Source organism: Actinokineospora spheciospongiae, from assembly GCF_003182415.1.
GTDB classification, from domain to species: domain Bacteria; phylum Actinomycetota; class Actinomycetes; order Mycobacteriales; family Pseudonocardiaceae; genus Actinokineospora; species Actinokineospora spheciospongiae.
This window is the reverse complement of record NZ_QHCP01000009.1, coordinates 167,865-224,192: the sequence shown is the minus strand read 5'-3', so window position 1 is coordinate 224,192 and position 56,328 is coordinate 167,865. Positions and strand designations below refer to the sequence as shown.

Here is a 56,328-nt window from a genome sequence, read left to right as displayed (position 1 = left end):
GGGTGCCGCGACAGCGCCTCCTTGGCCGCCTTCACGTCCTCCTGCAGGGCGCGGCGGGCGCGGCGATCGGCCGTGGACTCCGGGCGCAGCAGGTGCTGCCAGCCGCGCGGGTCGCGGTGCGAGACCTGGCGGCCGACGTGCTCGAGCAGGGTCTGGTCGACGTCCATGCCGCCGAGGTCGTGCAGGCCGTCCTCGGCGAGCACGGCGAACCCGGCCTGGGTGGCGGCCACGACGGCGACGTCGAAGGTGCCCGCGCCCAGGTCGTAGACGGCCAGCGCCTGCCCGGGGCGCAGGGTGTGCCCGAGCGAGGCGAAGTGCGCGGCGGCGGCGACCGGCTCGGGCACCAGCACCAGCGCCGAGCCCAGGCCCGCGAGCCGGGCGGCGGTGAGCAGCACGTTGCGCCGGACCGGGCCCCACTGCGCCGGGTGGGTCAGCCGGACCTCGTCGGGGGCGCCGCCGCCGAGCTGGCGGGAGGTCTCGTCGGCGACCCGCTTGAGCACCGCGGCCAGCGCCTCCGACACCGGGACGACGGTGTCGCCGAGCAGCAGCGTGCCGTCGTCGATGCGGCGCTTGGGGTTCGGCTCGAACCGGGACGGGTCGAGGCGGGCGCGGCGCTCGGCGTCGCGGCCGACGACCAGCCCGCCGTCCTCGGCGGCGAAGACCGCCGACGGCATCGTGGCGGAACCGTCCACTTCGATCACCCGGGGTGGGCGGCCGTGCGCGGAGAGCACCGCGACGGTGTTGGACGTGCCGAGGTCGACGGACAGAACCCGCATGTTTCCCTCCGGATCGGGGACGGGTTCAGTCTGGCACAGGCGGTCCGGGGGCTCCCGCCGGTTCAGCCGCCCGGTTTGACGCTGTTGTTGAAGTAGTCGATCAGGCTCGTGTCGGAGGCGGCGCTCAGGTTCAGCACGGCGCCCAGCAGCGGGCTGTCGTCCACGGTGAACAGCAGCAGGCCCTGCCCGCCGACCTCGACGGAGTAGTACGTCCCGGACAGCCCGGAACCGCTCCAGGTCGCGGTCTCGGCCTGCGACCTCGACACCCCCATCTCGGAGAAGGCGCTGTCGACGTTGGACGACACCGCGGCCTGGTTGGGGAACTGGTAGTAGATGGCGTAGTAGCCCTCGGCGAGGGTGCAGGTCGCGGCGGTGGCGCCGGGGGTGTTGACGACCTCGCCGTTGAGGCTCATGCCCGCGGTGCACTCGCCGGAGGCGACGGACCCGGCCAGGGTGCGCATGCACGGGGTGAAGCCCTGCGCGTCGGTCTTGGTGTCGCTCGCGCAGTCCTCGACCCCACCGCCGCCGGATGTGGCGAGCACGATGCTGACCACGGCGATGAGCACCACCAGGCCGACCGAGCCCAGGATGATCCACAGCTTCGCCGGGTTCGACCCCTGCCGCTGCTGCGGGAACTGCGGCATCGGTGGCCGCTGCCGCATCTGCTGCTGCGGGTGCCCGGACTGCGGCAGCGGACCGGACGGCGGCGCCTGCTGCACCGGCAGCGGACCGGACCGGGGCTGCTGGGCGCCCTGGTGCGGCGCCTGCTGCTGGTTCTGCGCGGGGATCGGCCGCGACGGCGGGTTCTGCGCCGGGCGCTGCTGCTGCGGGTTCGTCGGGAACTTGGGGTGCCGCACGGTCGCGGTGGCGCCGCTGCCCGCGGTGAACCCGCTGGTGCGCGGCGGGATGACCGCGCGGGTGCGGGCCACGGCGTCGAGCGCGCCGCTCATGTCGCCGGTGCGCATGGTGATGCCCTCCTGCGGCACGTGGTGCGCGCCCAGGGCGACGGCGGTCTCCGGCTGGTCGAGGCTGGTCGGGACGACCCGCAGTTGCTCGGCGATCAGCGTCGCCACCAGCGGGATGCGGCTGGAACCGCCGACGAGGTAGATGCCGACGAGCTGATCGGGGGTCATGCCGGTGGAGCGGATGGTCGCGGCGAGCAGTTCGACGCTGCGCAGCATCCCCGGGCGGATCAGCGCCTCCAGCTCGACCCGGGTGACCAGGACGTCCTCGAACGGCTCCGGCAGCGGGACCTCGGTCTGCGGGTGCCGCGACAGCGCCTCCTTGGACGCCTTGACGTCCTCGCGGAGCGCGCGCTGGGCGCGCCGGTCGCCGGTGGAGGTGGGGCGCAGCAGGCGTTGCCAGCCCGCCGGGTCCCGGTGCGACACCTGGCGGCCGACGTGTTCGAGCAGGGCCTGGTCGACGTCGAGGCCGCCGAGGTCGGGCAGACCGGCCTCGGCGAGGACGGCGAACCCGGTCTGGGTGGCGCCGACGATGGCCACGTCGAAGGTGCCCGCGCCGAGGTCGTAGACGGCCAGCGCCTGCCCGGAGCCGAGCTTCTGCCCGGGGAAGGAGGCGAAGTGCGCGGCGGCGGCGACCGGTTCGGGCACCAGCACCAGGTTGGACCCCGCGCCCGCCTGCCGGGCCGCGGACAGCAGCACGTTGCGCCGGACCGGGCCCCACTGCGCCGGGTGGGTCAACCGGACCTCGTCGGGCTTGCCGCCGCCGAGCTGGCGGGTGGTCTCGTCGACGACGCGGCGCAGCACGCCCGCGAGCGCGTCGGTGACCGGCACGACGGTGTCGCCGAGCAGCAGCGTGCCCTCGTCGACGCGGCGCTTGGGGTTGGGCTCGAACCGGGCCGGGTCGAGGCGGGCGCGGCGCTCGGCGTCGCGGCCGACGACCAGGGTCCCGTCCTCACCGGCGAACACCGCCGACGGCATCATCGAGGAGCCGTCGACGTCGACCACGCGCGGCGGACGGCCGTGCGCGGACAGCACGGCGACGGTGTTCGACGTGCCGAGATCCACCGACAGGACGTTCACTGCTCTCCCCTCATCACCAACCCGGACACCGCTGACCCCCCGGGTTGTGTCGCTGATGCTCCCACGAGCGATACGGGTGACGGCCCCGGTCCGTCGATCTCACCGGGGCCGTCGGGATCGCCGCAGCTCAGCGGACGAGGGGAGCCCGCCGACCGCGGGACCGGTCGGCGGGCTCGTCCCGGTCAGGGCAGGGTGATGAGGCCTTCCCCGAGCAGGAAGTCGCGGGCGACCTCCACCGGGTCGGCGCCGTCGACGTCCACTCGGGCGCTGAGCCGCTGCATCGTCTCGTTGTCGAGGCGCTCGACCAGCGGTTGGAGGATCGGGCGCAGTTGCGGGTGTTCGGCGAGGAAGTCGGTGCGGATGACCGGCGCGACGTTGTACTGCGGGAAGAACTTGCGGTCGTCCTCGATGATGGCGAGGTCCAGGGCCAGGTTCCGGCCGTCGGTCGTGGTGACCTCGCCGATGGCGCAGGCCCCGTTGGCCAGCGCCTGGTACACCGCGCCCGCGCCGAAGATCTTCACGTTGCCCGGCGGCACCGAGAACCCGTAGGCCTTCTGCACCCCGGGGAACCCGTCGTCGCGGCTGGTGAACTCCGTCTCCAGGCAGAACACGCCCTGGCCCGGGTCCTGCCGGATGACCTCCGCGAGCTGGCTGGTGGTCTTGATCCCCAACTCCTCGGCGACCGGTTTGCGCATGGCGAACGCGTAGGTGTTGTTCAGCTCCGCGTAGTCGAGCCACTCCAGGCCGTTGGCGCGGTCGGCTTCCCGGACCGCCTCGAACTGCTCGCGCTCGTCGGGGATCGGCGTGCTCCGCGCCAGGTAGCTGACCCAGGCGGTGCCGGTGTACTCCCACTGCACGTCGATGTCGCCGGAGAGCAGCGCCTGCCGCGAGCTGTTGGAGCCCTGGATGTTGGTCAGGTCGACCACGTCGGCGCCCGCGGCGGCGAGCACGAACTCGGTGAGGTGGCCGATGATGATCTGCTCGGTGAAGTCCTTGGACCCCACCACGATCCGCACGTCGGTCAGGTCGGCCCGCACCGCCTCCGGTCCGGGCAGGACGTCCAGCGGGAGGGCGAAGTTGCTCTCCAGGCCGCAGCCGGCGAGCAGCCCGCAGGCCGCGGCGACGGCGGCCAGCCTGAGCCCGGTGTTCGGCTTGGGCATCAGCGCAGTCCCTTCGGTCCGAGCCCGCGCTCGGCGACCGCGCCGAGCCAGTCCACCAGCAGCGCCAGGCCGACGGCCAGCACCGCGCCGGTGACCAGGACGGTCGGCCGGTTGAGCTTGTAGCCGGTGTCGATGAGCAGGCCGAGGCCGCCGCCGTTGACGAACGCGCCGAGGGTGGCGGTGCCCACCGCGAGCACCAGCGAGGTGCGCAGCCCGGCCAGGATCAGCGGCACGGCCAGCGGCAGCTCGATGCGGCGCAGCACGGCACCGCCGGACATGCCGATGCCGCGACCCGCCTCCACCAGCGCCGGGTCGACCGACTGGATGCCGACGACGGTGTTGCGCAGCACCGGGAGCAGCGAGTAGAGCGCGATCGGCAGCGCCGCGGCCCACAGCCCCTCCCACTCGGTCCACAGGAAGAACAGCACCAGCACGCCCACCGCGGGCGCTGCCTGCCCGACGGTGGCGATGCCGAGCACGACCGGTGCCGCCCAGCGGGCCCAGCGGCGGGTGACCGCGACGCCCACCGGCACCGCGACCGCGAGCACCAGCGCGGTGACGACGACCGACAGGACCAGGTGGTCCCAGGTGTCGCGGAGCAGCTTCGCGGCGTTGATGTTGGCGCGCTCGATGGAGTCGAGGTCGCGGGTGAACGCCCAGGCCAGCACCCCGCCGACGAGCAGCACGACGGCGACGGGCTGCCCGAGCAGCCGCATCCGGTCCGCCCGCCGGGCGCGGGCCTCCAGGGCGGTCACGGGGTCACCCCCTCGCCGTCCGCCCGCGGGCCGGTGTGGTCGTCACCGTGATTGTCACTGTGGTCGTCACCGTGATTGTCACCGTGATTGTCGCTGTGCTCCTCGCGCAGCGCGGCGATGGCGTCGGTGACCGTGCCCAGCCCGATGGTGCCCAGGTACTCGCCCCGGGAACCGGTGACCGCGGCGTTGCCGCCCTCGGTGAGGATGGCCTCCAGCGCGTCCTGGAGGGTGGACTGCACCGAGACCGAGTCGCCGACCGGCTTGCCCGCCCCGGCCAGCGAGGTGGCCGCGTTCAGGTCGCGCACGTGCACCCAGCGGACCGGCCGGTTGCGCCGGTCGAGCACCAGGGCGAACTTCGTCCGGCTCTCCGCGAGCTTGCCCCGCAGCTCCGGCACCGGGTCGTCGACGCCCGCGGTGACCACGCCGGTGCGGTCGATCTCGACGTCGCGCACGCGCAGCAGGGTGAGCTGCTTGAGCGAGGCGCCCGCGCCGACGAAGCCCGCGACGGTGTCGTCGGCCGGGTTGGCCAGGATGGCCTCGGGGGTGTCGAACTGCAGCACCTTCGACCGCGGCCCGAGCACGGCGATGCGGTCGCCGAGCTTGACCGCCTCGTCGAAGTCGTGGGTGACGAACACGATGGTCTTGCCCAGTTCCGATTGCAGGTTGAGCAGCTCGTCCTGCAGGTTGCCCCGGGTGATCGGGTCGACCGCGCCGAACGGCTCGTCCATCAGCAGCACCGGCGGGTCGGCGGCGAGCGCGCGGGCCACCCCGACGCGCTGCTGCTGGCCGCCGGAGAGCTGCCGGGGGAAGCGGTCGGCGAACTCGGCGTCCAGGCCGACCAGGTCCAGCATCTCGGCGGTGCGGTCGGCGGTCCTGGCCCGGTCCCAGCCGAGCAGGCCGGGCACCATGCCGATGTTCTGGGCCACGGTCAGGTGCGGGAACAGGCCCGCCTGCTGGATGGCGTAGCCGATGCCGCGGCGCAGCCTGTCCGGGTCCATCGACAGCACGTCGGCGCCGCCCACGGTGATCGTCCCGGAGGTCGGCTCGATCAGCCGGTTGATCATCTTCATGGTGGTGGTCTTGCCGCAGCCGGACGGCCCCACGAAGACGGTGATCCGCCCGGCGGGCAGCACGATGCTGACGTCCTCGACCGCCGCCTCCCGCTGCCCCGGGTAGTGCTTGGTGACGTGGTCGAGCGTGATCTCCACACCCGACCGCTCGCCGACGCTGTGCTGCTCAGTCACGGATTCCCCTTGAAACGGTCAGTCGGCCGACGAGCACGAAGACCCCGTCGACCAGCAGTGCGAGCACCACGATCCCGAGCGTGCCCGCCAGGGCCTGGTTGGTTGCGTTGGCGCTGCCCGCGCGGGCCAGCCCGGAGAAGATCTCGGTGCCCAGACCGGGCCCCTTGGCGTACGCGGCGATCGCCGCGATGCCCATCAGGAGCTGGGTGCTGACCCGGATGCCCGTCAGGATCGCGGGCCAGGCCAGCCGCAGCTCGACGCGGGTGAGCACGCGCAGCCGGTTCATCCCGATGCCGCGCGCCGCGTCGGTGATCGCGGAGTCCACACCGGACAGCCCGACGATGGTGTTGCGGACGATGGGCAGCAGGGCGTAGAGCACCAGCGCCACCACCGTCGGCGGGACACCGAGGCCGAGGACCGGGATCAGCAGGCCGAGCAGGGCGAACGACGGCACCGTCAGGATGGCGCTGGTGAGCGCCGTGGCGAGCGCCGAGCCCGCCGGGCTGCGGTACACGGCCACGCCCAGCGCGACGCCCGCGACCGCGGCGATGATCGTGCACTGGATGACCGCGCTCGCGTGCAGAGCGGCCTCGGGCAGGAGTCGATCCCATCGCTGGACGATGAAGTCCCACAGGTCCACCGGCCACCTCCCTTCGTTTGACCGAGCAACCTTCCCTACTCGCGGCCGGTGGGCAACTCACCGTCCACAGGGTCAGCCTGGCAGCCGCCCGCGGGCCTGTGGATGGTTTCGGGCGAATGTCGGTGTCTTCGGCGACCATGGGCCCATGCCAGCCGACGCGCTCGACCTGTTCACCCCGGCCACCCGCCAGTGGTTCACCGGGGCGTTCGCCGCGCCAACGGACGCCCAGGCAGGGGCTTGGCGGGCGGCCGCCGCGGGCGAACACGCGCTGGTGGTCGCCCCGACCGGCTCCGGCAAGACCCTGGCCGCCTTCCTGTGGGCCCTCGACCGGCTCGCCGAGAGCGGTCCGCCGGAGGAGCCCAAGCACCGCTGCCGTGTGGTGTACGTCTCACCGCTGAAGGCGCTGGCGGTGGACGTGCAGCGCAACCTGCGGGCGCCGCTGGCCGGGATACGGCAGGCCGCGCACCGGCTGGGCGCCCCGGAGCCGGACATCACCGTCGGCACCCGCACGGGTGACACCCCGGCCGACGAGCGCCGGGCGTTCGCCCGCACCCCGCCGGACGTCCTGGTGACCACCCCGGAGTCGCTGTTCCTGATCCTCACCTCGGCCGCGCGGGAGTCGCTGCGCGGGGTGCGCACGGTGATCGTCGACGAGGTGCACGCGGTGGCGGGCGCCAAGCGCGGCTCGCACCTGGCGCTGTCGCTTGAACGGCTGGACGCGCTGCTGGAGCGGCCCGCCCAGCGCATCGGGCTGTCGGCGACGGTGCGGCCGGTGGAGGAGGTCAGCTCGTTCCTCGGCGGTGGCAGGCCGGTGACGCTGGTGCAGCCGAAGCTCGCCAAGACGATCGAGGTCGGCGTCGAGGTGCCGGTGGAGGACATGTCCGCGCTGACCGAGCAGCCGCGCGCGGTCCCGGACGACCCGGACTCCCCCGAGGCGCCGCAGCAGGCCTCCATCTGGCCGATGGTGGAGCGGCGGGTGCTGGAGCTGGTCCGCGCGCACCGCTCCACGATCGTGTTCGCCAACTCCCGGCGGCTGGCCGAGCGGATGACCGCCCGGCTCAACGAGCTGGCGAGCGAGGAGGCCCCGGTCCCGGCGAGGTTCCCGGCCGAGGCGATCGGGCAGTCCGGGCAGAGCACCGGGGCGGAACCGGTGGTCGCCAGGGCGCACCACGGGTCGATGTCGCGCGAGCAGCGCACCCTGGTGGAGGAGGACCTCAAGTCCGGGCGGCTGCCGTGCGTGGTGGCCACCTCGTCGCTGGAGCTGGGCATCGACATGGGCGCGGTCGACCTGGTGGTGCAGATCGAGGCGCCGCCGACGGTGGCCGCCGGGTTGCAGCGGGTCGGGCGGGCCGGGCACCAGGTGGGCGCGGTGTCGCGCGGGGTGATGTTCCCGAAGTTCCGCGGCGACCTGGTGTCCTGCGCGGTGGTGGCGGAGCGGATGTCGGCGGGGGCGATCGAGGCGGTGCGCTACCCGCGCAACCCGCTCGACGTGCTGGCCCAGCAGGTCGTGGCGATGGTGGCGCTGGAGCCGTGGGCGGTCACCGACCTGGCGGCACTGGTGCGCCGGGCCGCGCCGTACGCGTCGCTGCCGGACTCCGCGCTGTACTCGGTGCTGGACATGCTGTCCGGGCGCTACCCGAGCGAGGAGTTCGGCGAGCTGCGGCCCCGGGTGACCTGGGACCGGCTGACCGGTGAGCTGCGCGGTCGGCCGGGGGCGCAGCGGCTGGCGGTCACCTCCGGCGGCACCATCCCCGACCGCGGGCTGTTCACCGTGATGACCCCGCCGAACGAGCGCGGCGCGGGCTCGCGGGTCGGCGAGCTGGACGAGGAGATGGTCTACGAGTCCCGGGTGGGCGACACGTTCCTGCTCGGCACCTCGTCCTGGCGGGTGCAGGAGATCACCCACGACCGGGTGATCGTCACCCCCGCACCGGGTGAACCGGCGCGGATGCCGTTCTGGAAGGGCGATTCCCCGGGCAGGCCGCTGGAACTGGGCCGGGCGCTGGGCAAGTTCGTCCGCGAGGTGTCCTCGATGGACGGCGAGCGGGCCAGGGTGCGCACCGCGGCGGCCGGGCTGGACGCGTGGGCGAGCGACAACCTGCTGGCGTACCTGGGCGAGCAGCGGGACGCCACCCGGCACGTCCCCGACGACCGGACGCTGCTGGTGGAGCGGTTCCGCGACGAGCTGGGCGACTGGCGGCTGGTGGTGCACTCGCCGTTCGGCGCGCAGGTCAACGCGCCGTGGGCGCTGGCGATCGCGGCCAGGCTGCGCGAGCGCCGGGGGGTGGAGGCGCAGATCGCGCACGCCGACGACGGCATCGTGCTGCGGCTGCCGGACGCGGTCGACGACACCGGGCAGGAGGTGGTGGCGGGCGCGGAGGACGTGCTGCTGGAACCGGACGAGGTCGAGCAGGTCGTGGTGGCCGAGGTGGGCGGCTCGGCGCTGTTCGCGGCCCGGTTCCGCGAGTGCGCGGCCCGGTCGCTGCTGCTGCCCAAGCGCGACCCGCGCAGGCGGTCCCCGCTGTGGCAGCAGCGGCAGCGCTCGGCGCAACTGCTGTCGGTCGCGGCGAAGTACGAGCAGTTCCCGGTCGCCCTGGAGGCGATGCGCGAGTGCCTGCAGGACGTGTACGACATCGCGGGCCTGCGCGAGCTGATGGCCGACGTGCGCGGGCGCAAGGTGCGGGTGGTGGAGGTGGAGACCCCGTCCCCGTCGCCGTTCGCCCGCAGCCTGCTCTTCGGCTACGTCGGGATGTTCCTCTACGGCGACGACGTCCCGCTGGCCGAGCGGCGGGCGGCGGCGCTGTCGCTCGACAGCGCGCTGCTGGCGGAGCTGCTCGGCTCGGAGGCGATCCGCGAACTGCTCGACCCGGGCGTCCTCGACGAGGTCGAGCGCTCCCTGCAACGGCTCGACCCGGCGCGGCACGCCCGCCACGCCGAGGACGCCGCCGACCTGCTCCGCTTCCTCGGCGACCTGTCCGAGGCCGAAGCCGCCGAACGCGGGGTGCGCCCGGAGTGGCTGACCGAGCTGACCGACGCGCGCCGCGCCCTGCGGGTCCGGATCGCGGGCGTCGAGCGCTACCTCGCGGTGGAGGACGCGGGCCGGGTCCGCGACGCATTGGGCACCGCGTTGCCGGTGGGCGTGCCGGAGGTGTTCACCGAACCGGTCGCCGACCCGCTGGGCGACCTGCTGTCCCGGTACGCGCGGACCCACGGGCCGTTCCCGGCCGTCGAGGCGGCGACCCGCTTCGGCCTGGGCGTGTCCGTGGTGACCGGTGTCCTGGAACGCCTGGCGGGCAGTGGGCGGCTGGTCCGCGGCGAACTGCGCCCGGGCGGCACCCACACGGAGTACTGCGACGCGGACGTGCTGCGCCGGATTCGGCGCGGGTCGCTGGCCAAGCTGCGGGCCGAGGTCGAACCGGTGGAGCAGGCCGCCCTCGGGTGGTTCCTGCCCGGCTGGCACGGCATCGGCCGCGGCAGGCGCTCCACCCCGTCCGCCGACGACGTGCTGTCCGTCGTGGAACAGTTGGCCGGGGCACCGCTGCCCGCGAGCGCGCTGGAGTCGTTGGTGCTGCCCTCGCGGCTGCCCGGCTACTCCCCCGCGCTGCTCGACGAGCTGACGGCGGCCGGGGAGGTCACCTGGTGCGGCAGCGGAGCGCTCGCGGGCGGGGACGGGTGGGTCGCCTTGGCGCCGACCGACGTGGCGGACCTGCTGCTGCCGGACGTGGAGGAGGCCGTGCCGGACACCCCGCTGCACGCGGCGGTCCTGTCGTCCCTGGACGGTGGAGCCCTGTTCTTCCGCCAGGTCGCGGACCGCACCGGCGCGGTGCTGCTGGATGGCGGCGCGGGAGCACCGTCCGACCCGGACGTGGTCTCGGCCCTGTGGGACCTGGTGTGGGGCGGCCTCATCACGAACGACACGATCGCCCCCCTCAGGGCACTGGTGTCGGGAAGGGGCGCGGCGCACAAGCCCCGCGCCACCGCCCCCCGGGGCCGGTACGCCCGCCTGCGGACGGCGCGACCGGCGATGCCGAGCCGATCCGGCCCACCCACCGCGGGCGGCAGGTGGTCCCTGGTGGTCCCCCGAGAACCGGACGCGACACGCCGGGCCCACGCCAGGGCGGAGGCGTTCCTGGAACGACACGGCGTGCTGACGCGCGGCGCACTGGACACCGAGCGGGTCGTCGGCGGGTTCAGCGGGGTGTACAAGGTGCTGCGGGCCATGGAGGAATCCGGCCAGATCGTGCGCGGGTACGTGGTGGAGGGCCTGGGGGCGGCCCAGTTCGCGGCCCGGGGAGCCGTCGACCGGCTGCGCTCCCTGTCCCGAGTGGACTCCACCGAGGTGGGCGAGGCCGTGGTGCTGGCAGCCGCGGACCCGGCCCAACCATATGGAGCGGCACTGGGCTGGCCCACGGTCCTCGGCGAGGGGAAGCACCGCCCCGGGCGGAAGGCCGGGGCACTGGTGGTCCTGGTGGACGGAGTGCCCGCCCTGTACGTGGAGCGCGGTGGCCGTTCACTGCTGTCGTTCACGGAAGACGCGGCGGTGTTGCGAACAGGCGCCGAGGGGTTGTCACGGGCCGTGCGGGAGGGGTGGCTGGGCGCGCTGTCGGTGCAGAAGGCCGATGGGGAAGTGGCGTTGACGTCCGCACTGGGAGACGTACTGCGGGAGGTGGGATTCCGGGCGACACCGAAGGGGTTGCGGCTGCGGGCTTGAGCCCCTGCGCCGGGGCTGGCGGCCCGCGCCGACGACGTGCCTTGGTTGCGCGCGGCAGAGGCGCATCGCTTCGGTTGGGCTGCTTGGGTTGCGCCGCTTGGGTTGCGCAGCAGGCTCACCCGGCGATCTCGGCTTGCACCAGGTGTGCCACGTTCTCCATGCCCAGGGCGTTGGGGTGGACGGGGGCGGCGTTGACGACGTCGACGATGCCTTCGATCCAGCGGGTGCCGGGGGCGGTGCAGGCCTCGTGGCCCTCGGAAGCGGTGCGGGTGTCGACGAAGGTGGCGTTGTTGGCGGCGGCGGTGGCGGTGGCGGCGAGGATGCGGGCGAAGGAGCGTTCCTTGGCCGCGAGGTAGGGGAAGTCGTTCTCGGCGACGATGGCCTTGTTGGGGTTGGCGGGGTCGCAGGCGGCCTTGGTGGCCGGGAGGATGGCCTGGTAGCCGACGAGGACGACCTCGGCGTTCGGGGAGCGGTGGTGGACGCCCTGGAGGACTGCGGCGATCTTGGGGGCCTTCTCGGCGAAGGTCCGCTCCAGTTGGTCCACACCGCCTGCGGTGTAGTGGTCGGTGCAGGGGTGGCCGGTGGGGTCGGACGCCGCCAGGGTGACGCAGGTCCCGATGATGCCCCCGAAGCCCACGTCGTTGCCACCGATTCCCACTGTCACCAGGGTTGTGTCGGCGGTGAGGGCGTCGAATTGGGGGGCGGCGGAGCCTTGCGGGCCCTCCATGTTCGCGGTGACCGCCCCGCTGCAACTGACGTCGACGAACTCGGCGGGGTGGGTGGCCTGGGCCAGCAGGGAGGGGTAGTTGTGGTCCGAGCGGGCGCAGGCACCGCCGCTCTGGGTGGGGATGCCGGGGCCCGCCGTGAAGGAATCGCCCAGGGCCACGTACCTGGTCGCCGTGTCCTGCGGTTGGGCCGCGCCCGCGAAGGGGGCCGCGACCAGCGCTGTGGCGGCCACGCCCGCCGCGACGGTCAGGGCCGCGCCTGCGCCCAGCAGTGTTCGGGACTTCGCCGTGCCGAACCGCGAGAAAATCACGACTGACCTCCACAACCCGGGAATTGGTGCCGGACCTGTAGGTTTCTTCCCCGCCCGCGCGGAAGTCAACCGGCGCCCGGGGGAAATCGGGGGAATCGGCCCTGGGGCGACAAAGTTCTTCGCCGCTTTGCTCGCGGGGAGACAATGGTGGGTGGGAAGGCCCACGGGGCGGCCTCGACAGGTCTGGTCTGCGAGGTGCCAGGGTTCCTGGGAGCCCGAGTGGCGCCCGGTCAGGCGACGAGCCCCCGGGTCAGCGGGAGGTGAGGACGCAGAACTCGTTGCCCTCCGGGTCAGCCAGCACCACCCACGGCACGTCGCCCTGGCCGATGTCGAGGGGGGTGGCGCCCAGGTCGCGCAGGCGGGCGACCTCGGCGAGCTGGTTCTCCCCCGGGTGCGCGGCGACGTCGATGTGCAGGCGGTTCTTGGTCGACTTCGGCTCGTCGAGGGCGAGGAACTCCAACCACGGGCCCCGGCCGTCGGCGGCGCGGAGGGAGGCCACGGTGCGGTCGTCGCGGACGATGCGGTGGCCGGTGGCGGCGGCCCAGAAGTCGGCCAGGGCGTTGGGATTGGCGCTCTGGACGATGATGGCCGCGACCGAACCGGTGTCGGCGTACTCCGGGCGCGGGTCGAGGACGCAGAACTCGTTGCCCTCCGGGTCCGCCAACACCACCCACGGCACGTCGCCCTGACCGATGTCGGTCGGGGTGGCGCCCAGGGCGACCGCCCGGTCCACCAGGGCCAGTTGGTCGGCGGTGGAGACGCTGGGCAGGTCCAGGTGCCAGCGGTTCACCCCCACCTTGACCCGGGCACCCGGGTCGACCGGGACGAAGACCAGGTCGGCCTGCCAGCCGTCCTCGGCCGGGGCGCGCACGTCGACCTCGTCGGGGGTGGTGGCGGTGATCGACCAGCGCAGCAGTTCGGCCCAGAAGCGGGCGAGCGCGGCCGGGTCGGCGGCGTCGACCACGAGGTTGACCATGCGGGTGGGCATGGGGCGGACGCTAGTGCAGCGCGGGGCCGACCGATAGCCGGTTCCGGTGCGACCACCACCCCGGAACCAGCGCGGGAACGGGCGTGGCTCGGACCCGGCTCAGTCAGGGCCGCAGGCGGTGTTGTCGGCGGCCGCTCAGGTGCGCACCCGGGCGGGCAGCAGGCGGAACTCGTTGCCCTCCGGGTCGACGAAGGCCAGCGCACCGTCCGGGTCCGGGCCGCCGGGCAGCTCGGTGGCGCCCAGTGCGATCAGCCGGGCCGCCTCGGCGTCGCCGTCCGGGCGGTCGGCGAGAACCGCCACGTCGAACCGGATGCGGTTCGGGCCGCGCTTGGTGTCGGGCACCCGCAGGAACTCCAGCCACGGGCCGCTGGTGCCCGCCGAGCGCAGCGCCGCCGCCCCCGCACCGGTGTGCACGCTGGGCCAGCCGGTGGCCGCAGCCCAGAAGCCCGCCATCGCCGCCGGGTCCGCTGAATCCACGACCAGCGCGGCCAGCGGACCGGTGCGCTGGTACAGGTCGCCGGGCTCCAGGATGCAGAACTCGTTGCCCTCGGGGTCGTGGAAGACCGTCCACGGCACCTCCGGGCCCTGCCCGACCCGGCCCTCGCGGGCACCCACGTCGACCGCCAGGGAGGTGAGGACCTGGTACTCGTGCGGGCTCTCGGTCGCCAGGTCCACGTGGATGCGGTTCTTGGCGGACTTGGCCGAGGGGACCCGCCGGAACACCAGATCGATGCCGCTGCCGCCGACGTCGGGGGCGAGGAGGCGGTAGCCGCCGTCGCGCTCCGGGGTCGCGGTCCCGCCGAGCATGATGTACCAGAACTGGGCGACCGCGGCCGGGTCGGTCGCGTCGATCACGAGACTCGCCAACCGGGTGGACATGGCCGACACGGTAGCCGCGTTTCCCGGGGGGCCGCCGGGCAACACCGGTCACCTGCGGTGATGCGCGCGTGCTCCGAGCGGTGCCCGGGGCACCGGGCACCGCTCGGGCACCGGACCGGCGCGGGACCGATCCTGGCGGGTGGCTCGGATTTTCCGGTGGTGTCCGGGTGGGTTTGCTCGGCCGTTCCCCGGTTCAGAGGCTGGTTTTGTCGCTGGGGTGCCTGGGTGGGCGTGTTTGGCCGTGTCTTCGAGCCGCGGGGTTTTGGTGGGTGTGCGCGGGCAGGGGGATGTGCTCGGCCGAGCCCGGGACTTCGTGGGTGGTGCCCGGCTGGGTGGATGTGTTTGGCCGGGGCCCCTATGGCGATCATGTGCTCCAGTGCGTCAGGTGGGGCTGAAAAGATGCCCCACCGCCCAGGCAGGCTGTCACATGATCGCCACCCCCGGCCAAACACATCCACCCACCCGGGCAGTCCGCTCGCCAGGCCGGCGGTTCCCGGGGCGGTCGGCTGGCCGAGCGCATCCATCCACCCGGGCATTCGCTCGCCAGGCCGGCGGTTTTCGGGGTGGCCGGTTGGTGGCTGCGCCAGTGGCATTCGGGTGGCTGGTAGCCGGGCCGACGGTTCCTGGGGTGGTCGGCTGGACAAGCGCATCCACCCAGCCGGGTATTCGCTCGCGCGGCCGCCGGTTTCTTGGCTGGCTGGTTGTTGTTGCGTCAGTGGGGTAACAGATGGCGGGTGGCCGCGCGGGCGGTTTTGGGGTGGGCGACCTGGTCCTAGCGGGTTGCCAGGCGCAGCAGGGCCCAGAGTTGGGCCACCGCGTCCATGTCGCCCTGGCGGTGCAGGCCCTGGTCGAAGACCGCTGAGCGGCCCCAGAGCCACAGGTAGAGCGCGGTGGGTTCGGCGGTGACCACGGCGTCGGCGGGCTTGGCGGCTTCGGGTGGGGCCGGGGCGGCGCAGGTTCGGTCCACGCCCATCTCGGCGAGCCAGGAGCGGCCCGCGGCGCGGACCACCACGGTGGCCGCCCGGGTGCCGACGACCCCCAGTTCGGCCAGGCGGCGGGTGAACCAGACGGTGAGCACCTCGTCGATGCCGTCGAGGGCCACCGGCTCGGGGATCGGGTCGTGGCCGCCGCCGTTGGCCGCGCTCTGCACGTCGACGCGGTGGACGGTGGACTCGTGGGCCATCCGGCGTCTCCAGAACAGGTAGTTGTGCTGGTCCGGGTGCCAGGTGGGGCAGGGTTCGCCGGGGGTGTGGGCGGCGAGTTCGCCGAGCAGCGCCCGCAGGCCGTCGCGCAGCCAGTCCTCGACCGCTTCGCCCTGGGCGGGTTCGCGGTCCCAGTTCACCGGGCGTTCCCCGGTGCGGACCCAGGTCAGGACCATCCGCTGGACGCTGCCCAGGTGGCGGGCGGTTTCGCCGACGGTCAGGCCGGGGCAGGCGGGTACCGGCCGGTCGTGGTCGGCCGCGGCGGCGGATGCCGCCAGCAGCAGGGTTTCGGTCTCCAGCACGTCGAGCAGTCGGTCCGCGTCGATCGGTTCCGTCATCGACCGGTGCCGTGCACGGCGCGGTGGACGAGGGCGACGAACTGCCGGGTCTGGCGGAACAGGTCGTCCGCGGCGCGCGGGCCGACCCGGTTGGTGATGCCCGCCTGGACCTCGGCCCGGGTGGCCGAGCAGGAGGCGAAGAACGCCGCCCACTCGCGGAACTCCGGGGCGACCGAGGAGGTCAGCGTCCACACGCTGGTCGGCTTGGCCCGGCCGCGGTGCGGGCGGCCGCGCACGGCCAGCAGCGCCGCGGCGGCGCGCAGCGCGCACAGGTAGGCGTCGGCGAAGCGGTGCGCCGGGTCGGTCTCGGCGGCCACCGCGAGCAGGCCCTGCTCGGCCTGCTTGAGCAGGGCGATCGCCGAGGGCGGGACGGGGGCGGGTGGGGTGGGCGTGACGGGGAAGTCCAGCGTGCTGGTCATCGTGGCCTCCTCGCGGTCGTGCCGACGGGGCGTGGCGCTGCGCCGAGGGGAGCCGGCGGTGTCCGGTGGTGAGGCGCTTCCCCCGCCCCACCACCGAACCGCCTCGAACACGTGTTCGAGTAAGACCAGGATAGCCCCTGGGTGCCGGTGCTTCAAGCGGATCACGGTGTGACCCGCCCACCGGTTGCCTGGCAGGTCACCCGGGGTGGTGGGATGGAGCGGTGAGCACACTCGAACACCCCGCGGTGGCGCGGGTGGTGGCCGCGCTGCGCGCGGCCGGGATGGACGCCGCCGCCGACGGGGTCCGCGTCCTGGACGACGAGGTCCGCACCGCCGCGCTCGCGGCGGCCGCGCTGGGCGTGCCGGTGGGGGCCATCGCCAACAGCCTGGTCTTCGCCGCCGCGCACGGCGGTGAGCGGCGGCCGCTGCTGGCGCTGACCTCCGGGGCGCACCGGGCCGACACCGCCCTGCTGGCCGGGCTGGTGGGTGCGGACTCCGTCGGCCGGGCCGACCCCGCGTTCGTGCGCGAGCACACCGGGCAGGCCATCGGCGGCGTCGCCCCGGTCGGGCACCCCGCGGCGCTGACCACCGTCGTCGACACCCACCTGCGGCGGTACCCGGTCGTCTGGGCTGCGGCGGGGCACGCCAAGTCGGTCTTCCCGACCACGTACGACGATCTGGTGACACTCACCGGGGGTGTGGCTGCGGATGTGTCCGGCCAGGAGGATGATCCCTCTTCGTGACCGCCGCCCCGTCCCCCCGTGTCGCCCGGTTCGTGGAGCTGTCCGCCGACGAGCTGCGCGGACGGCTGCGCGAGGCACTCGCGCTCTACGTCGCCGCCATGGACTACCCGAAGGGCACCGCCGAGCAGCGGGCGCCGATGTGGCTGGCGCACATGCTGCGCTCGGGCTGGCGCTGCGTGGCCGCCTTCGACGACGGCGGCGCCATGGCGGGCATCGCCTACGGCTACCTCGGCGCCCCCGGTCAGTGGTGGCACGAGCAGGTGCGCCGCGGGGTCACCGAGCGGCGCGGGGCGGAGGTCGCCGACTCCTGGTTGGACGACTACTTCGAACTGACCGAGCTGCACGTGCGGCCGGACAGCCAGGGGCAGGGCACCGGCGCGGAACTGGTGCGGCTGCTGGTGGCGGGGACGGGGAGCGCGCACGTGCTGCTGTCGACGCCGGAGGGGCCGTCGCGGGCGTGGCGGCTCTACCGGCGGCTCGCGTTCACGGACGTGCTGCGCAACTACCAGTTCGCCGGTGATCCGCGGCCGTTCGGGGTGCTGGGCAGGTCGCTCCCGATCGAGTGAACCTGGGCTTACTGGTGGCCGGGATTCCGGTGGTGCCCGGGTGGGTGGTTTCCTGGGTGGTCGGCGGCTGCGCCTACGGCGAGCGGCCCGCCCCCGGTGGGGGCGGGCCGCTCGGGTCACAGGGCGGCGAGGCGTTCGGTGAGGGTGTCCAGGCCCATCGCGCCCATCTCCAGGACTTCCTGGTGGAAGCGCTTGAGGTCGAACTCAGCACCCCGGCGGGCCTTCGCCTCGTCGCGGGCGCGCAGCCAGAGGCGTTCGCCGAGCTTGTAGGTGGGGGCCTGGCCCGGCCAGCCCAGGTAGCGGTCGATCTCGTCGTGGACGTGGGCGGGGTCGGTGATGGTGCGGGTGAGCATGAACTCCAGGCCCAGGTCCGGGGTCCAGCGCTCGCCCTCGTGGAAGCCGGTGCCGCGGGGGATCTCCAGCTTCAGGTGCATGCCGATGTCGACGACCACCCTGGCGGCGCGGAACAGGTGGGCGTCGAGCATCCCCAGCAGGTCGCCGTCATCGTCGAGGTAGCCGAACTCGCGCATGAGGCGTTCGGCGTAGAGGGCCCAGCCCTCGCCGTAGCCGGGGACCCAGGCCAGCAGGCGCTGGAACTTGTTCAGGCTCGCGGCCTGGTTGACCGCGGTGGCGATCTGCAGGTGGTGGCCGGGGGCGCCCTCGTGGTAAACGGTCGTGACCTCGCGCCAGGTGGAGAACTCGGTCCGGTCGGCGGGGACCGACCACCACATCCGGCCCGGCCGCGACCAGTCCTCGGTGGGGCCGTTGTAGTAGGCGCCGACCGGGCCGCCGGGTGGGCTGATCCGGCACTCCAACCGCATCAGCCGGTCCGGGATGTCGAAGTGCACGCCGCGCAGGTCCGACAGCGCCTGGTCGGACAGGCGCTGCATCCACTCCCGCAGCGCGTCCTGGCCGACGACCCGGTAGCGCGGGTCGGCGTCGAGGTGCGCGGCGGCCTCGGCGACCGTGGCACCGGGCTTGATCCGGTTCGCCACCTGTTTCATCTCGGTCTCGATCCGGGTGAACTCCGCCCAGCCCCACTCGTAGGCCTCGGCGAGGTCGATCCGGGCGCCGGTGTAGAGCCGCGACCACAGCCGGTAGCGCTCCTCCCCCACCGCGTCCTCGGTGGGTGCGGCGGCGGCCAGTTCGCCGGTGAGGAAGTCGGCCAGGTCCGCGTACGCCTGCTCGGCGGCGGCCACCCCGGCAGCCAGGTCGGGGCCCGCGTGCTCGCCCGCCCCCTCGGCGAGGGTGCTGAAGTACGACGGTGCGCCGGAACGGCCCGCCCAGCCCCGGCACTGCTCGGCGACCTTGGTGACCTGGCGCAGCGCGGCGACGTCACCGCGGGCGGCGGCGGCGCGCAGCGCGAGCCGGTAGCCCGCGAGGCACTCGGGGACGGCGGCGAGCCGGGTGGCGATGGTGGCCCAGTCCTCGGCGGAGTCGGTGGGCATCAGGTCGAAGACCTCGCGCACGTCCTGGGCCGGGCTGGAGATGACGTTGAGCTGCCAGTCGACGAGGCGGGCCCCGTGCAGTTCGGCGGTGAGGCCGACGCGTTCGGTGAACACCGCCTTCGCGTTGGCCGCGGCCGGGTCGTCGGCGTCGGCGGCCTCCATCTCGGCCAGCGCGGCGGTGGCCAGCGCGCCGAGCGCGGCGACCCCGTCCGGGGAGTAGTCGGGCAGCCGGTGGTCGTGGCCGGGCTGGCCCAGGTAGGTCGCGAGGATCGGGTCCAGCGCGGCCAGCGAGGCGACGTAGGAGTCACTGATCCGGTGCACGTCGTGTGAAGGGGACACCATGCGGCGAACGCTATCCGACCCGCCGCCCGGTGGCCGGGAGGTGGCCGCCGGGGTGGATGCCGGGGCGCGCGGGGGTGGACGGGTACGGCAGGATGGCCCGGTGCCGCACGCCACTTCCCCGTCCCGTGTCCGCCTGCGCAGGTGGGCGGCGCTGATCCCGTTGACCGTGGTGGCGGTGCTGGCGCTGTCGGGGTGCCTGCGGGTGCAGGCGGAGTTCGCGGTGTCGGAGGACGACACGGTCTCCGGTCAGCTCGTGGTGGCCTCGGTGGCGGGCAGGCAGGACGACACGGGCCCGCAGCTCACCGTCGCCCCGGAGCTCAAGGGCAAGGTGCGGACGCAGGTCTACACGCAGGACGGCTACGTCGGGCAGACGGTGCTGTTCCAGGACCTGACCTTCGCCGAGGTGTCCCTGCTGGGCGACACGATCACGGTGGGCAAGCAGTACCGGCTGACGTTCCGCCGGGCCGGGGACCTGGTGACGCTGGCCGGGTCGGTCGACCTGACCGAGGTGCCCGAGGACCGGGCGGACATCCAGCTCAAGATCACCTTCCCGGGCACGGTGGGCCGCACGAACGGCGTCAACGACAACGGCACCGTGAGCTGGAAGCCCAAGCCGGGGGCGGTGTCGGAGTTCAGCGCCACGGCGCAGTACAGCGACTCGTCCGGGGTGTCGTGGACGCAGTGGGTGGTGATGGTGGGCGCGGGCGGCGTGGCGGTGTCGATGATCGTGCTGGGGCTGGCGCTGTTCAGCCACCGCCGCACGCAGCGGCAGCTTGGCACCCCAGCCCAGACCTGAGCGGCCGGGTCAGGCGCGGGTGGGCACCAGTCCCAGTCGGCCGACCACCTCGCGGGTGGCCTTGGACTGGTTGAAGGTGTAGAAGTGCAGGTCGTTCACGCCCTCGGCGAGCAGGCGCTGGCAGGTCTCGGTGATCAGGTCGATGCCCTCGGCGCGGAAGGCCTTGGCGTCCTCGGCGAGCGGTTCCAGCCGGGCCGCGAAGTGCGGGGGCAGCGGCGCGCCGGACAGCTCGACGGTCTTGTAGAGCATCTTCGGCGTGGTCAGCGGCATGATGCCGGGCACGACGATCTTGTCGGTGCCGCGGGCGGCGACCCGGTCGCGCAGCCGCAGGAAGTCCTCCGGCTGGAAGAACAACTGGGCGATGGCGAAGTCCGCGCCCGCGGCGAACTTGCGCATCAGGTTGTCGGTGTCGGCGTCGAGGTCGGTGCAGCCGGGGTGGCCGTAGGGGAAGGCGGCCACGCCGACGCAGAAGTCGCCCAGCTCGCGGACGAGGGCGACCAGCTCGTCGGCGTAGTTGAGGCCGCCGGGGGTGGACACCCAGGGGCCGTTCGGGTCGCCGGGCGGGTCGCCGCGCAGGGCCAGGACGTTGCGGATGCCGTGGGCGGCGTACCAGCCGATGACGTTGCGCAGCTCGGCGACCGTGTGGTCGACGGCGGTCAGGTGCGCCATCGGGACCAGCGTGGTCTCGGTGGCCATCCGGCCGGTGGTGCGGATGGTGCGGTCGCGGCTGGAGCCGCCCGCGCCGTAGGTGACGGAGACGAAGGCGGGGTCCAAGCCCTCCAGTTCGCGGACCGCCTTCCACAGCCGCCGCTCGTCGGCCTCGTCCCTCGGGGGCATGAACTCCACCGAGAAGACCGGCCGGTCGGTGCGCAGCCGCTCCGTCACTGTCGTCATGCGCCAAGGGTAGCGACAGCGCGATCTTCCGGACAGACCTCCTCGGGGGCGCGCGCGCACGAAGCGGACGTCACATCGGGACCCCCCGGTCCGGCGGGACGCGGCCGGGCACCGCACGATAGGGGCGTGCAGGCGGCAGGCAGGACCCCGGTGATCCACGAGCCCATCGACCGGCCCATCGACGAGCCCATCGACGCGGCGGTGGCCGCGCACGTGGAGCGCGCGCTGGCCGACTACCTGGCGGTGCGGCACGCGGGCATGGCAGACCAGGCCCCGTCCTTCGGGTCGGCGGTGGCCTCGCTGGCCGACTTCGTGCTCGGCGGCGGCAAGCGGCTGCGGCCGACCTTCGCCTGGTGGGGGTGGCGCGGGGCGGGCGGCGCGGGCACCGGGGTGGAGGCCGAGGCGGTGCTGCGGGCGGTGAGCGCGCTGGAGCTGATCCAGGCGTGCGCGCTGGTCCACGACGACCTGATGGACGCCTCGGCGGTGCGGCGCGGCAAGCCGACGGTGCACGTGGAGTTCGCCGCCCGGCACCGCGAGCGCGGCTGGGCCGGTGCGCCGGAGCGGTTCGGCGCGGCCGCGGCGATCCTGCTCGGCGACCTGGCGCTGGCCTGGGCCGACGACATGTTCACCGGGGCCGGGCTGCCCGCGCACCGGCAGGTGGCGGCGCTGCCGCCGTGGCAGGCGATGCGCGCGGAGATGCTGGCCGGGCAGTACCTCGACGTGCTGACCCAGGCGACCGGTGACGAGTCCGGGGAGGCCGCGCTGAGCGTGGCGCGGATGAAGACCGCCGCCTACACCGTGGAGCGCCCGCTGCACCTCGGCGCCGCGCTGGCGGGCGCCCCGGAGCACGTGGTGGCCGGGCTGCGCGCCTTCGGCACCGACATCGGCGTGGCCTTCCAGTTGCGCGACGACCTGCTGGGCATGTTCGGCGACACCGAGGTCACCGGCAAGCCCGCCGGGGACGACCTGCGCGAGGGCAAGCGGACGCTGCTGATGTCCGCGGGCCTGCGCCGGGCGGTGGCCGCGGGCCGCGACGCCGACGCCGAGGCCATGCGGGCCGCCCTGGGCGACGACGCGCTCGACGCCGACGGGGTGGAACGCGTCCGCGGGCTGCTGCTGGACGTGGGCGCGGTCACCGAGGTGGAGACCAGGATGGCGGAGCTGACCGAGACCGCGCTGACCGCGTTGGAGGCCGTGGAGTTGGCCGACCCGGCGGGCCGGGTGCTGCGGGAGTTGGCCGTGACGGCGACCAGGAGGACCAGCTAGCCATGCGCGGGCGGCGAACGATCCCGGGGCGGACCGACCACGTGGTGGTGGTCGGGGCGGGCCTGTCCGGCCTGTCGGCCGCGCTGCACCTGGCCTCAGCCGGGCGCTCGGTCACGGTGCTGGAGGCGGCGGACGGCCCCGGCGGGCGGGCCCGCCGCGACCGGCTGGGCGGGTACACCGTCGACACCGGGGCCACCGTGCTGACCATGCCGGAGCTGGTGGACGAGGCGCTGGCCGCGGTGGGCACCTCGCTGGCCGCCGAGGTGGACCTGGTGGAGCTGGACCCGGCCTACCGGGCGCACTTCGCCGACGGCAGCACGATCGCGGTGCACACCGACGGCGCCGCGATGGAGGAGGAGGTCCGCCGGGTCGCCGGGCCCGCCGAGGCCGACGGCTACCGGCGGCTGCGGGCGTGGCTGACCCGGATGCACCAGGTGCAGCGCGACCGGTTCATCGGCGCCAACTTCGACTCCCCGTTCGACCTGGTCGGCCTGGACCTGGTGCGGTTGGCCGCGCTGGGCGGCTTCGGGCGGCTGGGTCCGGCGGTGGGGCGCTTCCTGTCCGACGAGCGGCTGCGCAGGCTGTTCACGTTCCAGTCCCTCTACGCCGGGGTGCCGCCCAGCCGGGCGCTGGCGGCGTACGCGGTGATCGCCTACATGGACACCGTGGCGGGCGTGTACTTCCCGCGCGGCGGGGTCGGCGCGGTGGCCGAGGCGATGGCCGCCGCCGCGGGCCGGGCCGGGGTGGCGTTCCGCTACGGCACCGGCGCGGCCTGGCTGGAGCGCGTCGGCGGCCGGGTGGGCGCGGTCCGCACGACCGCCGGTGAGCGCGTGCCGTGCGACGCGGTGGTGGTCACCACCGACCTGCCGGTGGCCTACCGGCTGCTCGGGGTGGCGCCACGCAGGCCGCTGCCGCTGCGGCACTCGCCGTCGGCGGTGGTCCTGCACACCGGGGTGACCCGGTCGTGGGACATGCTCGACCACCACACGATCCTCTTCGGCGGCGCCTGGGAGCGGACGTTCGAGGAGATCACCCGGCGCGGGGAGCTGATGGGCGACCCGTCGCTGCTGGTGACCCGCCCGACCGCGACCGACCCGGCGATGGCGCCCGAGGGCAGGCAGCAGGTGTCGGTGCTGGCGCCGTGCCCGAACCTGCGGGTGGGCCCGGTCGACTGGGACCGGATCGGCCCGATCTACCGCGACGAGCTGGTGGCCACGCTCCAAGCGCGCGGCCTGACCGGGTTCGGCGACGCGGTGGAGGTGCAGCGGCTGGTGACGCCCGCGGACTGGGCGGCGGCCGGGCTGGCCGAGGGCACGCCGTTCTCGCTGGCGCACACGTTCACCCAGACCGGTCCGTTCCGGCCGCGCAACCTGGTGCCGGGGGTGGAGAACGTGGTGCTGGCGGGCAGCGGCACCACCCCGGGGGTGGGCATCCCGCCGGTGTTGATCTCCGGACGACTGGCCGCGCAGCGGGTGGTGGGTAGGCTCCCGGTCGTCGGGCGCGCGGGCGGTCGAGGTGAATCCGTGAGCGGATTGTGAGGCCCGCGGCGGCCTTCGGTGGATAATCCCCGCAAGGGACGGGCAGCAGCAGGGGGTGACCGGTTGTCGAGGCGTGCAGTCGCGGTCTGGGCGGTCTCGGCGGCGGTCGTCGCCTCGGCGTGCTCTCCCGGGGTGAGCGGGACGCCGGTGGCCGCGACCATCGAGCCGCCGACGGCCACCGAGTCGGTGCGCCAGTCGCTGACCGACCTCGGTGAGGCGGCGGTGCTGCGCTACCAGGGCACCATGCAGGCCGCGGGCAACCACAAGGCCACCTTCGACATCACCGCCGCGGGCAGCGGCGAGATGACCGGCACGCTCGGCCTCGACGGGAAGTCGGCGACCGTGCTGGTGGTCGACCGGTCCACCTTCCTCAGGGCCGCGGCCGACTTCTGGGCCACGCTGCCCGGGATCGCCGACGGGCCGAGCAAGGGCGCGGCGGTGGCCGACCGGTGGGTGAAGGTCCCGGCCGGGCTGATCGGCGTGGAACTGGCCGACGTGTTCACCCCGCAGACCCTCGGGCAGAACCTCGCCGAGGGCGTGGAGACCGCGGGCGACCGGCCGCTGACCGACGGCGCCCGGACCAAGGTCGGCGACGTCGAGGTGGTGCGGTCGAAGACCGGCCGGGGCGCGGTGAGCACCACCGCGAAGGCGCCGTACGGGGTGGTCAAGGTCGAACTGGACAAGGCCGGTGACTCCGACTCCACCAGCGTGCGCGACCTGGTCGCCACGGTGACCGACGGGTCGGCGGGGGTGGCGAAGTTCTACCAGGACTTCGCCGCGGCGGCCCAACAGGTCACCGCCCCGGTGGACGTGCTGACCACGGTCCAGGAGAGTTCGCACAGCTTCGAGGGGTGCGGGGCGCAGAGCTGCTCGATCGTCGTGCGGTTCACCAACAACAGCAAGCTCGCGGTGAAGGTGTCGGTGCGCGGCACCTGGCAGGGCGACGGCGCGGCGCTGGGCGCGTGCGACGCGGTGACCGGCCCGGTGGCCCCCGGCCAGGGCGGCGGGGCGACCTGCACGCTGGCCACCCCGGAGTGGGTGGGCTTCTTCCAGCGGGCGAACTCGGTGCCGGGCAACCACCCGTACAGCGTGCAGTGGTCCACCCTGGTGCTGGCCGACCCGCCGGACCTGAGCAAGGTCGGCGCGCGGGCCGCGGCCGCGCCCGCCGACCCGCGGGTGCGCAAGACCGAGGGCAGCAACTTCGTCTACTCGATCGGCTACGCCGAGGGCGGCCGGGAGGTCGTCTGGAAGTACGGGGCGGTCGCCACGAAGTTCTGGGCCGAGCACGCCGAGCAGCAGCTCCTGGTGTGCCTGGGCACCACGGGCAAGGTGTGCCTGTCGCGGCTGGTCACCGCGACCGACGACGCGGCGGCGGCGCAGGGCCTGGTCCAGCAGCTCGTCGACGGCTACCGGAGCACCGCCAAGGCGTGCCCGGCGGGCCAGTGGGTCGGCTGCGCGGGCTGACGGCGCGGGCCGGGATCAGAAGGCGAGGGCCTGGGCCCGGCGCTTGACCTCCCGGCCGCGGTTGTCCCGCAGCGCCTGGATCGGGCTGCCGGGCAGCGACTCGTCCTCGGTGAACAGCCAGCGCAGCGACTCGTCGGAGTCGTAGCCGGAGTCGTGCAGCACGGTGATGGTGCTGGTCAGGTGCTTGACCACGCCGGTCTCGTCGAGGAAGGCGGCGGGCACCATCAGCACGCCCCTGCGGCGCACCGCGATCAGGTGCCGGTCGCGCAGGGCCTGGTGGACGCGGGTGATCGGCAGGTCGAGGGCTTCGGCGACGTCGGGCAGGGGCAGCAGCTCCACCTCGGCGCCGAGCGCGTCGGCGGAGGCCGCGGGAATCGAACTCACGGGCGCAACGATGCCACACGGCCGCGGCGGCCCGCCGTTGGTCACAGATTCGCGGGCCTGGGCACGCGCCGCCGCGCCCGTCCGTACGATCGGTTCCCGTGGAGGACAAGGGGCCGGGAGTGATCGGTTCGCTGCTGGAGCAGCGCTACCGCGTGGACGCGCTGCTCGCGCGCGGGGGCATGTCCGCGGTCTACCGCGGCCTGGACACCCGGCTGGACCGCCCGGTGGCGATCAAGGTGATGGACCCGCGGTTCGCCGCCGACCCGGCGTTCGTCGAGCGGTTCGAGCGCGAGGCCCGGTCCGCCGCCAAGATCCACCACCCGAACGTGGTGGCCGTGCACGACCAGGGCCTCGACGGCGACAACGTCTACCTGGTGATGGAGCTGGTCACCGGCGCCACCCTGCGCGACCTGCTGGCCGAGCGCGGCGCGCTGCCCGCGCCGCTGGCCGTGGCGATCATGGAGCCGGTGCTGTCCGCGCTGGGCGCGGCGCACCGGGCGGGCCTGATCCACCGGGACGTGAAGCCGGAGAACGTGCTGATCGGCACCGGCGGGGTGGTCAAGGTCGCCGACTTCGGCCTGGTCCGGGCGATCTCCAGCGTGGGCACCACCAAGAGCAGCGTCATCCTCGGCACGGTGTCCTACCTGTCCCCCGAGCAGGTCACGACCGGGGCGGCGACCGCGCGCGGCGACGTGTACTCGGCGGGCATCGTGCTCTACGAGACCCTGACCGGCAACGCCCCGTACCGGGGGGACAACGCGCTGTCGGTGGCCTACCGGCACGTCAACGACGACGTGCCGCCGCCGAGCGCGACCGTGGCGGGCATCCCGCCGATGCTCGACGACCTGGTGGTGCGCTGCACCCGGCGCGAGGCGGGGGCGCGACCGGCGGACGGCGCGGCGTTCCTGATGGAGTTGCAGCACGTGCGCACGGCGCTGAACCTGCCCAGGATGCGGGTGCCGGTCCCGACGCCGATGCCGGACGAGACGATCGCGGTGCCGGACGTGGGCACCACCTCCGGGGTGCTGCCGGTGCCGCCGCGCGGGGCGCCCCCCGAGGTGCACGACGGGCAGGACGTGCTGGAGACGGCCGTGGTGGCGCACGCACCCGGGAGCACAGCGGCGCACGCACCCGGGAGCCCGGTGGCGCCCGTGCCCGGGAGCCCGGTGGCGCCCGTGCCCGGGGGCATGGCGGCACAGGCACCCGGCGGCGCGGTGAACACGCCCGGGCACGGGGTGGCGAGCGCGCCCGGGGGGACCCCGGTCCAGGACCTGGACCCGGAGGCGACGGTGCGGGTGCGGCCGGTGGAGTCACCGGTGGCGAGCGCGCAGGCGATGACCCCGGGGCAGTCGGCGACCGTGGTGCGGCACGTGCCGAACGGGTTCAGCGCGGCGGGCCCGCAGGGGACCCGGGCGATGCTGCGCTCGGACCTGGAGAAGGTCGTCGAGCACGCCCGGCAGTACCCGCCGGTGGAGTACCCGCCGAGCGGGCCGCAGCCGTTGCCGTACGCCACCGGCCACCCGCCGACCGGACCGCAGGCGGTTCCCCGGGCGCCCGTGCGCAAGCGGCCGAGGTGGCTGGTCCCGTCGATCGTCGGCGTGGTCGTGCTGGCGCTGGTGGCGACCGGGATCTGGTGGTTCTCCGACGGCCGCTACTCCGAGGTGCCGTCGCTGGTGGGGCAGCAGACCGCGGCGGCGGAGCAGGCGGTGCGCGACGCCGGGCTGACCCCGAAGATCGTCACCGTCCGGGACAACCGGGTGGCCGCGGGCCAGGTGATCAGCACGGACCCGGGGGCGGGGGCGCAGGCGCTGCGCGGCGACCAGGTGGAGCTGACGGTGTCGGCGGGCCGCCCGGTGGTGCCGGACGTGCCCGCCGGGTCGACCCCGGAGGCGGCCGAGGCGGCGCTGCGCGACGCCGAGCTGCAACCGCAGCGAGACGACGGCAAGAACGTCTACGACGACAAGGCCCCCAAGGGCACCCTGGTGCGCCTGGAACCCGCCTCGGGCACCGAGGTGGACCTCGGCCAGCGGGTGGTGCTGGTGCTGAGCCGGGGTCCGCAGCCCAAGCAGGTCCCGGACGTGCGCGGCAAGACCCGCGACGAGGCCTTCCAGGCGCTGACCTCGGCGGGCTTCCAACCCTTCGACGGCCCCGCCGAGTTCAACGGCGACGTGGACAGCGGCCGGGTGATCCGCACCGACCCGGGCCCCGGCACGCAGGTCGAGGCGGACGGGAACAAGCGGGTGTCGGTGGTGGTGTCGAACGCGGTCACCGTCCCGGACCTGAACCAGAAGACGGTCGACGAGGCCACCGCGCTCCTGCGGCCGCTGGGGTTGACCCTGGCGCTGCGCTTCCCGGCGGGCGGTGGCGGGCGGATCTTCACCCAGGAGCCGAACGCGGGCGCGAAGGTCCAGGCGGGCACGACCATCACGGTCTTCGCCTTCGGCTGACGGATCGCGGCGGTGCCCGGCATGGCGCGACGGTGCTCAGCCGTGCTCTGGGTTCAAGCGCCGGTCGTTTGTGGGTGTGCCCGGCTGGGTGGATGTGTTTGGCCGAGGCCCCTATGGCGATCATGTGCTCCAGTGCGTCAGGTGGGGCTGAAAAGATGCCCCACCGCCCAGGCAGGCTGTCACATGATCGCCACCCCCGGCCAAACACATCCACCCACCCGGGCAGTCCGCTCGCCAGGCCGGCGGTTCCCGGGGCGGTCGGCTGGCCGAGCGCATCCGCCCACCGGGCAGTTGCTCGCCGGGCCGGGGTTCTTGGGGTGGTCGGCCTGCGTTCAGGACATCCACCCGCCGGGCAGTTGCTCGCCGGGCAGGCGGTTCGATGGGGGGGTGATCGGCTTGCGGACGGGGCCTGGGCAGAGTGACAACGGCAGCGGCGCCCTCCCGGGTCCGGGAGGGCGCCGCTGCCGTTGTCGTCGTGCGGGTCCTACGAGCGGAGCATCTCCGCGACCAGGAAGGCCAGTTCCAGCGACTGCTGGGTGTTGAGCCGGGGGTCGCAGGCGGTCTCGTAGCGGCCGGAGAGGTCGGCGTCGGAGATTTCCTGGGCGCCGCCGAGGCACTCGGTGACGTCTTCGCCGGTCAGTTCGACGTGGATGCCGCCGGGGTGGGTGCCCAGGCGGCGGTGGACCTCGAAGAAGCCCTGGACCTCGTCGACGATGCGGTCGAAGTGGCGGGTCTTGTAGCCGGTGGAGGACTCGTGGGTGTTGCCGTGCATCGGGTCGCACTGCCAGATGACCTTGTGCCCGGAGGCCTCGACCTTCTCCACGATGGCCGGGAGGACGTCGCGGACCTTGCCGTTGCCCATCCGGGAAATCAGCGTGAGGCGGCCGTGCTCGTTGCGCGGGTCGAGCCGCTCGACGTACTCGACGGCCATCTCGGGGGTGGTCGTCGGGCCGATCTTGAGGCCGATCGGGTTGGACAGCAGCTCGGCGAAGGCGATGTGCGCGCCGTCGAGCTGGCGGGTGCGCTCGCCGATCCACAGGAAGTGCGAGGACAGGTTGTACAGCCGCGGTTCGGGGCCGTTGGTGTCCAGGCGCAGCAGGGCGCGCTCGTAATCGAGCAGCAGCGCCTCGTGGCTGGCGAAGAACTCCACCGTGTGCAGGGAGCTGTCCTCGACGCCGCAGGCCTGCATGAACCGCAGGCCGCGGTCGATCTCGGTGGCCAGGGCCTCGTAGCGCTCACCGGCGGGCGAGTTCTTGACGAAGTCGCGGTTCCAGTCGTGCACCTTGGTCAGGTCGGCCATGCCCGCGCCGGTGAGGGCGCGGAGCAGGTTCATCGCCGCGCCCGCGTTCGCGTAGGCGCGCAGCATCCGGCCCGGGTCCGGCACGCGGGCCTCGGGGGTGGCGATGAGCGAGTTGACGATGTCGCCGCGGTAGACCGGGAGGCCGAGCGCGTCGGTCTTGGCCGAGCGCGGCTTGGCGTACTGGCCCGCGATCCGGCCGACCTTGACCACCGGCAGGCTCGCGCCGTAGGTGAGCACGACGGCCATCTGCAGCAGGGTGCGGATGTTGCCGCGGATGTGCGGCTCGGTGTTGTCGACGAAGGTCTCGGCGCAGTCGCCGCCCTGCAGCAGGAAGGCCTCGCCCCTGGCGACCTCGGCCAACCGGCCCTGGAGCTTGTCGATCTCGGCGGGGACGGTGATCGGGGGGACGCTCTCGAGCAGGGTGCGCACCTTGCGCACGTGTTCGGCGTCGGGCCACTCCGGCTGCTGGGCCGCCGGGCGGGAGAGGGCGTCGTCGAGTCGGGTACGCAGCTCAGGAGGCAGCGGTGGCAGCTCGGGCAGCGTTTCCACCGGCACATCCACGGTCCAGTTCACCCTCCAAGACTAAGAGGTGCGCGTAACCGGTCCGAAACCGGGACACCTGTTCCACACTGTGAGCTGTTGCACACCGCGAGCCGGGCGTTCGACCGGGAACACCCGACAACCACATGCACATTGCATAGGGCAGGATGCGCCGATGACCGAACTGGACGCCCCGACCGCCGACCGATTGCTGGCCACCGCGGTGGCCAACCTGAGGCGCGATTACCCGGTGCACTGGATTCACCTGGTGCACTCCCCGGCCGACCTGGTGCCGCAGCGCGCCCGCCACCCCGTCTTCGCGGGGTCGTTCGACTGGCACTCCTGCGTGCACCAGACCTGGCTGACCGTCCGCCTGCTGCGCCTGTTCCCCGACTTACCCGGCGCGGCAGCCGCCCGCGCCACCCTCGACGAGCTGATCACCGCCGACGGGGTGCGCACCGAGGCCGAGTTCTTCACCTCCCCCGAGGGCGCCTCCTGGGAGCGGCCGTACGGCTGGGCCTGGCTGCTGGTGCTCGACTCCGAGCTGCGCACCTGGCCCGACGGCGCCCGGTGGGCGCGGCTGCTGCGGCCGCTGGTGTCGGTGGTGCGCGACCGGTGGTCGCGGTGGCTGGCGACGGCCCGGCGCCCGGTGCGGGTGGGCACGCACACCAACACCGCCTTCGCCATGGGCCTGACCCTCGACGCCGCCCGCGCGGTCGGCGACACCGCGCTCGCCTCGGCCTGCACCACCGCCGCGCACCGCTTCCACCTGCTCGACAGCGACTACGGCGGCTTCGAGCCCGACGCCGCCGACTTCCTGTCCCCGTCCCTGGTCGAGGCCGACCTGATGCGCCGGGTGCTGCCCGGCCCGGAGTTCGCCACCTGGCTGGACGACTTCTTCACCGACCTCACCCAGGCCCGCTGGGACGTGCTGCGCAACCCGGTGGAGGTGGACGAACCGGCCGACCCGCACGGCTCGCACCTGGCGGGCCTGGCGCTGTCGCGGGCCTGGTGCTGGGGCGGCATCGCCTCGGCGCTGCCACCCGGACACCGCTACACCGAGCTGGCGCGGGCGGCGGAGAAGGCGCACCGGGACGTGGGGTGGCAGTACGTCTTCGGCCACGGCTACGCCGCCGAGCACTGGCTGGGCACCTTCGCCGCCTACCTCGACGTCGGCGCGCTCACCTGATCAGCCGGGCAGCAGCCCCCGCAGCGGGTTGCCCGGCGCCCGGCGCCGACGCAGGACCGCGAGCACGGCGGCGACCACCGGGACCAGGGCGCAGGCACCGAGCGCGAACCACGGCCCGGCGGCGGCCGCCCCCAGCACCAGCGCACCCGTGAAGGCGGCCAGGTACGCGACCGCGCCGCGCTCCCACGTCCACACCGCCGCCACCTCGACGAGCGAGGCGGCCACCACCGCCCCGAGCAGCGCGTACCCGGCCGGGGTGGTGCGGCCGCCGAGCAGCGCCACCCCGCCCGCGGCCTGCCCGAGGGTCAGCACCGCCATGACCGCCAGCAGCACCCGGTGCGCGGCGCTGCCGCGGAACCGGCGCCGCGGCCGGTCGTCCCGCCCGGGCGGCTCGGCCACGGCGGGCCAGTCCGACTCGGTGACGGGCCGGGGCGCCGCGCGCAGCCTGCGCACCAGGTCGAGCCGCACGGCCCGGTCCAGCCCGAGGTGGACCCGCGTCGGCACCGGCCCCAGCCCGCTCGCACCGCGCTGCACGGCGGCGTCGAAGGCCGCGGCGCCCGGTGCGCGCGCCACGGCCGCGCGGACCTCCTCGCCGAACGGGAAGACCAGCAGGGCCACACCGATCCGGTTGTCGACCCGCCCGTCGGGTACGTCGTCGGCTTCCGCGCACAGCTCCACCACCCGCGCGGCGACGGCGGACCCGCCGAACGGCTCCCAGACCCAGCCGTACGGTCGCGCGGGCGCCGACCCGGTGAGCGCCGCCTCGACCTCGGGGTCGGCCAGCAGACCGGCCAGCCGCCACGCGGCCAGGAACCGGACCGGCCCCTCGGAGTCCAGCAGCGGCACCAGGGCGACCGCCGCGGCCGGGGCGCCGGTGGCGGCGAGGGCGTCGACGACCGGGGTCGGGTCGGGGCGGTCGAGCCGGGCCGCGAGGGCGGGCACGGCCACCTCGCCCATGCTCGCCAGCGCCGCCGCCGCCGGTGCGGCGTCGAGGTGGTTGGCCAGCACCGCCGCGGCCCGCGGCAGGCCGGTGGCGGCGAGGGCGCGGTGCGCGGCGGGCACCCCGGCCTGCACGGCGGAGATGAGGAACGCCAGCACCACCTGCCCGCGCGGCCGGGGGTCGGCGGCGACCAGCCCGAACGCGCGCACGGTCCCGGGGTCGTCGCCGAGCACGGCGCGGGCATGGTCGGTGACCCGGTCGGCCACGGCGGTGTCGAGGACCCTGACCTCGGCCAGGCACTCGAAGGCCAGCAGCGGGTCCACCTCGGACACCGCCGCCACCACCGGCCCGGTCTGGGTGGGGACGAGGCCGCACCACAGCCGCACCACCTCCCGCCAGGTGTCCGGGTCGGCGCGGTAGTGCGCCAGCAGGCCGTCCGGGTCGGTGCGGGCGGACACCGCCACCAGGTACTCCTGCACGCCGACGTGCGGGAAGGCGAACCCGCCCGGCACCCGCGGCAGCAGCCCGTCGCGGTCGGCGAGCTCGTCGAGCACCGCCGCGGGCAGCCCGAGCGCGGTCACCGCGCCGAGCGCCGCGGCGTGGTCGACGGTGCGCCGCTCGGACCGGCCCCCGGCGCGCATGACCTCCAGCGCGAGTCCGGTGAGGACAGTGCGCTTCGCCGTCGCGGCGGACCGGTCGCCCCCGTCGTCGAGCAGGGCGGTGACGGCGCGCTCGTGGCACTCCACGCGCGAGCGCGGCGGGGCGGTCTCCACGTCGCCCTTCGCCGCGTGCAGGTACGCGATCATGCCGAGCAGCAGCGGGTTCCTGGCCAGCCGCAGGGCGCCCGGCTGCTCGCGCAGCGCGGCCAGCAGCCGTCCGGCGGCGGCCGGGTCGTCCTCGGCCAGGTGGTGCCGGACGCGGCGGTCGTCCAGTTCGCCGATGTGGAGGGTCGTGTCGAACTCCGGGGCCAGCGCGCTGTCGTGGACCGCGGTGCGGCAGGTGACCACGACCCGGCAGCTCGGGTGGCGCACGGCGAACGACCGCAGCGCCAGGCAGACGCGCCCGCGCTCGGTCGAGGCGACCTCGTCGAGGCCGTCGAACAGGGCGGTCAGGCCGCCGGTGGCCAGGGCGCGCCGGACGAACCCGCCCGCCCCCGGGAACCCGTCCTCGCCGAACCGGTCGACCAGGTGCTCCTCCAGCGGGCGCGCGTCCCCGGCGACCCGGTGCAGCTCCACCAGGACCGGCACCCGCTCGCGCCGCCACCGCGGGTCGAGCGCCCAGGTCAGCAGGCACTGGCGCAGCAGCGCGGACTTCCCGGTGCCGGGCCCGCCCAGGACCACCGCCCGGTCGAGGTCACCGAGCCGCACCGGGTGCGCGGCCTCGGTCGGGTCGGCGGGTTCGCGGTGCAGCGGGACGCGGATCGTGGCGGTGTCGGGGCCCGGGCGGCGGCCCAGGCCGGGCAGGCGGGCGTGGCGCTCGGCGACCCGGTCGCGGTAGGACCGCAGCGACCGGGTCCACACCGGGCGGGTGCCCGCCAGCGCCGCGCCGACCCGGCGGCCGAGCGCGCCGAGCAGGGCGGGGAGCCACCGCCTGCCGCCCTCCCACAGCACGAGGAGGGCGACGGCGGCCAGCAGGTGCGTCCAGGCGCCGAGGCGGCCCAGGGTCTCGGGGTTCATCGTGCCCCAGTCAAGCGCGCCGGGGCCCGCGCCGCTATGCCCCTGTGGCGTACTCCAGCAGAGCGCCGACCGGCAGCCCGCGGCGCAGTTGCCCGACCGCGACGACCGGGGCCAGCGCCCGCGCCCAGGCGTCGAGGCGCCCGGCGTCGAGGCTGCTCACCGCGGCGAGGGCGGCCACCCTGGCCGGGTGGTCCGGGCCTGCCAGCACGAAGTCGACCGCGTCGAACTCGGGTTCGCCGAGGCAGGCCTTGGGGTCGAGCACGACCGGGCCGCGCGGACCGGCGTCGAGCAGGTTGTCCACGTGCAGGTCGCCGTGCAGCAGGACGGGCGCGCCCTGGGTGGTGACCAGCTCGGCGCAGCGGTCCCGCGCGGTGACCAGGTGCGCGGCGGTGACCGGGCCGGTGGGGGTGAACCGGGGCAGGAACTCGCCGGTCCACCCGCCCAGGTCGCGGCGGGCGATCGCGGCCGGGTCGGCGACGGCGGCGTGCAGGTCGCGCAGCAGGGCGCCGAACGCGGCGGGCTCCGGCCAGGTGTTGGTGCCGCGGACGTGCTCCAGCAGCACCGCGCCCTCGTCCGGGTCGGCGGCCAGCACCGCGGGCACCCGGCCGCTGGGGGCGAACGCCCGCAGCACCTCGACCTGCTCGGCGGCGAAGACCAGGTCCGGCGACACCTTCAGCACCGCGGGTTCACCGGCCCGGGTGACGCGCAGGGTGACCGCGGACGCGCCGTCGGGGAAGACGTCGCCGAGGGTGAGGTCCCAGGCCGCGGCGAGCCGGGCCAGCCGCGCGGGCAGCGCGGCCGTCCAGGACAGGACTCCCTCGCCGAAGCGCTTGCGCATCCGTTCCGCGACGTCCACCGGGCCTCCCCCGTCCGTCCACCGATGCTGACCGGGGCAGTCCACCACACCGCTCCGCTCGGCGCGCGCGCTATTGGGTGTCCTGCTCGAGGCCCCGGTCATTTCGTTGTGGGTGCCCGGCCGGGGCTGCGGTTCTTGGGTGGCTGGTGGCTGCCTAGTTCAGGACGGCCAGCGAGGCGTTGAGCAGCGAGGCGAACAGAATCCAGCCGAGGTAGGGGACCAGCAGCCACGCCGCGACCGGGCGCACGGCCCTGGCCCGGACGATCGTCCAGACGACGGCGGCGTCGAGCGCGAGGATGATCGCGAACGCGGGCCAGAGCAGTTCCAGCCCGAAGAACGCGGGTGTCCAGAGCAGGTTGAGCACGAGCTGCACCGACCAGGCGAGCAGGGCGGGCTTGGCGCGGCGCAGCCAGAGCAGCCAGCCGGAGGCGGCGATCATGCCGTACAGCACCGTCCACACCGGACCGAACAGCCAGTTGGGCGGGTTGAACGGCGGCTTCTCGGCGGTGGCGTACCAGCCGTCGACGTTGCCCAGGGTCGCCAGCGAGCCCAGGCCCGCGACGGCGTAGCAGAGCACGAGGAACCCGAGGAGCACCAGCCAGTCGCGGCCGGTGGTGGTGCGCGGGGAACCGGAGGAGAACGTGGTCATGCCCCCAGTGCACAGCACCGGGGGCCGACCCGCACCTCGAAACTCAGCACGCTGAACAATTCGGCGGCCCGGCACCCGGGCGGCCCACCGGGCTCAGCCGAAGAACACCTCCGCCTCGGCGTAGCGCTCCACCGGGACCGTCTTCAGCTCGGCGGTGGCCTCGGCCAGCTTGACCCGGACGATGTCGGTGCCGCGCAGCGCCACCATCACCCCGAAGTCGCGGTCGGCCACCGCGTCGACCGCGTGCAGGCCGAACCGGGTGGCCAGCACCCGGTCGTAGGCGGTGGGCACGCCGCCGCGCTGGGTGTGCCCGAGGACCACCGCGCGCGACTCCTCGCCGGTCCGCTCGGCGATCTCCTCGGCCAGCCAGGTGCCGATCCCGCCGAGCCGGACGTGCCCGAAGGCGTCCTTCTCCCCGGTCAGCAGCACCTCGTCGCCGCCCTCGGGCAACGCGCCCTCGGCCACCACGATGATCGGGGCGTACTCGCGCTCGAACCGGCGCCGCACCCACTCGATCACCTTGTCCACGCTGAAGTGCCGCTCCGGGACCAGGATGACGTTCGCGCCGCCCGCCAGCCCGGAGTGCAGCGCGATCCAGCCCGCGTGCCTGCCCATCACCTCCACCACCAGCGCCCGGTGGTGCGACTCGGCGGTGGTGCGCAGCCGGTCGATGGCCTCGGTGGCGATGTGCACGGCGGTGTCGAAGCCGAAGGTGTAGTCGGTGGCGTTGAGGTCGTTGTCGATGGTCTTGGGCACGCCGACCACGCCGATGCCGTCGTCGGTGAGCCGCTTGGCCACCCCGAGGGTGTCCTCGCCGCCGATGGCGATGAGCGCGTCCACCCCCTGCTCGGCGAGCACGGCGCGAATCCGGTCGACCCCGCCCTCGACCTGGTAGGGGTTGGTACGCGAGGAGCCGAGGATGGTGCCGCCCCTGGTCAGGATGTCCTCGACGTCGTCGAGGGTGATCGGGCGGGACCGGCCCTCCAGCGGACCCTGCCACCCGTCGCGGAAGCCCACCACCTCCCAGCCCAGGGTCTCCACACCCTTGCGGACCACGGCCCGGATCACCGCGTTGAGCCCGGGGCAGTCGCCACCGCCGGTGAGTACGCCGACTCGCATGGGCAGCCCATCCTTCCGCCGTCGTGGCAGTGATCGGCGTCACCGCCCCTCCCGGTCACCCTGCCAGGGACTGAATCGGTGTAGCAACCGCTGGGCCACCCGCCCGGCGGCCGCTGAGCCGAACGTGTCCGTGCTCGCAGCGTTATGGAACGGCTCGGGCAAATACATCCGCAAGTGCGTGAAATAGTTTTCGGACGCACATTGGTACATGCCGGTACTCGCGGTACTCGTTCGTACCCCACAACAACCTCGCACGGCCGTTTTATCAGCCTGACCAGATCTTTGACGAGTTTCCACCGCCCTCCTTGTGTGACACGGGGATTACTCTGTAATTTTCGAAAAAGTAAGGGTTATTCCGGGGAAAGGAGACTCTGGTGCGCCAGAGAAAATTCGGGCGACGGAAGGGCGCGCTGGCGGTGCTGGCCGCCGTCGCGGTCGGCGCGTCACTCATCGTCGCCTCGGGCAGCGCAGGCGCGGGCCAGGCCGCCCCCGCCGCCGCGCCCAAGGCGTTCACCGCGCTGGGCTCCAACGGCCAGCCGCTGGCCAAGGAGGTCAACTCGCCCACGAAGGTCCTGGGCGTGAAGACCGCGGCGGACGGCACGAAGACCACCACCGTCAAGATCGGTCCGATCAGCCTGGCACCGATGCCCGAGGACGGCGACGACCACGAGCACCCCGGCACCGCCGGTGACGTGGGCACCATGCACGGCCCGGACGACCCGATGGGCCACCACGGGGCGATGACCCGCAGCCTGGCGATCATGCTGCCGCCGTGCAACAACTGCTACATCCGGGGCATCAAGCCGGACATGAAGTTCCCGGACGGCAGCAACGCCAACTACGACTCCGACGTCATGCTGCACCACACGGTGTTCTTCGACCGCTCCCGGTCGGACGTCACCTGCCCCGGCGGCTGGCCGGGCATGGCCGGTCGGCGCATCTTCGCCTCCGGCAACGAGCGCACCGGCGGCACCCTGCCCGAGGGCTACGGCGTGAAGCTCGGCTTCCTGCCGCTGACCTACATGATGATCGAGCTGATGAGCATGTCGCACCAGCAGAAGGACGTCATCATCACGGTCGACCTCGAGACCGTCCCGGACAACACCCCGGGCATGAAGGAGGCCACCCCGGTCTGGCTGGACGCGGACAACTGCGGCCTGTCCGAGCACGCGGTCCCCGAGGGTCCCTCCACCACCACCTGGGACTGGAAGTCGACGATCAAGGGCACCTTCGTCGGCGCGGGCGGCCACCAGCACGACGGCGGTGAAAGCATCACCCTGAGCAACGCCACCACCAACCAGCAGATCTGCACCTCGACCGCGGGCTACGACAACGACCCCTCCTACCTCGGCCACATCGACACGATGAGCAAGTGCCTGGGGGAGAACCTGGGTCGGGTCGAAAAGGGCGAGACGCTGCACCTCGACAGCATCTACCACACCCACATGGCCGACGACCACGCCATGTCGATCATGGTCGCGTTCGTCGACGAGAAGGCCTGATCCCCGGTCCGCGAGCACTGAGCACCACGCACCGAGCACCACCTGACCGTCCCTGACGGTCACCGTCCCACGGCCCGGCGGCCCGCCACACCCGCCGCCGGGCCGTCCTTTCGGCTCATCAGGGCCCTTCGGCTCAACTCTCCACGAGAAAGGGTCCGGCGATGACCCGTGCGCGCTCCACGCGGACCGCGGTCCTCCTGCTCTCCCGCAGAGTGCACTACCTCGCGGGTCTGGCCATCGCCCCCTTCCTGTTCCTCCTGGCGCTCACCGGCCTCTGCTACGCCTGCGCCCCCCAGCTCAGCGACACCCTGTACGCGAACCAACTGTTCGTCCACGACGCCTCCCGCGAACCCGTCCCGGTGAGCACCCAGGTGCGCGCGGCGCTGGCCGCGCACCCGCAGGACTCGGTCCGGCAGGTGACCGTCTTCGAGGACCCCGAGCGCACCACGCAGGTGGTCCTGGCCGACCCCGGCATCCCGGAGCCCCGGGCGCTGGCGGTGCACGTGGACCCGTACACGGCGGTCGTCACCGGCGACTACCCCACCGTCGACGGCCGCGCCCCGGTCCAGGCGTGGCTGGGGCAGTTGCACACCAACCTGCACCTGGGCGAACCCGGCAGGCTGTACGCCGAGTTCGCCGTGAGCTGGCTGCCCGCGGTGATGCTGTTCGGCGTCCTGCTGTGGGCGCTGGGCCCCAAGAAGCGCAGGCAGCGGTTGAAGGCCACCAACCCCAAGATCCGCATCCGCGCCTGGCACGGGCTGCTGGGCGTGGTGGTCGTGGTCGGCCTGCTGGTCATCAACTTCTCCGGCCTGACCCGGACCATGACCGCGGGCGAGCGCGTCCAGACCGCCCTGGGCACCAAGCCGGGAGCGGTGGTCCACCAGGACGTCGTCCCCGGCTCCCCGGGCCCCGTGGACCTCGACACCATCGTGCGCGTCGCCCACGACTCCGGTCTCACCGGCGACCTGACCCTCACCCCGCCGCGCGCCTACGACGAACCGTTCAAAGTGGCCGAATCCTCGCCAGGGCTCCCCATGCGCAAGGGCGTCGTCCTCATCGACCAGTACCGGGGCGTGGCGGTGGGGGTCCAGCACTTCGCGGACTACTCACTCGCCGGTCAGCTTCGGCTCCTGGCGGTGGCCGCCCACCACGGTCTGCTGTTCGGGGTGGCCAACCAGCTGCTGCTGATCTTCCTGGCGCTGGCGATCCTGGCCGTGCTGGCCATGGGCTACCGGATGTGGCGCCAGCGCAAGCCCGCCCCCGCGCCACCGCGGGCGCTGGCGAAGCTGCCCAGGCACGTCCTGGTGCCGCTGGTGCTGGTGTGCGCCCTGCTGGGGTGGCTGCTGCCGGTCTTCGGCGTCACCCTGGTCGCGTTCCTCCTGTGGGACGCGCTGCGGGAAGCGGGGCGCAAGAGCCGCACCCACAAGCCCAAGCGCAGGAGAGCGGCCCACGCGCTGCCGAAGGGGCAGCGGAGCAGCCCCTCCCTGCCCGTGGTCACCGGAACCCGCCGCCGTACCCCGGCAACGCCGCACCCGGAACGCCAGGACAAGAAGCAGGACCGCCGGGTGAGCACACCCGCGTGAGAGGACGCCGGGGGCTTCGGCACGGGAAGAGCGCTCCCGGGAACGCCCGGCGGGAGATCACGCCAGCTTCTTGCGCCAGACCTCGTCGATCACGCGCCACCGCGCCAGGTTGTGCCGGGCGTCGGCCAGCGCGTCGTGCGCGTCGGCCGGGGCGGTGGGCAGCGGGGGCTTGCCCACGTCCTCCCACCGCTGCCGGAGGTCGCGGGTGAACCGCGGCAGCACCCTGGGCAGCGCGGGCATCGCGCCCCACAGTTGCCCCAGCGCCACGTGGTCGTAGGCGGCGAACCAGGCCCACAGCTCGACCTTGTCCCGCGCGTGCGGCGGGGTGAGGAACTCCAGCAGCGTCCGCCGGATCTCCTCCCGGCCCCGCCACGCCTTGTCCGCGGGCGAGGGCAGCTTGTCCAGCACGTTCGCCCGCACCCACGGCCCGGCCTTGGCCGGGTCGAACTCGGTGGACACCGCGTAGTACTCGCGGCCGTCCTCGTCCACGACACCGATCGACACCAGGTCGATGGTCAGCCCGTCCTCGATGAACTCGGTGTCGTAGAAGAAACGCATCCGCCCAGCCTAGTCAGCCCGCCTCGGTCTCCGGCACGCGGTCGACCGTCCGCGCGGACCCCTGCTCGGGGATCTCCACCGCCGCGGGGCGCTCCTTGGCCTTGGCGGCGTAGACGTCCACGTACTCCTGCCCGGACAGCTCCATCAGGGCGTACATGACCTCGTCGGTGATCGAGCGCTCGACGAACCGGTCGCCCTCCAGGCCCTCGTAGCGGGAGAAGTCCAGCGGCTTGCCGACCTTGATCCGGATGGGGGTGGGCTTCCACATCTTCGACCCGATCGGGTTGGCCTTGTCGGTGCCGATCATGATGACCGGGATCACCGGCACGCCCGCCTGCAACGCGATCCGGGCGATGCCGGTCTTGCCCTTGTACAGGCGCCCGTCCGGCGACCGGGTGCCCTCGGGGTAGATCCCCATCAGGTGCCCCTCGCGCAGCAGCCGCACCCCCGTGTCCAGGGCGGCCTGCGCGGCGGAACCGCCGGAGCGGTCGATGGGGATCTGGCCCATGCCGGTGAAGAACCAGCGCTTGAACCGGCCCTTGAGCCCGCCCTCGGTGAAGTACTCCATCTTCGCCGGGAACGTCACCCGCCGGTCCACCATCAGCGGCAGGAAGAACGAATCGGACACGGCGAGGTGGTTGCTGGCCAGCAACGCCCCACCCCGGGCGGGGATGTTCTCCGCCCCCTCGATCCTGGGCCGGAAGAACAGGTGCAGCACCGGTCCCAGAAAGACGTGCTTCATCCACCAGTACAGCACCAGTTCTCCCGTTCTCCGTCAATCCCCGACCGATCGATCCCCCATCACGAGCGTACGAACGCGCCCTGACGCGCACAACGACACGTGCACCACGTAACGCCGAACACCGCCGACGAGATGCCCAGGTCATCGGAGCACACGACAGCGGGGTACCCGACGTGGCCGTGAGCACACCCGCCCGTGTTCGTGCGACGATGGCCACAGCCCATGCTCGCCAGGCTGATCTTAGGAGGCGGGGTGCCCGCGATCGCAGGTGCGGAGAGCTTCACCCACGATGGTTCCACGGACGTCGGCGTGCTGCTCAGCCACGGCTTCACCGGATCACCGTTCAGCATGCGCCCCTGGGCCGACCACCTGGTCGCCGAGGGGTACAGCGTGCGGTTGCCGCTGCTGCCCGGCCACGGCACCGACTGGCGCGAGATGAACCGCACCGGGTGGCCGCAGTGGTACGGGGAGCTGGAGTCCGCGCTGGCGGACCTGCGCGCGCGGTGCGACACCGTGTTCGTGTTCGGCCTGTCCATGGGCGGCGCGCTGGCCCTGCGGCTGGCCCAGGAGCACCCCGACGTCGCAGGCCTGGCCCTGGTGAACCCGTCGGTGATGACGCTGCGCAAGGAGGTGAGGTTCGTCCCGCTGCTGTCGCGGGTCGTGCGGTCCGTGGCGCCCATCAGCGACGACATCGCCAAGCCGGGCGTGAGTGAGCACGCCTACGGGCGGACCCCATTGCGCGCGCTCGCCAGCCTCGCCAAGCTATGGGGGACGGTGCGCCGGGACCTGCCGAAGGTCACCCAACCGGTGCTGGTGCTGCACTCGGCGGTCGACCACGTGGTCGAGCCGGAGAACTCGGCCATCGTGCTCGCCGAGGTCTCCAGCACCGACGTCACCGAGGTCGTGCTGGACAACAGCCACCACGTGGCCACGCTGGACCACGACGCGCCGGTCATCTTCGCCCGGAGCGTCGAGTTCATCCGGCGGGTGCGTGCCGAGCGGGCGGGGGATCGGGTGTGAAGGGACGGCCCGGCGACGGTCCCGAGGACGTGGACGCCGCCTTCGCGGAGATCGTCGCCGACCTGCGGCGCGAGGGCGTGGGCCTGTCCCTGCCCTCCGAGGCCGAGGTCAAGCGCGACCGGTCCGACGCGGGCGACGAACCCGCCGCCGCCCCGCCGCCCGCACCGTCGTCACCACCGGTGGCCTCGACGTGGCGCAACCACGAGACGGACATCGACTGGGCGGACGACAACGCCGACGAGCACTACGAACCCCCCGAACCACCGCCGCTGCCCCGGCCGCACGGACTGACCATCGCGGCGTTCGTGGCGATCGCGGCCGGGGTGGCGCTGCTGGTGCTGGCGGCCACCGTGCTGTCGACGGCGTGGACGCCGGTGGGGTTGGCGTGCGTGGCGCTGGGCGTGGGGACGCTGCTGATGCGGGCGCGGAAGACGCCCCGGGACGACGAGGACAGCGGCGCGCAGGTCTGAGACGCGTCGACCTCGGGTTCAGGCGGTGCCCCGCCTTCCGTGGTCGGATCAGGCGGCGAGCACGGCGGTGTTGATGCGGTGGCGCAGGTCCGCCACGGCCGGGTCGTCCCGGTGGCGGACCGCGAAGGAGGCGAGTTCGCGCAGGTGGTCGGCGACCCGGCGGGACCGGATGGTGCCCGCGGAATCCAGGGCCGCGGTGCCGATGGTGACGGCCTCGGCGGGGTCCCCGGTGACCATGGTCAACGAAGCGAGCTCGGCCAGGCAGAAGACACGAGCGCGGGGAAACTCGGCGGCGTGACCACTGGCCGCTGACGAGAGTCGGGCACCGGCCTCACCGGAGAAACGGCCGTTCACTGCGAGGTCGAACAGGGCGTGCCCAGTGTCCCCATCGTGTTGGAAGGCGTTGTAGTAACCCATCCACGACGGGTCATTCGCCGGGGTCCTCTTGGCGAAGTGGTCGTCGGCAACCCCGACCGTGAGTAGGGTCTCCTGCGTTCGCCCCATCTTGGCCAGCGCACGCGCACGGACAGCGTGCAGCATGGCCTGCTCGGTGGCAGTGAGTCGATCGGCTCGGACCAAGGCGTGTTCAATGAGAGTCAGCCCCTCGTCGGGGTGGCCGGTGTAGATGGCCTGCCTCGCCATCGAGGACAGGACCTCCGCCCGCAGGTGCCAGTCACTCACCTCCTCCGCGCAGGCGAGGGCCAATCGAAACATGCTCCGGGCATCCTCATGGGCGCCGACGTCGAACGCCATGTAGGCGCAGGTGTCGGCGAGATCGCCGATCGCGCTGTGCAGGGGTTTGCGTACCGCGTCCGGGTAGGTGGCGCCCAACAGGCCGGTGCAAACCTTGAGCTGGGCGACAACGGCCTCCCGGACCAGACCACCGCCGTAAGTGGCATCCCACCCGGCGAACACCTGGGAAGCGGCGGTGATCTGCTCGACCTCGGCCATGCCGACCCGGATTGGGACCGGAGTGGGCTCGGCGGTCTCGAACAGCCCCATACCGGGAGCCAGGGCGAGGGAGCCGATCCCCAGGGCGGCGGTGCGCAAGAACTGCTGACGGTCCACGTCCTCCACCTTTACCACCGTGTCCACCGCTGCCAGCACCGCGTTCGGCACCGTGACCGCCGCCCGGCGGACATTGCTGAACCCGAGCGCCGCATCGGTGCGGACCCCGAGAATCGACCGCAGGGCCTCCCGGTACTCAGCCCTCGGCCAGCGGATCTTCCCGCGTTCGAGCTTGCCGACGTAGTTCCCGTCGATCGCCACGACCTTGCCCCTGGCCCGCCAGACATGGGCGTTGACCAGCTCCGCCAGCTCATCGCGGGACAACCCGGCACCGGCGTGCGACGGCGATTCCGTGCGCTCCCGCGCGACCCGGAGCCGGTCGTTGGCAACGGTCACCGTGTCGGCCTCCTGACTGTGTGCGACCAAGGAAAATCGTGACACAGGTCGAGGCGGGTTCACCACCTGCCAGGGATGGGAAGCGTCGTAACCATCCCCCAACCATCCCCTTGACAGACCGACCGGTGGCCCTGCCCGCCGGGTGTCCTTCCCGTGATGGTCGACACCACGCCCACACCGGCGTCCGCACCCACCGGTTACCCGGCCCCGGAGGGTGACGCCCGACCGCACCGACACGCGGCACCCGGCCACCCGCCATGCCCCGACGGGTCACGGACCGCCGCGCCGCCGCGGTAAGTGCGGGCGCGGCCACCCCTCACCCGGTGGCCGCGCCCGCACCACCGCACGCCGTGACCGACACAACCAGAGCAGGTGAGCCGCCATGACCTTCCCGATCGTCGCGCCGCAGCGCCTCGACCGACAGCACCACCGCCCTCGCACCACCCGCGCCTTACTGCTCTCCAGCGAGCTGGACCACCACCGCAGGCGCCGCGGGCACACCACCCGCACGCTGGCCACGGCCATGCACATGTCCGCGGCGATGCTCAACAGGGTGATGACGGGCCGCCGGGTGCCGACCGCCCTGGAGATCGGCGGCCTGTGCGCGCTGCTGGACATCCCCGCCCACCGCCGCCCCATCCTCTACACCCTCGCCCGCGAAGCCGAGCACACCCAGTGGACCGAACACCACCCACCCTGGGACCTCACCCGCTTCACCCTCCTGCACGCCCTGCACAACCTCGCCGCACGGATCACCACCCACAGCCACACCACCATCCCCCACGCCCTGCGCACACCCGCCTACCACCACGCCCTGCTCACCGCCCACCCCGCCATCCCGACCGCCACCATCCCCGCCCTCATGGACGACCTCACCAACCACGCCGCCGCCGCCACCGCCGTCCACCACGTCCACGCCCACGCCCTGAACCACCCCGCGATCCCACCCCCGACCATGCGCGCGCAACTGCGCCACCTCCTCGCCTCCGACACAGTCCGCCTCATCCCCCCTGGCACCCCACCCCAGGTGCCCTGCCCGTTCCAGGCGATCCACCCGCCCCACGCCCACCCCGTCGTGTTCCTCGACCTCGACCTCACCACCGTCATCCTCGAACAGGACGCCGCCACCCCCTACCTCGAACTCTCCGACCACATTCGCACCACAAGCCTGAACTCCGCCGACACCCGCGACCTCATCCGCGCCCACCTCACCGCCACCGGCCACAGCGATCAGCCCACGGACCCCGTCCCATGAGAATCAGGAAAACCGCCACCCCGCCCACGCCACCGCCCATCCCGATCACCCTCGTCGCCGACCTCCAAGCCCTCGTCACCGCCGCGGACCAGATCTACCACTCCCTCACAATGGGCCTGCTCAACCCCACCGAAGTGGAGCGGCTGGAGAAGTTGGAAACCAGCGTCATGCACACCTGCCACCGCCTGCTCACCGAGCAGATCACCGCAGCGGCGGCGCGGACAGGACGACCATGAGCGCCACGACCCCCGCCACACCACCCAGCCAACTGTGGTACGTCCGCGGAAACCTCATTGATGTCCGCGTCCACTCGACGCAAGTCCTCACCGCGCTCAGCCGCGGTGAACTGACCCTCGACCACTTGGCCATGTTCGGCACAGCCCTCAACGACACGACAACCTCCCTGCGCTGGCTGCTCGACCACCCCGACGCACCACAAGCCCACGACCTCGTGGAAGAACTCACCCTGCCCGAGTTCAAATAGGCATCACGCGTGACCGCACAAACCCCACCGCACAAACCCCACCGCACAAACCCCACCGCACAAACCCCACCGCACAAACCCCACCGCACAAACCCCACCGCACCCAGGGGGCCGTGCCCAGGTCCATTCTACCGGCGGAGGGTGTCCGGCGGAGAGAAGTGGATCTTGCCTGTGGACAACCCGGCGGGCTGTGGATGGCTCAGGGGTTCACGAATGGGTGGCAGCCAGGGTCGCCGCGCCGATCAGGCCCGCGTCGTCGGCGTGGTGGGCGGTGCGCAGGCGCAGTGGGGGGCGGTGGCCCGTTCCGGTGATCAGGTGGTGGTAGCGGTCCCGCGCCTCGTCCAGGAAGAGGGGGGCCGATTCGGAGAGGCCGCCGCCCAGGACGACCAGTTCGGGGTCGTAGACGTCGGCGATCAGGGAGAGGCCGGTGGCCAGCCAGCCCGCCAGGTCGGACATGGCGGCGGTGGCGACCGGGTCGCCCTCGCGGGCGGCGGCGGCGACCGCGCGGCCGGTGATGGCGCCGGGGTCGCGGGCGGCTTCCCGCGACAGGATGGGCGAGTGGGTGCCCGCCCTGGCCAGCAGGTCCGTCGCGGTGGCGGCGAGGGCGGTTCCGCTGCAGTAGCGCTCCCAGCAGCCCGACTTGCCGCACTCGCAGGGGCGGCCGCCGGGGACCAGGCACAGGTGGCCCAGTTCGGGGGCCACGCCGTGGGCGCCCCGGTACAGCTCGCCGTCCACCAGCAGGGCCGCGCCGATGCCGGTGCCGAGGGCCAGCAGGAGGCCGACCCCGACGCCGCGCAGGGCGCCGAAGCGGTGCTCGGCCAGGCCCGCCGCGTTGGCGTCGTGTTCGAGGACGACCGGCAGGCCCAGGCGGGCGGCGATGCGGTCGGCGACGGGGGCCGAGCGCCAGGCCAGGTGGGGGGCGAACAGCACGGTGCGGCGGTCGTTGGCGATGAAACCCGCCACCGCCAGGCCCACGGCACCCACCCGGTGCCTGCCCAGCAGTTCCGACACGACCGCGCAGATGGCGTCCTCCAGCGCCGCCTCGCCGGGTGGGGTGCTGCCGCGGGCGGTGTCCAGGACGGTCCCGTGCTCGTCGACCACCCCGGCGCGGACGCTGGTGCCGCCGACGTCGACGCCGATGGTCCTCACCTCGGGGCGGGGGCCTTCCGGCGGACCGGGATGTGCTGGACCCTGGTCGAGGTCGGGCGCGGTGGCGGGTCCGGGCGGAAGCCGGGCATGTGCGGGGCGCCGGGTTCCCAGCGGTCGGCGAGGACCGCCCGGAGCAGGGCGACCACGTCGGCCAGGCGGTCCAGGGTGGCGGCGGCCAGGGTGTTCGGTTCGCCGCGGACCAGGGCAAGGAAGGCGCAGACCGGGCACGACGCGCACGCCCCGGTCGGCGGCTCGTGCTCGTCGTGGGTGCTGGTGGACACCCGGTCGAGCCACGGGCCCGCGCGGTCGGCGACGGCGGCGAGCAGCAGGGTGACCTCGTCGGCCAGTCTGCTGCCGGGGTCCTGGGCGGTGGTCACGGGTGTTCCTCCCCGGACTCGGTGGTCTGGGCGAACCTCAGGACCAGGCCGGTGGCACCCGCCTCGGCGTCGACGACCGAGCGGCGGCGCAGCAGCGGCGGGAGGGCGACGAGCCTGCGGGTACCGTCCACGGTGACGGCGAGGTCGTCGCCGACCCGGGCCAGGTCGAGGGCGGCGTGGTCGGTGAGCGGCAGGGCGATCGTCAGCATCAGGTCGTCGCCGTCCGCGGTGATGTCGAGCAGCGGGGTGCCGGGTGGGGCACCGATCGCGAGCGGGTCACCTTCCCCGTAGAGGTCGTCGGCCAGGGCCAGGAGGGCGGCGGGGCCGACGGGTTCGGCCGCGCGGTGCTCGACCCGGTGCACGGTCAGGGTGCAGGACGCCTCCAGTTCGGCGAGCACGCCGTCCTGCTCGCCGCGGCGCACCCGCAGCCAGGACGCCGCCGGGCCGCGCCAGCGGCTGGCCCTGGGCACCAGGCGGTTGGCGACCAGGGCGTCGACGTGCACGCCGCGCAGGGCCAGGGCGCCGAGGGTGCGCCTGGTCTCGGCCACGACCAGGCGCTCCGGGGTCAGCACCAGGCGCACGGACGTCGTCGTCGGGTCGGTCAGCAGGGCGCGCAGGCCGGACAGGTGCCGGGCCAGGGCGCGGATGGAGTCGGTGGCCGCGCGGGCCTCGCCGCCGAGCAGGCCACCCGCGAGCAGGCCCTTGGCGCCGCCGAAGGCGCGGTCGAGGTACCCGGCGACCGCCTCGGGCAGCGACAGCAGGCGCAGCGTCTCGGCGGTGGGGCCGCAGTCGACGACCACGACCTCCCACGGGCCCGCCCGGGCGAGGCGGGCGACCTCGGTCAGGGCGAGCAGTTCGTCGACCCCGGGCAGGACCGTCAGCTCCTCGGCGTCGAGGGCGTCGAGGCCGGTGCGGTCGAGCAGGGTGCGCAGGGCGACGCGCAGTTCGGGCCAGGAGCGGTCGGCGAGCACCCTGGCGTCGACGTGCGCGGCGAACAGCGCCGCGTCCACTTCGGAGGGTTCCGGGCCCAGCGGGGTGGCGTAGGCGTCCGCCAGCGAGTGCGCCGGGTCGGTGGACACGACCAGGGTCTTGGTGCCGCGGGCGGCGAGCCTGGCCGCGGTGGCGGCGGCGAGGGTCGTCTTGCCGACGCCGCCCTTGCCGGTGAACAGGAGTATCCGCACTGGCCGCCGCTCAGCCCCGCTCGACGCGGCGCTTGAGCTCCTTGAGCGCGGTGTCCATGATCATTTTTTCCGCCTTGCGCCGGAACAGGCCGATCATCGGCACCGCGAGCTGCACCGACAGGGTGTAGACCACCTCGGTGGACCCGCCGTGCGGGCGGAGCACGTAGCTGCCCTTCTGCGCGCGCTGCATCTGCCCCTCGACCAGCGACCAGCTCACGCTCAGGCCGTCGTCGGCCCACTCGTAGCCCAGGGTGTACTCGTCCTTGAACGGGCCCGCGTCGAGGGTGAACGCCACCTCCGCGCCCCGACCCTCGGCGTCGGTGGACCGGACCTCGGCGCTCTTGACCGCGTTGGCCCACCGCGGGTAAGCCGCGAAGTCCGCGATCACCGCCATGATCGCCTCCGCGGGCGCGTCGACGGTGATGGACTGGGTGGACTCATCGGCCATGCTGGGAGGCTACCCGGTCAGCCCGGCCCCGGCCGGGGGCTGTCCACAACACTCACCAGCGCAACACGTACGGGCGACCGGTCCGCTGGAAGTGGCCCACGTTCACACATTCCGTGCGCCCGAACCGCAGCCGCGGCGCCAGCGGCTGGTGCACGTGCCCGAACAGCGCCAGCCGCGGCCGCTGCTCGCGGATCAGCCCCACCAGCGCCGCCGACCCCAGCTCCGCGCGCCGGGCCACCACGTCGTAGGTCAGCTCGGGCAGGTCCGGCGGCACGTGCGTGCACAGCACGTCGACCTCGTCGAGCTTGGCCACCGAGGCGCCGAAGTCCTCCTGGCTGCGCAGGTACGCCCGGAACGCGCTGCCGCGGCGGGGCTCGACGCCCTCGGGCAGCACGGTCCCGCCGACGAAGCCGAACCGCAGCCCGCCCAGCTCGGCCACCTCGCCGTCGAGCATCCGCAGGCCGTCGCGGGCGAACTCCGGCCACAGGTCCGGGGTGTCGACGTTGCCGGGGGTGGCGTAGGTGGGCGCGGTCATCGCCGCGAACAGCTCCGCGTACTGCTCGCGGATCGCCTCGTCGACGCGGGAACCCGGGTCGGCCAGCCCCGCCCACAGCTCCCTGGCGTAGGCGGAGGCGGCGAGGTGCGAGCGCTCGCGGCGCAGGTTCGCGTAGACGCCGACCTTCTCCGCGCCGAAGACGCGGCCCATGATCCCGCCGCCGTGGTCGTGGTAGTCGACGAAGTCGATCAGGTCACCGAGCACGACCAGCGCGTCGGCGCCGTCGCAGGCGCGGGCCAGCGCCTCGGCGTTGCCGTGCACGTCGGACACCACATGAACACGCACGGGCCAACCCTACGCGGGAACCGGGGCGGTCCCCGGCGCGCGACCGTCCTCCAGGGCGGCCTTGAGCCCGAGGGCGACCGACTTGGCGGCCAACTGGCGGGCGTGCCGCTCCTTCTGCTCGGCGCGGGGGGTGGCGGGCTCGGGCAGGTCGGCGCGCAGGAAGTAGTGCACGACGGTGCCGTCGAGGACCGGCTCCAGCCAGACCTCCATGGTGCCGGTCAGCGCCCCGCGCACGGTCCAGCGCAGGCCCTCGGCGCCGCGGTCGGCGTAGGCGGCCAGCACCAGGTCGGGCCAGAACCGGCGCCAGGCGGCCGGGTCGGCGAAGGCGGCGGCCACGGTCCGCGGCGGCGCCACGATGAAGGTCTCGTCCACGACGTCGACTTGGGGCACCCGGCCAGCTTCGCACGGCCCCGGGTGTGCCCCCACCCGGGGCGGGTCTAGGTTTGGGTGCGCAGTTTCCCAGGCCAGGGCTCAGGGGAGGTCCGCGTGCGGGAGTCGGGTGTTCCCGCGACCGAGGTGGTCGCCGAGCAGGAGAGCCTCACCGACATGGTGTGGGCCAACGCGGAGCGCTTCGCCGACGTGATCGGGTTCCGGCGCCGCGTCGACGGTTCCTGGGTCGACGTCACCACCAGGGACTTCGCCGCGCAGGTGCTCGCGCTGGCCAAGGGCCTGGTCGGGGCCGGGCTGGCCCCCGGCGACCGGGTCGCGCTGCTGTCGCGGGTGCGCTACGAGTGGACGCTGGTCGACCTGGCGGTGTGGGCGGCGGGCTGCGTGGCCGTGCCGGTGCCGGAGACCTCCTCGGCCGAGCAGGTGGCCTGGCTGCTGCGCGACAGCGGCGCCAGGGCCGTGGTGGTCGAGGACGACGCGCACCGGCGGGTCGTGGAGGGCGTCGTCGACCGGCTCCCCGAGCTGACCCGGGTGTGGCGGGTCGACCCCGGCCCGGACGAGGTGCCCGCGGAGTCGGCGCCCGCGCTGGACGAGCTGGTCGCGCTCGGGGCCGGGGTGCCGGACGCGGAGGTGCACCGGCGCAGGCTCGCGGTGGGCTCGGCGGACCTGGCGACCGTGGCCTACACGGCGGGCACCACCGGTCGCCCCAAGGGTGTGGAGCTGACCCACCGGGCGCTGCTGACGCAGGTGCGCGCCCTGGTCGGCGCCTTCCCCGCGCTGCTGCGCCCTGGCAACTCGATGCTCCAGTCGCTGTCGCAGGCCGCGGTGCCCGCCCGGGTGGTGACGCTGGCCTGCGTCTACACCCGGACCACGCTCGGGCACCTGCCCGACAGCGGCGACCACGCCTCGGACCTGGCCACCTTCCGGCCGACGTTCGTCGCGGCCACGCCCAGGGTGTTCGAGCGGGTGCGCGCCACGGCCAGGCGGCGGGCGGTGGCGCACGACCGGGCGGGCCTGTTCGACCTGGCCGAGGGTGTCGCCGTGCGGTACTCGGTGGCGCTGGCCACGGGCGGGGCGTCCACGGCGCTGCGGGGGCGGCGGCTGCTGGCGGCGCGGGTGCTGGGCCGGGAGCTGCACGCGGAGCTGGGCGGGCGGTGCGTGGCGGCGCTGTGCCACGGCGGCGCGCTGGACGCCCGGCTGGCCCACTTCTTCCGCGGCGCGGGCATCCCGGTGCACTCCGGCTACGGGCTGACCGAGTCGGCGGGCCTGGTGTGCGTGAACACGGAGTCCCGGTTCCGCGCGGGCACGGTGGGCACGCCGCTGCCCGGGGTCGACGTCCGGATCGAGGAGCCGGTGGACGGGGTGGGCGAGGTGCTGCTGCGCGGCGACGCCCTTTTCCGCGGCTACTGGCGCGACGCGGCCGCCACCGCGGAGGCTCTGGTCGACGGCTGGTTGCACACCGGTGACCTGGGCTCGTTGGACGCGGACGGCTACCTGCGGATCAGCGGCAGGCGCCGGGACACGATCACCACCGCCGACGGCCGCGCGCTGGCCCCGAGCGCCCTGGAGGACCGGGTGCGGCGCGACCCGCTGGTCTCGCACTGCGTGGTGCTCGGCGACCGGCTGCCGCACGTGGTCGCGCTGATCACCGTCGCCGAGGCCGGGCTGGCCGACTGGGCGGCGCGCGCGGGCCGGGCGGAGGTCGACGTGGCGACCGACCCGGACCTGCGGGCGGCGCTGCGGCGCACCGTGGAGGCGGCCAACCGGACCGTGTCCCGGGCGGCGTCCATCACCGCGTTCGCCGTGCTGGCCGGGGACTTCACCGAGGCGGCGGGCGAGCTGACCCCGACGGGCACCCCGCGCCGGGACGTGATCGCCAAGACCCGTGCCGACGACTTGGCGGCGCTGCACCGGCACTGAGGCCGCGGGCCCCCGTCCATCTGTGCAGTGCGTGTGACCGGGCGTGCAACGCCCCTGGTCGCCACCCCGGCGCGGGCGCGATGGTGTGCCCGGGCCCGGAGGGGCCGGAGCGGAGGCGGGGATGGACGAGCGCGAACTGGCCGAGCTGATCAGCCGGGAGCTGGACAAGGGTGACAAGAAGCCCCGGGACGAGGGGGACGGGGGCCGCGACGGCAAGCCCGGCGGCTCCCGCCCGACCGGGGGCTTCGAGGTCGACGCGGTCGCGCTCGACAAGTACGCCCGCGACACCGCCGCCCTGGCCGGGGAGCTGCGCAAGGCCGCCCGCGCGGAGGTGGGCTCCATCCGGGGCATCGCCGACGACAGCTTCGGCCGGATCGGCAGGGACTCCGGGTTCGCCACCGCGCTCACCGGCTTCGCCGCCGCGCTGCGCGCCCAGGTCGACGGCGTGGCCGACAACGCGGCGGAACTGGGCCGGGCGACCGGCAGGACCGCGGACGCCTACCAGCACGAGGACGACGGGATCGCGGCCGACTTCACCAGGCTGCTGGGCTGACCCCACCACCAGGCGCCAGGAGAACACGATGGACACCACCAGGATCGCCCGGCAGTTCGCCGAGCAGATGGTCGAGCACCGCAACCGGCTCGCGGGCAAGGCCGAGGACGCCCAGCGCGCCCACGCCGCCCTCGACGCCACGCACAAGCTGCTGGTCGAGCACCACGGCGGGCACAAGACCGCCGCCGGGACCGCGTCCGCGCAGTGGTCGGGCAAGACCGCCGACGGCTTCGACAAGCGCGCCCACCGGGTCACCAGGTCCCTCGGCGCCACCGGCTCCGCCGCCGCGGCGGGCGCCACGATCGTCGCCTCCACCGCACAGGCCCTCGACGGCGGGCACGGCGCGGTGGTGCGGCTGCTCGACGAGTACACGACCAGGGCAGCGCGCACCCTCGACGCCGGGCTCGCGGTCACCGGCGCCGGGCAGCGCGCGGCGATCATCAAGGCCGTCGGCGAGGTCGCCGACCTGGTCCGCGCCTACACCGGCGAGTCGGCCAAGCAACTCGCCGCCGTGAAGACGCAGATGACCGACGCGGCCAAGAAGCTCAAGGCCCTGGAGAAGTCCGTCGAGCACGACGGCTACGCGGACCCGAAGGCCAAGCACAGGACCACCCCCGCCGCGACCGGGAAGCCCGCGGCGGACAGGAAGCCGGACCGCGACGGCGGGAAGGCCGATCGCGGCTCCACCAAGGCCGGTGGCAAGGGCCAGGAGATCACCGGCATCGCCAGGTCGCAGTTGGGCTACCGCGAGGGCGCGGGCAACGCGAACAAGTACGGCCCCAGCGCGGCCTGGTGCTCCTCCTTCGCCACCTGGGCCTGGCGCAAGGCCGGGGTCGACATCCCCCTGCTGCCCTTCACCGGCGACGTCTACAGGTGGGGTCAGCAACACGGCACCGCCTACGGCAAGGGCTCGCTGGACCAGGCGCGGCCGGGCGACGTGCTGCTGTTCGGCACCGGCCCGCAGAGCCCGTCGACCAGCACCCACATCGGCATCGTGGAGAAGGTCGAGGGCAACACCGTCACCACGATCGAGGGCAACTCCGGCGACCAGGTCGCCCGCCGCACCCACACCCTGTCCTCAGCCACCTTCTACGGCGGGGTGCACCCGAAGTGACCACCACCGGTTCCGCGCACACACACGACGTCGAGGTCACGGTCTTCCCCGGCGGCGCACTGGCAGGCCTGAGGATCGATGCCCCCGCCCTGCGCCGGGGCGGCCCCGCCCTCGCCGAAACCCTCCTCGGACTCGTCCGCCGCGCCACCGCCGAGGCCGACCAACGGGCCCGACACGCGCTCGCCCTGGACCCCACCGCCGCGAACGCCCTCGGCCTCACCGGCGACACCGACCTGACCGAGGCCGCCGAGGCCACCACCCCCGACTCGTGGAGGCTGCGGTGAACGACCTGTCGACCGACGAACTGCTCGCCATGGCCGAAGACCTCGACGCCCGCACCCGCGACCTCCCGGCCCGCCTCGCCGCCGTCACCGGTCGGGCCTGCGGCAGGCACGGCATCGAGGTGACGGTGACCATGTCGGGCATGCTCACCGCCCTGGACCTCGGCGAAGCCTGCCGCCACCTGACGGCACCCGAGCTGACGAGCGAGCTGGAATCCTTGATACACCAGGCAACCGACACCGCCCTGGCAGCGGGCGTGGACCTCGTCTCCCCCATCGCGGGTCCAGAACTGACCGCAGAACTCCAACGGCTGACCGCACCCCCCGACCGAACACCGTCCACATCGAACGAAACACAGCAGAACACTGTGGACAGTCGAACAGCGGAACCGGAAGAGGACTTCTCCGCACAGACTTTCGCCCTGCGCGACTAGACCTGCGCTCAAGTCGACCACCCAACACACCGCTGGCCCGGCTACGGACATGCCCGGGTGGGTGGATGTGCTTGGCCGGGGGAGGCGATCATGTGCAAGCCTGCCCTGGCGGTGGGGCATCCCTTCAGCCCCACCCTGTCACGCTGGGCCACATGATCGCCGCAAGGGCCTCGGCCAAGCACATCCACCCAGCCGGGCACCCCACAAAAATCGCGGGCTTGGAACAGTGCTCAGGCGCCGAAGCGGTAGGTCGTCTCGCCGTCCAGCAGGCGGGTGAGGCGGCGGGTCCTGGTGTCCCAGCTCCACTCCTTCTCCATCCACGCCCGGCCCGCCGCGCCCATGGCGGCGGCGCGCTCCGGGTCGGCGAGCAGCCCGGCGACCCGGTCGGCGAGCCGCTCGACCGCGCGGCCGTCGACGACGTGGCCGGTCTCGCCCTCCAGGACCGCCTCGGGGGCGCCGCCGGAGTCGCCCGCGACGACGGGGAGCCCGGTGGCGGCGGCCTCCAGGAACACGATGCCCAGCGCCTCCACGTCCAGGCCGCGGCCGTGGGTGCGGCAGGGCATCGCGAACACGTCGCCCGCGGTGTAGTGCGCGGGCAGCTCCGCCCAGGACACCGACCCGGTGAACACGACGTGCCCGGACACGCCCACCTGCTCGGCCAGCGCCGCCAGCCGGGCGCGGTACGGGCCGCCGCCGACCAGCAGCAGCACCGCGTCGGGCACCCGGCGGCGGATGGCGGGCAGGGCGCGGATCAGCGAGTCCTGGCCCTTGCGCGGCATCAGCCGGGACACGCACACCACGGTGGGCCGGTCGCCGAGGTCGTGCCGGGCGCGGATCTCGGCGCGGGCGGCGGGGTCGGGGCGGTACAGGTCGGTGTCGACCCCGGAGGGCAGCAGCTCCAGGGCCGCGGCGCGGCCGAACGCGGCGGCGAACCGGTCGCGGGTGTAGCGGCTGACGTAGGTGACCACGTCGGTGGTGGACCCGATGCGGCGCAGCGCCTGCCGCGCGGCGGGCAGCATCGACCAGCCAACTTCGTGGCCGTGGGTGCTGGCCACCACCCGGCGCGCCCCGGCCGCGCGCAGCGCCGGGGCGAGCAGCGCCAGCGGGGCGGCGGCGCCGAACCACACCGTGTCACAGCCCTCCGCGCGCAGCACCTGCCGGGCCCGGCGGGCGACGGCCGGGGTGGGCAGCACCAGGCCGCCGGGGTGCCGGACCACGGTGAACGGCTGGGCGGCGTCGAATTCCTCGTGCCCGCGCCACGCCGGGGCGTAGACCACCAGTTCGCGGCCGGGCAGCCGGGAGGCGAACGAGTGGAGGTAGGTCTGGATGCCGCCCGGCCTGGGCGGGAAGTCATTGGTCACCAGCAGGGTCCTGCGCACCGACCCAATCTAGGGGTTCAGCGCAACGCCTCGCGCAGGTAGTCCTGCCAGGCGCGCAGCAGCCCACCCCGGTCCAGCCCGATCGCCCCGCGCAGCAGTTCGTCGGTCTCGCCCGCCGACACCGGGCCCGCGCCCGCGAGGCTGCGGTAGAGCTGCACCAGCTCGCGCTCGCCGAAGCGGTCGGCGACGAACCGGGCGATCGACCAGGACCGCTGGTAGGCCAGGTCCAGGTCCCGCTCGCGGAAGTCGCGGTCCTGCGGCAGCGCGCGCGGCGGCCCGCCCGCGCGCACCGAGCGGGCCAGGTCGGGGGCGCCCTGGGCGAGGCCGAGGCCGCTCTCCCGGTAGCCGACGTAGTCCGCGAAGCCCTCCAGCAGCCACATCGGCGACCCGTCGACGGTGTCCACCCGGGCCGCGACGTGGGTGATCTCGTGCCGCAGCACCACCCGCAGCGAGGCGATCGACAGCGCCCGCGACCCGGTGGGGCTCAGCACGACCCGCTGCCCGGTGGCGGTGCGGCGCGCGGTGTCGACCCGGTCGGCGACGGCCACCGCCACCACCGATTCCACCGGGAAGTCCGGGCCGACCAGGGCGCGCATCTCCGCGGGGCTGTCCGGCAGCAGCAGCGCCACCCGGCGCGGCCACCGGTCGCCCCAGACCCGGCCGACCGCCTCGACCGCCGGGTCCAGCTCGCGGACGAGCCGGTCGACCATCGCCTGGTTGCCGGGGTGGGCCAGGACCAGCCCGTTGGCCGCCGGGGCGACCACGACCGGGCCGAAGTCCCACGGGCCGCGCCAGGTGCGCCTGCCCAGCTCGCCGAGCGCGGTGTCCGAGCGCAGGAACCACTGCTCGCCGCGGCGGACGAACAGGTAGCCCAGGGACCGGTCGGTCGGGGTGGGGTC

The 56,328-nt window shown here is 73.9% G+C and carries 51 protein-coding genes (2 of these 51 running past the window's edge); 21 read left to right on the top strand and 30 right to left on the bottom strand.

Features of this window, described 5'->3' with window-relative positions; translation table 11 throughout:
* From DFQ13_RS23355 to DFQ13_RS23330, 6 genes are all read right to left on the bottom strand, one after another.
* Positions 1-776: the 5' end (the start) of an Hsp70 family protein gene (locus DFQ13_RS23355; RefSeq protein ID WP_110081349.1), read on the bottom strand. Its footprint begins 1,069 nt before the window's first position; only the first 776 of its 1,845 coding nucleotides appear in the window; it begins with the start codon at positions 774-776; the stop codon falls past the left edge of the window.
* A 62-nt stretch (positions 777-838) separates the two neighbouring features.
* The gene (locus tag DFQ13_RS23350) at positions 839-2,818 is read right to left on the bottom strand and encodes an Hsp70 family protein (protein ID WP_110081348.1); all 1,980 of its coding nucleotides are present in this window, start codon (positions 2,816-2,818) and stop codon (positions 839-841) included.
* Positions 2,819-3,000: 182 nt separating this feature from the next.
* Positions 3,001-3,978: a glycine betaine ABC transporter substrate-binding protein gene (locus DFQ13_RS23345; RefSeq protein ID WP_110081347.1), complete on the bottom strand. Its 978-nt coding sequence runs from the start codon at positions 3,976-3,978 to the stop codon at positions 3,001-3,003.
* Entirely contained in the window at positions 3,978-4,694 is a 717-nt protein-coding gene (locus DFQ13_RS23340) for an ABC transporter permease (RefSeq protein ID WP_052022080.1), read from the bottom strand. Before DFQ13_RS23340 ends, DFQ13_RS23345 begins: the two co-directional genes overlap by 1 nt.
* Positions 4,695-4,729: 35 nt before the next feature.
* Complete coding sequence (locus tag DFQ13_RS23335; protein ID WP_219994605.1) at positions 4,730-5,977, bottom strand: ABC transporter ATP-binding protein; 1,248 nt, start codon at positions 5,975-5,977, stop codon at positions 4,730-4,732.
* The gene (locus DFQ13_RS23330) at positions 5,970-6,617 is read right to left on the bottom strand and encodes an ABC transporter permease (RefSeq protein ID WP_035290286.1); all 648 of its coding nucleotides are present in this window, start codon (positions 6,615-6,617) and stop codon (positions 5,970-5,972) included. The genes DFQ13_RS23335 and DFQ13_RS23330 overlap by 8 nt, the downstream gene beginning before the upstream one ends.
* Before the next feature lie 145 nt (positions 6,618-6,762).
* On the opposite strand from DFQ13_RS23330, the gene DFQ13_RS23325 reads away from it, so the two are divergent.
* On the top strand, positions 6,763-11,328 hold the full coding sequence (locus DFQ13_RS23325) for an ATP-dependent helicase (RefSeq protein WP_110081345.1): 4,566 nt from the start codon (positions 6,763-6,765) through the stop codon (positions 11,326-11,328).
* A gap of 115 nt (positions 11,329-11,443) precedes the next feature.
* Here DFQ13_RS23325 and DFQ13_RS23320 read toward each other — a convergent pair whose 3' ends face one another.
* The 5 genes from DFQ13_RS23320 to DFQ13_RS23300 all read right to left on the bottom strand — a co-directional run bounded on the left by DFQ13_RS23320 (position 11,444) and on the right by DFQ13_RS23300 (position 16,190).
* On the bottom strand, positions 11,444-12,364 hold the full coding sequence (locus tag DFQ13_RS23320) for an SGNH/GDSL hydrolase family protein (protein WP_233438539.1): 921 nt from the start codon (positions 12,362-12,364) through the stop codon (positions 11,444-11,446).
* A gap of 250 nt (positions 12,365-12,614) precedes the next feature.
* Positions 12,615-13,352: a VOC family protein gene (locus DFQ13_RS23315; RefSeq protein ID WP_110081344.1), complete on the bottom strand. Its 738-nt coding sequence runs from the start codon at positions 13,350-13,352 to the stop codon at positions 12,615-12,617.
* Between the two features lie 135 nt (positions 13,353-13,487).
* On the bottom strand, positions 13,488-14,231 hold the full coding sequence (locus DFQ13_RS23310) for a VOC family protein (protein ID WP_035290330.1): 744 nt from the start codon (positions 14,229-14,231) through the stop codon (positions 13,488-13,490).
* Between the two features lie 772 nt (positions 14,232-15,003).
* Entirely contained in the window at positions 15,004-15,771 is a 768-nt protein-coding gene (locus tag DFQ13_RS23305; protein WP_110081342.1) for a maleylpyruvate isomerase family mycothiol-dependent enzyme, read from the bottom strand.
* Complete coding sequence (locus DFQ13_RS23300; protein WP_035280338.1) at positions 15,768-16,190, bottom strand: SAV_6107 family HEPN domain-containing protein; 423 nt, start codon at positions 16,188-16,190, stop codon at positions 15,768-15,770. The genes DFQ13_RS23305 and DFQ13_RS23300 overlap by 4 nt, the downstream gene beginning before the upstream one ends.
* Before the next feature lie 221 nt (positions 16,191-16,411).
* Between DFQ13_RS23300 and DFQ13_RS23295 the strand changes: the two genes are divergently transcribed.
* Positions 16,412-16,933: a YbaK/EbsC family protein gene (locus DFQ13_RS23295; protein WP_035280341.1), complete on the top strand. Its 522-nt coding sequence runs from the start codon at positions 16,412-16,414 to the stop codon at positions 16,931-16,933.
* Complete coding sequence (locus DFQ13_RS23290) at positions 16,930-17,499, top strand: GNAT family N-acetyltransferase (RefSeq protein ID WP_110081341.1); 570 nt, start codon at positions 16,930-16,932, stop codon at positions 17,497-17,499. Before DFQ13_RS23295 ends, DFQ13_RS23290 begins: the two co-directional genes overlap by 4 nt.
* 116 nt (positions 17,500-17,615) lie before the next feature.
* Here the strand turns inward: DFQ13_RS23290 and DFQ13_RS23285 are convergent, their stop codons facing one another.
* Positions 17,616-19,289 carry a DUF885 domain-containing protein gene (locus DFQ13_RS23285; RefSeq protein ID WP_035280345.1) on the bottom strand — a complete coding sequence of 558 codons (1,674 nt, stop codon included), beginning with the start codon at positions 19,287-19,289 and terminating at the stop codon, positions 17,616-17,618.
* Positions 19,290-19,389: 100 nt separating this feature from the next.
* Between DFQ13_RS23285 and DFQ13_RS23280 the strand changes: the two genes are divergently transcribed.
* On the top strand, positions 19,390-20,085 hold the full coding sequence (locus tag DFQ13_RS23280; protein WP_052020908.1) for an LppM family (lipo)protein: 696 nt from the start codon (positions 19,390-19,392) through the stop codon (positions 20,083-20,085).
* 9 nt (positions 20,086-20,094) lie between these two features.
* Here DFQ13_RS23280 and DFQ13_RS23275 read toward each other — a convergent pair whose 3' ends face one another.
* Positions 20,095-20,979 carry a methylenetetrahydrofolate reductase gene (locus DFQ13_RS23275; protein ID WP_035280348.1) on the bottom strand — a complete coding sequence of 295 codons (885 nt, stop codon included), beginning with the start codon at positions 20,977-20,979 and terminating at the stop codon, positions 20,095-20,097.
* Between the two features lie 177 nt (positions 20,980-21,156).
* Between DFQ13_RS23275 and DFQ13_RS23270 the strand changes: the two genes are divergently transcribed.
* The 3 genes from DFQ13_RS23270 to DFQ13_RS23260 all read left to right on the top strand — a co-directional run bounded on the left by DFQ13_RS23270 (position 21,157) and on the right by DFQ13_RS23260 (position 25,247).
* Positions 21,157-22,245: a polyprenyl synthetase family protein gene (locus DFQ13_RS23270; RefSeq protein WP_052020910.1), complete on the top strand. Its 1,089-nt coding sequence runs from the start codon at positions 21,157-21,159 to the stop codon at positions 22,243-22,245.
* A 2-nt stretch (positions 22,246-22,247) separates the two neighbouring features.
* The gene (crtI, locus tag DFQ13_RS23265) at positions 22,248-23,783 is read left to right on the top strand and encodes a phytoene desaturase family protein (RefSeq protein ID WP_110081340.1); all 1,536 of its coding nucleotides are present in this window, start codon (positions 22,248-22,250) and stop codon (positions 23,781-23,783) included.
* Positions 23,784-23,846: 63 nt separating this feature from the next.
* Positions 23,847-25,247, top strand: coding sequence for a hypothetical protein (locus DFQ13_RS23260; RefSeq protein WP_146241339.1), 1,401 nt, complete (start codon positions 23,847-23,849; stop codon positions 25,245-25,247).
* A 15-nt stretch (positions 25,248-25,262) separates the two neighbouring features.
* Here the strand turns inward: DFQ13_RS23260 and DFQ13_RS23255 are convergent, their stop codons facing one another.
* Positions 25,263-25,631 carry an Rv2175c family DNA-binding protein gene (locus DFQ13_RS23255; protein ID WP_181400122.1) on the bottom strand — a complete coding sequence of 123 codons (369 nt, stop codon included), beginning with the start codon at positions 25,629-25,631 and terminating at the stop codon, positions 25,263-25,265.
* A 179-nt stretch (positions 25,632-25,810) separates the two neighbouring features.
* On the opposite strand from DFQ13_RS23255, the gene DFQ13_RS23250 reads away from it, so the two are divergent.
* Entirely contained in the window at positions 25,811-28,078 is a 2,268-nt protein-coding gene (locus DFQ13_RS23250) for a Stk1 family PASTA domain-containing Ser/Thr kinase (protein ID WP_407643197.1), read from the top strand.
* Positions 28,079-28,562: 484 nt separating this feature from the next.
* On the opposite strand, the gene DFQ13_RS23245 is transcribed toward DFQ13_RS23250, so the two are convergent.
* The gene (locus DFQ13_RS23245; RefSeq protein WP_035278428.1) at positions 28,563-29,951 is read right to left on the bottom strand and encodes a class II 3-deoxy-7-phosphoheptulonate synthase; all 1,389 of its coding nucleotides are present in this window, start codon (positions 29,949-29,951) and stop codon (positions 28,563-28,565) included.
* A gap of 142 nt (positions 29,952-30,093) precedes the next feature.
* Between DFQ13_RS23245 and DFQ13_RS23240 the strand changes: the two genes are divergently transcribed.
* Positions 30,094-31,107: a DUF2891 domain-containing protein gene (locus DFQ13_RS23240; RefSeq protein WP_110081337.1), complete on the top strand. Its 1,014-nt coding sequence runs from the start codon at positions 30,094-30,096 to the stop codon at positions 31,105-31,107.
* Here DFQ13_RS23240 and DFQ13_RS23235 read toward each other — a convergent pair whose 3' ends face one another.
* From DFQ13_RS23235 to DFQ13_RS23220, 4 genes are all read right to left on the bottom strand, one after another.
* Positions 31,108-33,723, bottom strand: a complete 2,616-nt coding sequence (locus tag DFQ13_RS23235; RefSeq protein WP_110081336.1) for an NACHT domain-containing protein — start codon at positions 33,721-33,723, stop codon at positions 31,108-31,110. It abuts the gene before it with no gap.
* A 34-nt stretch (positions 33,724-33,757) separates the two neighbouring features.
* Positions 33,758-34,579, bottom strand: a complete 822-nt coding sequence (locus DFQ13_RS23230; protein WP_181400121.1) for a phosphotransferase — start codon at positions 34,577-34,579, stop codon at positions 33,758-33,760.
* A gap of 154 nt (positions 34,580-34,733) precedes the next feature.
* Complete coding sequence (locus tag DFQ13_RS23225) at positions 34,734-35,228, bottom strand: TspO/MBR family protein (RefSeq protein WP_110081334.1); 495 nt, start codon at positions 35,226-35,228, stop codon at positions 34,734-34,736.
* 93 nt (positions 35,229-35,321) lie between these two features.
* Positions 35,322-36,347 carry a 6-phosphofructokinase gene (locus tag DFQ13_RS23220; protein WP_110081333.1) on the bottom strand — a complete coding sequence of 342 codons (1,026 nt, stop codon included), beginning with the start codon at positions 36,345-36,347 and terminating at the stop codon, positions 35,322-35,324.
* 374 nt (positions 36,348-36,721) lie between these two features.
* On the opposite strand from DFQ13_RS23220, the gene DFQ13_RS23215 reads away from it, so the two are divergent.
* A complete protein-coding gene (locus DFQ13_RS23215; RefSeq protein ID WP_146241337.1) occupies positions 36,722-37,849 on the top strand; it encodes a hypothetical protein in 1,128 nt (375 codons plus the stop codon).
* A 161-nt stretch (positions 37,850-38,010) separates the two neighbouring features.
* Positions 38,011-39,432: a PepSY-associated TM helix domain-containing protein gene (locus DFQ13_RS23210; RefSeq protein ID WP_052020561.1), complete on the top strand. Its 1,422-nt coding sequence runs from the start codon at positions 38,011-38,013 to the stop codon at positions 39,430-39,432.
* A gap of 57 nt (positions 39,433-39,489) precedes the next feature.
* Here the strand turns inward: DFQ13_RS23210 and DFQ13_RS23205 are convergent, their stop codons facing one another.
* On the bottom strand, positions 39,490-39,990 hold the full coding sequence (locus DFQ13_RS23205) for a polyadenylate-specific 3'-exoribonuclease AS (RefSeq protein WP_035278436.1): 501 nt from the start codon (positions 39,988-39,990) through the stop codon (positions 39,490-39,492).
* A 13-nt stretch (positions 39,991-40,003) separates the two neighbouring features.
* Positions 40,004-40,747, bottom strand: a complete 744-nt coding sequence (locus tag DFQ13_RS23200; RefSeq protein ID WP_035278437.1) for a lysophospholipid acyltransferase family protein — start codon at positions 40,745-40,747, stop codon at positions 40,004-40,006.
* A gap of 237 nt (positions 40,748-40,984) precedes the next feature.
* Here DFQ13_RS23200 and DFQ13_RS23195 point away from each other — a divergent pair, with 237 nt between their 5' ends.
* Positions 40,985-41,752, top strand: a complete 768-nt coding sequence (locus DFQ13_RS23195) for an alpha/beta hydrolase (RefSeq protein ID WP_035278438.1) — start codon at positions 40,985-40,987, stop codon at positions 41,750-41,752.
* A complete protein-coding gene (locus DFQ13_RS23190) occupies positions 41,749-42,222 on the top strand; it encodes a hypothetical protein (protein WP_035278439.1) in 474 nt (157 codons plus the stop codon). The genes DFQ13_RS23195 and DFQ13_RS23190 overlap by 4 nt, the downstream gene beginning before the upstream one ends.
* Before the next feature lie 48 nt (positions 42,223-42,270).
* Here the strand turns inward: DFQ13_RS23190 and DFQ13_RS23185 are convergent, their stop codons facing one another.
* Positions 42,271-43,626 carry a helix-turn-helix domain-containing protein gene (locus DFQ13_RS23185; RefSeq protein WP_219994603.1) on the bottom strand — a complete coding sequence of 452 codons (1,356 nt, stop codon included), beginning with the start codon at positions 43,624-43,626 and terminating at the stop codon, positions 42,271-42,273.
* Positions 43,627-44,008: 382 nt separating this feature from the next.
* On the opposite strand from DFQ13_RS23185, the gene DFQ13_RS34060 reads away from it, so the two are divergent.
* Genes DFQ13_RS34060 through DFQ13_RS23160 form a run of 3 tightly spaced genes read left to right on the top strand, consistent with a single transcriptional unit; the run spans position 44,009 to position 45,365 of the window.
* The gene (locus DFQ13_RS34060; RefSeq protein ID WP_181400120.1) at positions 44,009-44,881 is read left to right on the top strand and encodes a Scr1 family TA system antitoxin-like transcriptional regulator; all 873 of its coding nucleotides are present in this window, start codon (positions 44,009-44,011) and stop codon (positions 44,879-44,881) included.
* Entirely contained in the window at positions 44,878-45,117 is a 240-nt protein-coding gene (locus DFQ13_RS23165) for a hypothetical protein (RefSeq protein WP_110081331.1), read from the top strand. Before DFQ13_RS34060 ends, DFQ13_RS23165 begins: the two co-directional genes overlap by 4 nt.
* A complete protein-coding gene (locus tag DFQ13_RS23160; protein ID WP_110081330.1) occupies positions 45,114-45,365 on the top strand; it encodes a hypothetical protein in 252 nt (83 codons plus the stop codon). Before DFQ13_RS23165 ends, DFQ13_RS23160 begins: the two co-directional genes overlap by 4 nt.
* Before the next feature lie 207 nt (positions 45,366-45,572).
* Here the strand turns inward: DFQ13_RS23160 and DFQ13_RS23155 are convergent, their stop codons facing one another.
* Genes DFQ13_RS23155 through DFQ13_RS23130 form a run of 6 tightly spaced genes read right to left on the bottom strand, consistent with a single transcriptional unit; the run spans position 45,573 to position 49,751 of the window.
* The gene (locus DFQ13_RS23155; RefSeq protein WP_110081329.1) at positions 45,573-46,514 is read right to left on the bottom strand and encodes an ROK family protein; all 942 of its coding nucleotides are present in this window, start codon (positions 46,512-46,514) and stop codon (positions 45,573-45,575) included.
* A complete protein-coding gene (locus tag DFQ13_RS23150; protein ID WP_110081328.1) occupies positions 46,511-46,891 on the bottom strand; it encodes a hypothetical protein in 381 nt (126 codons plus the stop codon). Before DFQ13_RS23150 ends, DFQ13_RS23155 begins: the two co-directional genes overlap by 4 nt.
* Complete coding sequence (locus tag DFQ13_RS23145) at positions 46,888-48,072, bottom strand: ArsA family ATPase (protein WP_110081327.1); 1,185 nt, start codon at positions 48,070-48,072, stop codon at positions 46,888-46,890. Before DFQ13_RS23145 ends, DFQ13_RS23150 begins: the two co-directional genes overlap by 4 nt.
* A gap of 10 nt (positions 48,073-48,082) precedes the next feature.
* Positions 48,083-48,520, bottom strand: coding sequence for an SRPBCC family protein (locus DFQ13_RS23140; RefSeq protein WP_110081326.1), 438 nt, complete (start codon positions 48,518-48,520; stop codon positions 48,083-48,085).
* A gap of 52 nt (positions 48,521-48,572) precedes the next feature.
* Complete coding sequence (locus DFQ13_RS23135; RefSeq protein ID WP_110081325.1) at positions 48,573-49,361, bottom strand: metallophosphoesterase family protein; 789 nt, start codon at positions 49,359-49,361, stop codon at positions 48,573-48,575.
* Positions 49,362-49,370: 9 nt separating this feature from the next.
* Positions 49,371-49,751: a hypothetical protein gene (locus tag DFQ13_RS23130; protein ID WP_035278449.1), complete on the bottom strand. Its 381-nt coding sequence runs from the start codon at positions 49,749-49,751 to the stop codon at positions 49,371-49,373.
* Positions 49,752-49,847: 96 nt separating this feature from the next.
* On the opposite strand from DFQ13_RS23130, the gene DFQ13_RS23125 reads away from it, so the two are divergent.
* The 5 genes from DFQ13_RS23125 to DFQ13_RS23105 all read left to right on the top strand — a co-directional run bounded on the left by DFQ13_RS23125 (position 49,848) and on the right by DFQ13_RS23105 (position 54,050).
* On the top strand, positions 49,848-51,668 hold the full coding sequence (locus DFQ13_RS23125; RefSeq protein WP_110081324.1) for an AMP-dependent synthetase/ligase: 1,821 nt from the start codon (positions 49,848-49,850) through the stop codon (positions 51,666-51,668).
* 121 nt (positions 51,669-51,789) lie between these two features.
* Positions 51,790-52,221: a type VII secretion target gene (locus DFQ13_RS23120; RefSeq protein WP_110081323.1), complete on the top strand. Its 432-nt coding sequence runs from the start codon at positions 51,790-51,792 to the stop codon at positions 52,219-52,221.
* Positions 52,222-52,249: 28 nt separating this feature from the next.
* Positions 52,250-53,335 (top strand): C40 family peptidase, encoded by a 1,086-nt coding sequence (locus DFQ13_RS23115; protein WP_110081322.1) that lies wholly within the window; start codon positions 52,250-52,252, stop codon positions 53,333-53,335.
* Positions 53,332-53,619, top strand: coding sequence for a hypothetical protein (locus DFQ13_RS23110; RefSeq protein WP_110081321.1), 288 nt, complete (start codon positions 53,332-53,334; stop codon positions 53,617-53,619). Before DFQ13_RS23115 ends, DFQ13_RS23110 begins: the two co-directional genes overlap by 4 nt.
* A complete protein-coding gene (locus tag DFQ13_RS23105) occupies positions 53,616-54,050 on the top strand; it encodes a hypothetical protein (RefSeq protein WP_110081320.1) in 435 nt (144 codons plus the stop codon). Before DFQ13_RS23110 ends, DFQ13_RS23105 begins: the two co-directional genes overlap by 4 nt.
* Positions 54,051-54,280: 230 nt before the next feature.
* Here DFQ13_RS23105 and DFQ13_RS23100 read toward each other — a convergent pair whose 3' ends face one another.
* Both DFQ13_RS23100 and DFQ13_RS34055 read right to left on the bottom strand, forming a co-directional pair.
* Entirely contained in the window at positions 54,281-55,429 is a 1,149-nt protein-coding gene (locus DFQ13_RS23100) for a glycosyltransferase family 4 protein (protein WP_110081319.1), read from the bottom strand.
* A 17-nt stretch (positions 55,430-55,446) separates the two neighbouring features.
* Positions 55,447-56,328, bottom strand: the 3' portion of a protein-coding gene (locus tag DFQ13_RS34055; protein WP_152551949.1) for a gluzincin family metallopeptidase. 459 nt of this gene lie beyond the right edge of the window; only the last 882 of its 1,341 coding nucleotides appear in the window; its start codon lies off the right edge, out of view; its stop codon occupies positions 55,447-55,449.

What these genes read in the sequence shown, in the direction of transcription:
- DFQ13_RS23345 (WP_110081347.1), bottom strand. Translation starts at nt 3,978, where the DNA reads ATGCCCAAGCCGAACACCGGGCTCAGGCTGGCCGCCGTCGCCGCGGCC.
- DFQ13_RS23340 (WP_052022080.1), bottom strand. Translation starts at nt 4,694, where the DNA reads ATGCGGCTGCTCGGGCAGCCCGTCGCCGTCGTGCTGCTCGTCGGCGGG.
- DFQ13_RS23325 (WP_110081345.1), top strand. Translation starts at nt 6,763, where the DNA reads ATGCCAGCCGACGCGCTCGACCTGTTCACCCCGGCCACCCGCCAGTGG.
- DFQ13_RS23315 (WP_110081344.1), bottom strand. Translation starts at nt 13,352, where the DNA reads ATGCCCACCCGCATGGTCAACCTCGTGGTCGACGCCGCCGACCCGGCC.
- DFQ13_RS23310 (WP_035290330.1), bottom strand. Translation starts at nt 14,231, where the DNA reads ATGTCCACCCGGTTGGCGAGTCTCGTGATCGACGCGACCGACCCGGCC.
- DFQ13_RS23305 (WP_110081342.1), bottom strand. Translation starts at nt 15,771, where the DNA reads ATGACGGAACCGATCGACGCGGACCGACTGCTCGACGTGCTGGAGACC.
- DFQ13_RS23300 (WP_035280338.1), bottom strand. Translation starts at nt 16,190, where the DNA reads ATGACCAGCACGCTGGACTTCCCCGTCACGCCCACCCCACCCGCCCCC.
- DFQ13_RS23285 (WP_035280345.1), bottom strand. Translation starts at nt 19,289, where the DNA reads ATGGTGTCCCCTTCACACGACGTGCACCGGATCAGTGACTCCTACGTC.
- DFQ13_RS23275 (WP_035280348.1), bottom strand. Translation starts at nt 20,979, where the DNA reads ATGACGACAGTGACGGAGCGGCTGCGCACCGACCGGCCGGTCTTCTCG.
- crtI (WP_110081340.1), top strand. Translation starts at nt 22,248, where the DNA reads ATGCGCGGGCGGCGAACGATCCCGGGGCGGACCGACCACGTGGTGGTG.
- DFQ13_RS23250 (WP_407643197.1), top strand. Translation starts at nt 25,811, where the DNA reads ATGTCCGCGGTCTACCGCGGCCTGGACACCCGGCTGGACCGCCCGGTG.
- DFQ13_RS23240 (WP_110081337.1), top strand. Translation starts at nt 30,094, where the DNA reads ATGACCGAACTGGACGCCCCGACCGCCGACCGATTGCTGGCCACCGCG.
- DFQ13_RS23235 (WP_110081336.1), bottom strand. Translation starts at nt 33,723, where the DNA reads ATGAACCCCGAGACCCTGGGCCGCCTCGGCGCCTGGACGCACCTGCTG.
- DFQ13_RS23225 (WP_110081334.1), bottom strand. Translation starts at nt 35,228, where the DNA reads ATGACCACGTTCTCCTCCGGTTCCCCGCGCACCACCACCGGCCGCGAC.
- DFQ13_RS23220 (WP_110081333.1), bottom strand. Translation starts at nt 36,347, where the DNA reads ATGCGAGTCGGCGTACTCACCGGCGGTGGCGACTGCCCCGGGCTCAAC.
- DFQ13_RS23210 (WP_052020561.1), top strand. Translation starts at nt 38,011, where the DNA reads ATGACCCGTGCGCGCTCCACGCGGACCGCGGTCCTCCTGCTCTCCCGC.
- DFQ13_RS23205 (WP_035278436.1), bottom strand. Translation starts at nt 39,990, where the DNA reads ATGCGTTTCTTCTACGACACCGAGTTCATCGAGGACGGGCTGACCATC.
- DFQ13_RS34060 (WP_181400120.1), top strand. Translation starts at nt 44,009, where the DNA reads ATGACCTTCCCGATCGTCGCGCCGCAGCGCCTCGACCGACAGCACCAC.
- DFQ13_RS23165 (WP_110081331.1), top strand. Translation starts at nt 44,878, where the DNA reads ATGAGAATCAGGAAAACCGCCACCCCGCCCACGCCACCGCCCATCCCG.
- DFQ13_RS23160 (WP_110081330.1), top strand. Translation starts at nt 45,114, where the DNA reads ATGAGCGCCACGACCCCCGCCACACCACCCAGCCAACTGTGGTACGTC.
- DFQ13_RS23140 (WP_110081326.1), bottom strand. Translation starts at nt 48,520, where the DNA reads ATGGCCGATGAGTCCACCCAGTCCATCACCGTCGACGCGCCCGCGGAG.
- DFQ13_RS23120 (WP_110081323.1), top strand. Translation starts at nt 51,790, where the DNA reads ATGGACGAGCGCGAACTGGCCGAGCTGATCAGCCGGGAGCTGGACAAG.
- DFQ13_RS23115 (WP_110081322.1), top strand. Translation starts at nt 52,250, where the DNA reads ATGGACACCACCAGGATCGCCCGGCAGTTCGCCGAGCAGATGGTCGAG.